Origin of the sequence: Micromonospora sp. NPDC005707 (genome assembly GCF_040631005.1) — a bacterium.
Classification (GTDB): Bacteria; Actinomycetota; Actinomycetes; order Mycobacteriales; family Micromonosporaceae; genus Micromonospora.
The window spans coordinates 1-56,264 of sequence record NZ_JBEXYR010000013.1; the positions used below are offsets into that span (position 1 = coordinate 1).

Annotated in this window: 53 protein-coding genes (1 of these 53 running past the window's edge); 25 read left to right on the forward strand and 28 right to left on the reverse strand. The window is 73.5% G+C overall.

The features are described 5' to 3' along the window. Together ABZ452_RS23885 and ABZ452_RS23890 are read right to left on the reverse strand one after the other, a co-directional pair. The coding region (locus ABZ452_RS23885; RefSeq protein ID WP_357946819.1) for a GH92 family glycosyl hydrolase at positions 1-3,055 on the reverse strand (3,055 nt) is incomplete at its 3' end. Between the two features lie 102 nt (positions 3,056-3,157). After that, positions 3,158-4,186, reverse strand: a complete 1,029-nt coding sequence (locus tag ABZ452_RS23890) for a LacI family DNA-binding transcriptional regulator (RefSeq protein WP_357946822.1) — start codon at positions 4,184-4,186, stop codon at positions 3,158-3,160. Positions 4,187-4,545: 359 nt separating this feature from the next. Here ABZ452_RS23890 and mmsA point away from each other — a divergent pair, with 359 nt between their 5' ends. The 3 genes from mmsA to ABZ452_RS23905 all read left to right on the forward strand — a co-directional run bounded on the left by mmsA (position 4,546) and on the right by ABZ452_RS23905 (position 8,552). Then, positions 4,546-6,093 (forward strand): multiple monosaccharide ABC transporter ATP-binding protein, encoded by a 1,548-nt coding sequence (gene mmsA, locus ABZ452_RS23895; protein WP_357946825.1) that lies wholly within the window; start codon positions 4,546-4,548, stop codon positions 6,091-6,093. Beyond that, positions 6,090-7,388 carry a multiple monosaccharide ABC transporter permease gene (gene mmsB / locus ABZ452_RS23900; protein WP_357946827.1) on the forward strand — a complete coding sequence of 433 codons (1,299 nt, stop codon included), beginning with the start codon at positions 6,090-6,092 and terminating at the stop codon, positions 7,386-7,388. Before mmsA ends, mmsB begins: the two co-directional genes overlap by 4 nt. 78 nt (positions 7,389-7,466) lie before the next feature. Continuing rightward, complete coding sequence (locus ABZ452_RS23905; RefSeq protein ID WP_357946828.1) at positions 7,467-8,552, forward strand: sugar-binding protein; 1,086 nt, start codon at positions 7,467-7,469, stop codon at positions 8,550-8,552. Between the two features lie 97 nt (positions 8,553-8,649). Here the strand turns inward: ABZ452_RS23905 and ABZ452_RS23910 are convergent, their stop codons facing one another. Next, positions 8,650-14,109: a carboxyl transferase domain-containing protein gene (locus ABZ452_RS23910; RefSeq protein WP_357946830.1), complete on the reverse strand. Its 5,460-nt coding sequence runs from the start codon at positions 14,107-14,109 to the stop codon at positions 8,650-8,652. 276 nt (positions 14,110-14,385) lie between these two features. Here ABZ452_RS23910 and ABZ452_RS23915 point away from each other — a divergent pair, with 276 nt between their 5' ends. Together ABZ452_RS23915 and ABZ452_RS23920 are read left to right on the forward strand one after the other, a co-directional pair. Beyond that, positions 14,386-15,099, forward strand: a complete 714-nt coding sequence (locus tag ABZ452_RS23915) for an NAD(P)-binding domain-containing protein (protein WP_357946832.1) — start codon at positions 14,386-14,388, stop codon at positions 15,097-15,099. Continuing rightward, a complete protein-coding gene (locus ABZ452_RS23920; RefSeq protein ID WP_357946834.1) occupies positions 15,096-16,163 on the forward strand; it encodes an LLM class flavin-dependent oxidoreductase in 1,068 nt (355 codons plus the stop codon). The genes ABZ452_RS23915 and ABZ452_RS23920 overlap by 4 nt, the downstream gene beginning before the upstream one ends. A gap of 73 nt (positions 16,164-16,236) precedes the next feature. Here the strand turns inward: ABZ452_RS23920 and ABZ452_RS23925 are convergent, their stop codons facing one another. Next, positions 16,237-16,701 (reverse strand): MarR family winged helix-turn-helix transcriptional regulator, encoded by a 465-nt coding sequence (locus tag ABZ452_RS23925; RefSeq protein WP_357946836.1) that lies wholly within the window; start codon positions 16,699-16,701, stop codon positions 16,237-16,239. A gap of 138 nt (positions 16,702-16,839) precedes the next feature. Here ABZ452_RS23925 and ABZ452_RS23930 point away from each other — a divergent pair, with 138 nt between their 5' ends. Then, positions 16,840-17,400: an NAD(P)H-dependent oxidoreductase gene (locus ABZ452_RS23930; RefSeq protein WP_357946837.1), complete on the forward strand. Its 561-nt coding sequence runs from the start codon at positions 16,840-16,842 to the stop codon at positions 17,398-17,400. 91 nt (positions 17,401-17,491) lie between these two features. Here the strand turns inward: ABZ452_RS23930 and ABZ452_RS23935 are convergent, their stop codons facing one another. Next, positions 17,492-18,247 (reverse strand): GAF and ANTAR domain-containing protein, encoded by a 756-nt coding sequence (locus ABZ452_RS23935; protein ID WP_357946839.1) that lies wholly within the window; start codon positions 18,245-18,247, stop codon positions 17,492-17,494. 221 nt (positions 18,248-18,468) lie between these two features. On the opposite strand from ABZ452_RS23935, the gene ABZ452_RS23940 reads away from it, so the two are divergent. Beyond that, positions 18,469-18,831, forward strand: a complete 363-nt coding sequence (locus ABZ452_RS23940) for an STAS domain-containing protein (RefSeq protein WP_357946841.1) — start codon at positions 18,469-18,471, stop codon at positions 18,829-18,831. A gap of 87 nt (positions 18,832-18,918) precedes the next feature. On the opposite strand, the gene ABZ452_RS23945 is transcribed toward ABZ452_RS23940, so the two are convergent. The 8 genes from ABZ452_RS23945 to ABZ452_RS23980 all read right to left on the reverse strand — a co-directional run bounded on the left by ABZ452_RS23945 (position 18,919) and on the right by ABZ452_RS23980 (position 26,305). After that, positions 18,919-20,214, reverse strand: a complete 1,296-nt coding sequence (locus tag ABZ452_RS23945) for a MalY/PatB family protein (protein WP_357946844.1) — start codon at positions 20,212-20,214, stop codon at positions 18,919-18,921. A gap of 10 nt (positions 20,215-20,224) precedes the next feature. Next, on the reverse strand, positions 20,225-21,475 hold the full coding sequence (locus tag ABZ452_RS23950) for an acyl-CoA dehydrogenase family protein (RefSeq protein WP_357946847.1): 1,251 nt from the start codon (positions 21,473-21,475) through the stop codon (positions 20,225-20,227). Then, positions 21,475-22,497, reverse strand: a complete 1,023-nt coding sequence (locus ABZ452_RS23955; protein ID WP_357946850.1) for a phosphotransferase family protein — start codon at positions 22,495-22,497, stop codon at positions 21,475-21,477. Before ABZ452_RS23955 ends, ABZ452_RS23950 begins: the two co-directional genes overlap by 1 nt. Continuing rightward, positions 22,494-22,946, reverse strand: a complete 453-nt coding sequence (locus tag ABZ452_RS23960) for a MaoC family dehydratase (protein ID WP_357946853.1) — start codon at positions 22,944-22,946, stop codon at positions 22,494-22,496. Before ABZ452_RS23960 ends, ABZ452_RS23955 begins: the two co-directional genes overlap by 4 nt. Before the next feature lie 15 nt (positions 22,947-22,961). Beyond that, positions 22,962-23,717, reverse strand: a complete 756-nt coding sequence (gene fabG / locus ABZ452_RS23965) for a 3-oxoacyl-ACP reductase FabG (protein WP_357946855.1) — start codon at positions 23,715-23,717, stop codon at positions 22,962-22,964. A gap of 61 nt (positions 23,718-23,778) precedes the next feature. Continuing rightward, positions 23,779-24,762 (reverse strand): NADPH:quinone oxidoreductase family protein, encoded by a 984-nt coding sequence (locus tag ABZ452_RS23970; RefSeq protein WP_357946858.1) that lies wholly within the window; start codon positions 24,760-24,762, stop codon positions 23,779-23,781. Then, positions 24,759-25,541: an SDR family oxidoreductase gene (locus tag ABZ452_RS23975; protein WP_357946860.1), complete on the reverse strand. Its 783-nt coding sequence runs from the start codon at positions 25,539-25,541 to the stop codon at positions 24,759-24,761. Before ABZ452_RS23975 ends, ABZ452_RS23970 begins: the two co-directional genes overlap by 4 nt. Next, positions 25,541-26,305: an SDR family oxidoreductase gene (locus tag ABZ452_RS23980; protein ID WP_357946862.1), complete on the reverse strand. Its 765-nt coding sequence runs from the start codon at positions 26,303-26,305 to the stop codon at positions 25,541-25,543. Before ABZ452_RS23980 ends, ABZ452_RS23975 begins: the two co-directional genes overlap by 1 nt. A 146-nt stretch (positions 26,306-26,451) precedes the next feature. Between ABZ452_RS23980 and ABZ452_RS23985 the strand changes: the two genes are divergently transcribed. After that, positions 26,452-27,069 carry a TetR family transcriptional regulator gene (locus tag ABZ452_RS23985; RefSeq protein WP_357946865.1) on the forward strand — a complete coding sequence of 206 codons (618 nt, stop codon included), beginning with the start codon at positions 26,452-26,454 and terminating at the stop codon, positions 27,067-27,069. On the opposite strand, the gene ABZ452_RS23990 is transcribed toward ABZ452_RS23985, so the two are convergent. Next, positions 27,046-27,858 (reverse strand): hypothetical protein, encoded by an 813-nt coding sequence (locus ABZ452_RS23990; RefSeq protein WP_357946868.1) that lies wholly within the window; start codon positions 27,856-27,858, stop codon positions 27,046-27,048. The genes ABZ452_RS23985 and ABZ452_RS23990 overlap by 24 nt on opposite strands. Before the next feature lie 98 nt (positions 27,859-27,956). On the opposite strand from ABZ452_RS23990, the gene ABZ452_RS23995 reads away from it, so the two are divergent. Both ABZ452_RS23995 and ABZ452_RS24000 read left to right on the forward strand, forming a co-directional pair. Continuing rightward, the gene (locus ABZ452_RS23995; RefSeq protein WP_357946870.1) at positions 27,957-28,268 is read left to right on the forward strand and encodes a hypothetical protein; all 312 of its coding nucleotides are present in this window, start codon (positions 27,957-27,959) and stop codon (positions 28,266-28,268) included. Next, on the forward strand, positions 28,262-28,564 hold the full coding sequence (locus ABZ452_RS24000) for a hypothetical protein (RefSeq protein WP_357946873.1): 303 nt from the start codon (positions 28,262-28,264) through the stop codon (positions 28,562-28,564). Before ABZ452_RS23995 ends, ABZ452_RS24000 begins: the two co-directional genes overlap by 7 nt. Positions 28,565-28,577: 13 nt before the next feature. On the opposite strand, the gene ABZ452_RS24005 is transcribed toward ABZ452_RS24000, so the two are convergent. Further along, on the reverse strand, positions 28,578-30,206 hold the full coding sequence (locus tag ABZ452_RS24005) for an isovaleryl-CoA dehydrogenase (protein WP_357946875.1): 1,629 nt from the start codon (positions 30,204-30,206) through the stop codon (positions 28,578-28,580). After that, the gene (locus ABZ452_RS24010; RefSeq protein WP_357946878.1) at positions 30,203-30,802 is read right to left on the reverse strand and encodes a TetR/AcrR family transcriptional regulator; all 600 of its coding nucleotides are present in this window, start codon (positions 30,800-30,802) and stop codon (positions 30,203-30,205) included. The genes ABZ452_RS24005 and ABZ452_RS24010 overlap by 4 nt, the downstream gene beginning before the upstream one ends. Positions 30,803-31,020: 218 nt before the next feature. On the opposite strand from ABZ452_RS24010, the gene ABZ452_RS24015 reads away from it, so the two are divergent. From ABZ452_RS24015 to ABZ452_RS24030, 4 genes are all read left to right on the forward strand, one after another. Beyond that, complete coding sequence (locus ABZ452_RS24015; protein ID WP_357946881.1) at positions 31,021-31,839, forward strand: basic amino acid ABC transporter substrate-binding protein; 819 nt, start codon at positions 31,021-31,023, stop codon at positions 31,837-31,839. A gap of 79 nt (positions 31,840-31,918) precedes the next feature. Further along, positions 31,919-32,713, forward strand: coding sequence for an amino acid ABC transporter permease (locus ABZ452_RS24020; protein WP_357946884.1), 795 nt, complete (start codon positions 31,919-31,921; stop codon positions 32,711-32,713). 4 nt (positions 32,714-32,717) lie between these two features. Further along, positions 32,718-33,557: an amino acid ABC transporter ATP-binding protein gene (locus tag ABZ452_RS24025; RefSeq protein ID WP_357946887.1), complete on the forward strand. Its 840-nt coding sequence runs from the start codon at positions 32,718-32,720 to the stop codon at positions 33,555-33,557. A 40-nt stretch (positions 33,558-33,597) separates the two neighbouring features. After that, positions 33,598-34,020, forward strand: a complete 423-nt coding sequence (locus tag ABZ452_RS24030; protein WP_357946890.1) for an acyl-CoA thioesterase — start codon at positions 33,598-33,600, stop codon at positions 34,018-34,020. A gap of 5 nt (positions 34,021-34,025) precedes the next feature. Here the strand turns inward: ABZ452_RS24030 and ABZ452_RS24035 are convergent, their stop codons facing one another. Together ABZ452_RS24035 and ABZ452_RS24040 are read right to left on the reverse strand one after the other, a co-directional pair. Then, positions 34,026-34,685 carry a response regulator transcription factor gene (locus ABZ452_RS24035; protein ID WP_357946892.1) on the reverse strand — a complete coding sequence of 220 codons (660 nt, stop codon included), beginning with the start codon at positions 34,683-34,685 and terminating at the stop codon, positions 34,026-34,028. Next, positions 34,673-35,962: a histidine kinase gene (locus ABZ452_RS24040; RefSeq protein ID WP_357946894.1), complete on the reverse strand. Its 1,290-nt coding sequence runs from the start codon at positions 35,960-35,962 to the stop codon at positions 34,673-34,675. Before ABZ452_RS24040 ends, ABZ452_RS24035 begins: the two co-directional genes overlap by 13 nt. 133 nt (positions 35,963-36,095) lie before the next feature. On the opposite strand from ABZ452_RS24040, the gene ABZ452_RS24045 reads away from it, so the two are divergent. The 7 genes from ABZ452_RS24045 (at position 36,096) to ABZ452_RS24075 (ending at position 42,558) form a co-directional block, all read left to right on the forward strand. Beyond that, entirely contained in the window at positions 36,096-36,743 is a 648-nt protein-coding gene (locus tag ABZ452_RS24045; protein WP_357946897.1) for a DUF998 domain-containing protein, read from the forward strand. 4 nt (positions 36,744-36,747) lie between these two features. Next, a complete protein-coding gene (locus tag ABZ452_RS24050; protein ID WP_091258368.1) occupies positions 36,748-37,035 on the forward strand; it encodes a DUF1905 domain-containing protein in 288 nt (95 codons plus the stop codon). 23 nt (positions 37,036-37,058) lie between these two features. Next, positions 37,059-37,826, forward strand: coding sequence for an NAD-dependent deacylase (locus ABZ452_RS24055; protein ID WP_357947293.1), 768 nt, complete (start codon positions 37,059-37,061; stop codon positions 37,824-37,826). Between the two features lie 111 nt (positions 37,827-37,937). Further along, on the forward strand, positions 37,938-39,176 hold the full coding sequence (locus tag ABZ452_RS24060; protein WP_357946901.1) for a low temperature requirement protein A: 1,239 nt from the start codon (positions 37,938-37,940) through the stop codon (positions 39,174-39,176). Between the two features lie 150 nt (positions 39,177-39,326). Further along, positions 39,327-40,679 (forward strand): extracellular solute-binding protein, encoded by a 1,353-nt coding sequence (locus ABZ452_RS24065; protein WP_357946903.1) that lies wholly within the window; start codon positions 39,327-39,329, stop codon positions 40,677-40,679. A gap of 8 nt (positions 40,680-40,687) precedes the next feature. Then, positions 40,688-41,638, forward strand: coding sequence for a sugar ABC transporter permease (locus tag ABZ452_RS24070; RefSeq protein WP_357946906.1), 951 nt, complete (start codon positions 40,688-40,690; stop codon positions 41,636-41,638). Then, positions 41,635-42,558, forward strand: a complete 924-nt coding sequence (locus ABZ452_RS24075; RefSeq protein WP_357946909.1) for a carbohydrate ABC transporter permease — start codon at positions 41,635-41,637, stop codon at positions 42,556-42,558. The genes ABZ452_RS24070 and ABZ452_RS24075 overlap by 4 nt, the downstream gene beginning before the upstream one ends. A gap of 6 nt (positions 42,559-42,564) precedes the next feature. Here the strand turns inward: ABZ452_RS24075 and ABZ452_RS24080 are convergent, their stop codons facing one another. Further along, positions 42,565-43,335, reverse strand: a complete 771-nt coding sequence (locus tag ABZ452_RS24080) for an alpha/beta fold hydrolase (RefSeq protein WP_357947296.1) — start codon at positions 43,333-43,335, stop codon at positions 42,565-42,567. Between the two features lie 185 nt (positions 43,336-43,520). Beyond that, the gene (locus ABZ452_RS24085; protein ID WP_357946912.1) at positions 43,521-44,285 is read right to left on the reverse strand and encodes a DUF427 domain-containing protein; all 765 of its coding nucleotides are present in this window, start codon (positions 44,283-44,285) and stop codon (positions 43,521-43,523) included. A gap of 166 nt (positions 44,286-44,451) precedes the next feature. Between ABZ452_RS24085 and ABZ452_RS24090 the strand changes: the two genes are divergently transcribed. Beyond that, the gene (locus ABZ452_RS24090; protein WP_357947299.1) at positions 44,452-45,675 is read left to right on the forward strand and encodes a multidrug effflux MFS transporter; all 1,224 of its coding nucleotides are present in this window, start codon (positions 44,452-44,454) and stop codon (positions 45,673-45,675) included. Between the two features lie 21 nt (positions 45,676-45,696). Here the strand turns inward: ABZ452_RS24090 and ABZ452_RS24095 are convergent, their stop codons facing one another. From ABZ452_RS24095 to ABZ452_RS24110, 4 genes are read right to left on the reverse strand one after another with little or no spacing between them, the layout of a single operon-like run. After that, positions 45,697-48,441, reverse strand: coding sequence for an AAA family ATPase (locus tag ABZ452_RS24095; RefSeq protein WP_357946915.1), 2,745 nt, complete (start codon positions 48,439-48,441; stop codon positions 45,697-45,699). Positions 48,442-48,489: 48 nt separating this feature from the next. Beyond that, positions 48,490-49,923 carry a hypothetical protein gene (locus tag ABZ452_RS24100; protein WP_357946918.1) on the reverse strand — a complete coding sequence of 478 codons (1,434 nt, stop codon included), beginning with the start codon at positions 49,921-49,923 and terminating at the stop codon, positions 48,490-48,492. An 8-nt stretch (positions 49,924-49,931) separates the two neighbouring features. Further along, positions 49,932-50,459 carry a hypothetical protein gene (locus ABZ452_RS24105; RefSeq protein WP_357946920.1) on the reverse strand — a complete coding sequence of 176 codons (528 nt, stop codon included), beginning with the start codon at positions 50,457-50,459 and terminating at the stop codon, positions 49,932-49,934. Between the two features lie 13 nt (positions 50,460-50,472). Further along, positions 50,473-51,057, reverse strand: a complete 585-nt coding sequence (locus ABZ452_RS24110; protein ID WP_357946923.1) for a hypothetical protein — start codon at positions 51,055-51,057, stop codon at positions 50,473-50,475. Between the two features lie 107 nt (positions 51,058-51,164). On the opposite strand from ABZ452_RS24110, the gene ABZ452_RS24115 reads away from it, so the two are divergent. Continuing rightward, on the forward strand, positions 51,165-52,094 hold the full coding sequence (locus ABZ452_RS24115) for a diacylglycerol kinase family protein (RefSeq protein WP_357946926.1): 930 nt from the start codon (positions 51,165-51,167) through the stop codon (positions 52,092-52,094). Positions 52,095-52,098: 4 nt separating this feature from the next. On the opposite strand, the gene ABZ452_RS24120 is transcribed toward ABZ452_RS24115, so the two are convergent. The 4 genes from ABZ452_RS24120 to ABZ452_RS24135 all read right to left on the reverse strand — a co-directional run bounded on the left by ABZ452_RS24120 (position 52,099) and on the right by ABZ452_RS24135 (position 54,049). Then, positions 52,099-52,368: a hypothetical protein gene (locus tag ABZ452_RS24120; protein WP_357946928.1), complete on the reverse strand. Its 270-nt coding sequence runs from the start codon at positions 52,366-52,368 to the stop codon at positions 52,099-52,101. Positions 52,369-52,384: 16 nt separating this feature from the next. Beyond that, positions 52,385-52,783, reverse strand: a complete 399-nt coding sequence (locus ABZ452_RS24125; RefSeq protein WP_357946930.1) for a DUF2267 domain-containing protein — start codon at positions 52,781-52,783, stop codon at positions 52,385-52,387. A 102-nt stretch (positions 52,784-52,885) separates the two neighbouring features. Next, a complete protein-coding gene (locus ABZ452_RS24130; protein ID WP_357946932.1) occupies positions 52,886-53,629 on the reverse strand; it encodes a L,D-transpeptidase family protein in 744 nt (247 codons plus the stop codon). Between the two features lie 81 nt (positions 53,630-53,710). Next, positions 53,711-54,049: a hypothetical protein gene (locus ABZ452_RS24135; protein WP_357946935.1), complete on the reverse strand. Its 339-nt coding sequence runs from the start codon at positions 54,047-54,049 to the stop codon at positions 53,711-53,713. 129 nt (positions 54,050-54,178) lie between these two features. On the opposite strand from ABZ452_RS24135, the gene ABZ452_RS24140 reads away from it, so the two are divergent. After that, a complete protein-coding gene (locus ABZ452_RS24140) occupies positions 54,179-54,931 on the forward strand; it encodes a dienelactone hydrolase family protein (RefSeq protein WP_357946938.1) in 753 nt (250 codons plus the stop codon). A gap of 60 nt (positions 54,932-54,991) precedes the next feature. Further along, positions 54,992-56,264: the 5' portion of an FUSC family protein gene (locus ABZ452_RS24145; protein ID WP_357946940.1), read on the forward strand. Its footprint extends 50 nt past the window's final position; 1,273 of the gene's 1,323 nt are visible here — the first part of the coding sequence; it begins with the start codon at positions 54,992-54,994; its stop codon lies beyond the right edge, outside the window.

Genomic DNA, 56,264 nt, shown 5'->3' on the forward strand with positions numbered 1-56,264 from the left:
CGTCGACGGACATCGGGTGGCTGCTCACGCCCGCCGTGTTGCCCCGGACCTGGGCGACGGTCGTCCACGTCACCCCGTCGGGGGAGACCTGCAGGTCGAAGTCCCGCGTGTTCCAGGCGGGATCCTCGCCACCGGCGGCGGCGTGGTGGACGGTGATCGACTGGAGGTGGTGGGCGGCGCCCAGGTCGATGCGGAGCGACTTCGTGCCGCCGGTCGCGCACCACTTGTCGGAGTTGCCGCCGGAGGTGCTGCCGTTGACGGCCTTCTCGGGCCCCTCCGTGCTCGCGCACTGCGAGTCGGCGGTGGCGGGCCGGTTCAGCGCCAGGTTCGTCGCGCCCGCCGTGCCGTACACCTCGAACTCGCCGATCCGGGCGGCGGTGTTGCCGTTGTTGGTGGGCGTGGTGATGCCGAGCCGGACGTACCGGGCCGTCGTGGCGGGGACGGGGTGGTAGGTGCGGCTCGCGCGGTTTCCTGTCACGGTGGCGCGGGTCGTCCAGGTGCTGCCGTCGGTGCTGGTCTCGACGGTGAAGGCGCCGGTGTTCCAGCCGGTGTTCTCCCCGCCGAGCCCGGCGTGCTTGACGACGACGGCACCGACGGTCCGGTTCGCTCCGAGGTCGACCTGGAGGAACTTCGTGCCGGAGGCGAGCGAGCACCACTTGCTGGCGCTGCCCAGGCGGCCGTCGAACGCCTTCTCCGGCCCCTCGGCGGTGTTGCACGGGGCCGAGCCGGTCGCCGGCTTACCGGCGGCCAGGTTGGCGCCCAGTTCCGGTGCGGCGGCCGGCGGGGTGGCCCCGTCGGTGAACGACGGCGGGACGTCGGCGGGGTTCGTGCCCCACGAGGAGGGCGCGCCTCCCATCGTGTACGACAGGGTGGCGCCGCCCGCGAGGTCGCCGTAGCGCAGCCAGGTGCGCTGGGTGGTTGCCCCGTTGACGGCGAGGCTCTGCACGTACTGGCTGCCCTGGCCGGCGTTGGCGGCGGTGATCTGGACGTCACCGGCCGGCCGGTCGACGAGGACCGACGGGAAGATCGGGCCGTGCAGGGCGAGGGTGTCCGCGCCCGGGGTGGGCGGGTACATGCCGAGGGCGGACCAGACGTACCAGGCGGAGGTGGCGCCGAGATCGTCGTTGCCGGGCAGGCCGCCGGGGCCCGTGGTGAACGACTCGTTCATGATCCGCCGGACCGCGGCGCTGGTGCCGGCCGGGGCCGCGGCGAAGTGGTAGGCCCAGGGGACGCCGTGTTCCGGTTCGTTGCCGATGTAGAAGTACGGCTGCGACTGGCCGCCGTTGGTCTGGGTGAAGTGGTGGTCGAGCCGCTGGACGGCGGTCTGCCGCCCACCCATGACGTCGATCAGGGCGGCGAGGTTGTAGGGGACCATCCAGGTGTACTGCGAGGCGTTGCCCTCGACGAAGTTCGACTGGCTGGCCGGGTCGAGCGGCCACGGCCAGGTGCCGTCGGCGTTGCGCGGGTGGACGTAGCCCGACTCGGGGTTGAACGTGTTGCGCCACCACTGCGCCCGCGCCATGTGCGTGTCGTAGGTGGCGGTGTCGCCCAAAGCCCGGGCGAACTGGGCCACGGCGAAGTCGCTGGCGGAGTATTCCAGTGAGTCCGACGGGTCGCCGTCGATGTAGTGGCGCTGGACGTAGCCGCTCTGCCGGCCGCGGACCGGGCTGCCCTGGGTGGTGCCGCCGGCGGAACTCTTCTTCATGAGGGCCAGCGCCGCCGCGGTGTCGAACCCGCGTACGCCGAACTGGTACATGCTGTCGACGATGATGGGGCCGGGGTCGCCGGTCATGACGAAGGCCTCGTTGTGGTTGTGCGACCACTTCGGCAGCAGGCCGCCCTGCTGGCCGTCGAGCACCATGGACCGGGCGATGTCGGTCGCCTCGGCGGGCGCGAGGAAGGCGATCAGCGCGGCCCAGGACCGGTAGATGTCCCAACCGGAGTAGTTCTGGTAGACCGGGTGGCCGGCGGTGTGGACGGCGTTGTCGAAGCCGCGGTACTGCCCGTCGACGTCGCTGGCCAGGTTGGGGTTGATGAACACGCGGTACAGCGCGGTGTAGAACTTCTGCAGGTCGGCGGCGGCCCCGCCGGTGACCTGCACGCGGTTGAGGATCGCGTTCCACTGGGCGTCGGCGTCGGCGCGGACGGTGTCGAAGGCGAAGCCGGGCTGCTCGGCGGCGAGGTTGGCCTGCGCGCCCGCCGGGCTGACGAAGGAGATGCCTACCTTGACCTGCACGACCGGGTTGCCGGAGGTGTCGAAGGTCAGGTAGCCGCCGGAGTTGGTGCCGCTGGCACTCGTGGAGCCGGCGGTGACGGTGCCGCCGAGCCAGGTGCCGACGCCGCTCGGTGCGCGGTCGAACTCCATCCGGTAGAAGATCTGGTACGTCCTGCTGTTGCCGCAGAAGCCGCCGCCGGTGACGCTGCCGGTCACGGTGGAGCCGCTGATCTGGATGGAGCCGGCGCGGTTGCCGGTGGCGCTGCGACTGGTGTTGATCAGCACCCGCGCGGTGCTCGTCGCGGGATAGGTCAGGCGCAGGGCGGCGCTGCGCCGGGTGGCCGACGCCTCCACCCGGGTGTTGCCGTAGTTGCTGAGCACGGCCCGGTAGAAGCCGGGGCGGGCCTGTTCCTGTGCCTTGTCCTGGGTGGCGCGGTAGGAGGTCCACGAGGTGCCCGGCGAGGCGGCGAGCGCGCCGGTGACGGGCAGGATCCCGAGGTCCTCGTTGTTGGCGCAGCCGGCGCCGTTGAAGTGGGTGAGGCTGAACTCCTCGATCTGGGTGTCGCCGAAGCGGTAGCCGGAGGGTGAGGCCGTGGGGGTGTCCGGGCTCAGTTGCACCATGCCGAAGGGCTGCACGGGGCCGGGCACGGTGCTGCCGCCGGCGCCGCCGCCGACGGGGTTCGGCGCGTTGCTGTCGTCGGTGCCGATGAACGGGTTCACGTACGGCGTGAGGTTGAGCGGCGCCGCGGCGGCGGGCGAGGCGACCGCGACGAGTGCGGACGCTGCGGTGACGGCGGTGGCCACCAGGGTGAGCAGACGGGACGGGCCTGATCGGAGCATGAGGCGATCCTCCTTAGGCGCGGACGACCCTGCGTGACATCGTTGTCATCGACAGGTGTCACCGTCCTGTGTAGAGCCCAGGGAGGTGTGTGTCAATGGGGACTAGACGGAGGGCCGGGCGGGCGACCGCTCGCCCGAGCCGCGGGCCAGCAGCCGGGTCGGGATCACCACCTGGCGAGCCGGGCCGCGATGGCCGTCGATCCGGTCGAGCAGCAGCCCGGCCGCCCGGCGGCCCATGTCCTCCGGGTCGTGCGCCACGACGCTCACGCCCAGGACGTCGCCGACGTCCACCTCGTCGAAGCCCACCAGCGCGGGCGGGGCGGGGTGATTCCGCAGGGCCCGCAGGGCGCCCAGCGTGATCCGGTTGTTCATGGTGAACAGGGCGGTCGGCGGGGCGGCGCGGCCCAGCAGCCCGAGCACGGCCCGTTCGGCGGCGGCGACGTCGTGCGCGTTCTCCACCAGGTAGTCCGCCCAGTTCGTCACGCCGACCGCGCGCATGGCCTCGGCGAAGCCGTCCAGCCGGTCCCGGTGGGTGCTCAGGCGGGCCAGGTCGCCCACCACGCCGATGCGCCGGTGGCCGGCCGCGGTCAGGTGGGCGCCGGCCTGCCGGGCGCCGTGGTGGTTGTCCAGCAGCACGGTGTCCGCCGTGAGCTCGACCGGCGGCCGGTCCACGAACACGAACGGGATGCCGTGGCGGTGTTCGGCCGCGAAATGGGCGTGCTCGGTCGCGGTCGAGGCGATCACCAGGCCGCGGACCCGCCGCTCCAGCAGCGCGTCGGCGAGCCGCCGCTCCCACTCCGGATCCTCGTCGGTGCTCGCGGTGATCAACTGGAGGCCCCGCATGCGCAGGTCGCGCTCCAGGCCCCCGGCCAGCCGGGAGTAGAAGGGGTTCGCGAGGTCGCCGATGAGCAGGCCCACCAGCGTGGAGGTGCTCGCGCCGCGGCGGAGCTCGCGGGCCACCCCGTTCAGCCGGTAGCCGAGCTGGTCGGCGGCGTCGCGCACCCGCGACCGGGTCTCCGGGGCCACCCGGGGCTCGCCCCCGAGGGCCCGGGAGGCGGTCTTCACCGACACGCCGGACAGCGCCGCGACCTGCGCCAGGCTCGGTCGACCTGCTTTCCGGTCAGCGGTCATGGCGGGAATTATGACACCGGCGTGTCCGGGGATCGCCGGCTCGGACCGGCGGTCGGCGGCGCCGCCGCGCGGCGGCCGCCCGGGTCACGAGGGTGGCTCGGGAACAGCGGTATACGATGGCGCGTCAACGATGTCATGGGCGGGTTGCTAGCACCCCTGCCGCGCTTGTCGCCAAGCCGCAGGGGCGTCGTGAAGGTCACTGAGCGTGGCGGTCGATATTACCGACTTGTTACGCAAAAGAGCGACTTGGGCACTTGCGGAAGCGCCCCCGACGAGATTTCCTTGCCCACGACAACGAAAAGTGAGCGAAGGTCATAACCCGCGGAGGCGGCCATGGCGTTGGCAAGGCGGTGGGAGCGATGAGCGATCTGCCCGTCCTCCTGGAGATGCGCTCCATCACCAAGGAGTTCCCAGGCGTCAAGGCCCTGGCCGACGTCAACCTGGTGGTCCGCGCCGGCGAGATCCACGCCATCGTCGGCGAGAACGGCGCCGGCAAGTCGACGCTGATGAAGGTTCTCAGCGGCGTCTACCCGTACGGCAGCTACGACGGCCAGATCATCTACCAGGGCGCCGAGACCCGCTTCTCGGACATCCGGGCGAGCGAGAACGCCGGGATCGTGATCATCCACCAGGAGCTCGCGCTCATCCCGGGCATGTCGATCGCCGAGAACATCTTCCTCGGCAACGAGCCCCGCAAGCGGGGAGCGATCGACTGGAAGTCCGCGAACCGGATGGCGCTGGACCTGATGGCCCGGGTCGGCCTGCGGGAAAACCCGGACACCCTGGTCAAGGACATCGGCGTCGGCAAGCAGCAGCTCGTGGAGATCGCCAAGGCGTTCGCCAAGGACGTCAAGCTGCTCATCCTGGACGAGCCGACGGCCGCGCTCAACGAGGCCGACTCCCAGCACCTGCTGGACCTGCTGCGCGGTTTCCGCTCGCGGGGCATCACCTCGATCATGATCTCGCACAAGCTGAACGAGATCGAGGCGATCGCCGACGAGATCACCGTCCTGCGCGACGGCCGGACGGTCGAGACGCTGGACGTCAAGGCGGACGGCGTCGACGAGGACCGGATCGTGCGGGGCATGGTCGGCCGCGAGCTGCACAGCCGGTTCCCGGACCACACCCCGAAGATCGGTGAGGTCTTCTTCGAGGTCCGGAACTGGAACGTCCGGCACCCGATCTCCGCCGAGCGCCAGGTCTGCAAGAACGAGAGCTTCGTCGTACGCCGCGGCGAGATCGTCGGCTTCGCCGGCCTGATGGGCGCCGGCCGCACCGAGCTGGCGATGAGCGTCTTCGGCCGCTCCTACGGGGTGTACGAGTCGGGCACGATCATCAAGGACGGCAAGGAGATCGTCCTCAAGTCGGTGGCGGACGCGATCGCCCACGGGCTCGCCTACGTCAGCGAGGACCGCAAGGCGATCGGCCTGAACCTGCTCGACGACATCAAGACCTCCACGGTCGCCGCGAAGCTGTCGAAGATCTCGCGCCACGGCGTCCTGGACGAGGTCGCGGAGTACAAGGCGGCCGAGTCCTACCGCCGGGAGCTGCGCACCAAGGCGCCCACGGTCGACGAGGGCGTCTCCAAGCTCTCGGGCGGCAACCAGCAGAAGGTCGTCCTAGCGAAGTGGATGTTCACGGACCCGGACCTCCTGATCCTCGACGAGCCGACCCGCGGCATCGACGTGGGCGCCAAGTACGAGATCTACGGCATCATCCAGCGGCTCGCCGACCAGGGGAAGGGCGTCGTCGTCATCTCCTCGGAGCTCCCGGAGCTGATCGGGCTCTGCGACCGCATCTACACCGTGTTCGAAGGCGCCATCACCGGCGAGATCGCCCGGCAGGACGCGGACCCGGAAACCCTCATGAAGCAGATGACCTCGACGAAGAAGATGCAGACACGATGAGCCGAATCAAGGACCTGCAGAAGAACCTCTTCGGAGGGACCACGTCCAACGCCCGCCAGTTCGGGATGATCTTCACCCTGGTGGCGATCGTCGTCCTGTTCCAGATCCTCACGGACGGCCTGACCCTGCGGTCGGACAACCTGATCGCGTTGTTCAACCAGAACTCCTACATCCTCATCCTGGCCATCGGCATGCTGATGGTGATCGTCGCCGGGCACATCGACCTCTCGGTCGGCTCGATCGCGGCCTTCACCGGCATCCTGGTGGCCAAGTCGATGGCGGAATGGTCGCTGCCCTGGCCCGTGGCCATCCTGTTCGGCCTGGTGATCGGCGCGATCATCGGCGCCTGGCAGGGCTTCTGGGTCGCCTACGTCGGGGTGCCCGCGTTCATCGTCACCCTGGCCGGCATGCTGCTCTTCCGCGGTGGCAACCAGTTCATCGGCAACGCGAACACGATCTCCGTGCCGGAGGGCTTCCGGGTGATCGGCTCCGGCTTCCTGCCCGAGGTCGGCCCGAACACCGGCTACAACAACCTGACGCTCCTGCTCGGCCTCGCCGCGTGCGTGGCGGTGGTGTGGCGGGAGTTCCAGGCCCGCAGGACCCGCCGGGAGATGGACGCCGAGCCCGCCCCGATGTGGATCTCGGTGCTCCGGATGGCCGTCATGGTCGGCGTGATCGTCTTCGCGTCGCTGCGTTTCGCCAGCGGCCGGGTCGGCACGAGCTTCCCGGTCTCCGGCATCATCCTGGTGGCGCTGGTGCTCGCCTACTCCTTCTACACCCGGAACACCGCCGGCGGCCGGCACATCTACGCCGTCGGTGGCAACTCCCGGGCCGCGGAGCTCTCCGGTGTGAAGCTCCAGCGGGTCAACTTCTTCGTCATGATGAACATGGCCGTCCTGGCCTCCCTGGCGGGCATGATCTTCGTGGCCCGTTCGGCGGCCTCCGGCCCGCAGGACGGCAACGGCTGGGAGCTGGACGCGATCGCGGCGGTCTTCATCGGCGGCGCGGCCGTCTCGGGCGGCATCGGCACCATCAGCGGCTCGATCGTCGGCGGTCTGGTCATGGCCGTGCTGAACAACGGCCTGCAGCTGCTCGGCGTCGGCACCGACCGGGTCCAGATCATCAAGGGCCTCGTGCTGCTGCTGGCCGTCGCGCTCGACGTCTACAACAAGAAGCAGGGCAAGTTCTCGATCATCGGGAGCCTCACCCGCTCGTTCCGCCGCGACACGCCCACCCCGCCCACGGCACCACCGGACGCGGACCGGGAGACCGCCCGCACGGCCGTGCCGAGCTGACGTTCCACCCCGCCTCACACCCCGTATCACCTCTCCAGAAGGGCACCACCAGCCATGCGTAGACTGATCGGCAAATCGATGGCCATCGGCGCCATCGCGGCGCTGGCCCTGACCGCCACCGCCTGCGGCAACGGCCGCGACGGCGACACCGGCGGCGCCAAGGGCGGCGACACCAAGGGCTTCGCGGCCGACTCCCTGATCGGCGTCGCCCTGCCGTCGAAGACCTCGGAGAACTGGGTCCTCGCCGGTGACCTGTTCACCAACGGCCTCAAGGAGGCCGGCTTCAAGAGCGACGTGCAGTACGCCGGCGCGTCGACCACCGTCGCCGACCAGCAGGCGCAGATCACCGCCATGGTGACCAAGGGCGCCAAGGTCATCGTGATCGGCGCGACCGACGCCGCGCAGCTCTCCACCCAGGTGGCCGCGGCGCACGCCGCCGGCGCGAAGGTCATCGCGTACGACCGCCTGATCACCAACACCCAGGACCTCGACTACTACGTCGCGTTCGACAACTTCAAGGTCGGCCAGCTCCAGGGCCAGGCCCTGCTGGACGGCATGAAGGCCAAGAAGCCGAACGGCCCGTACAACATCGAGCTGTTCTCCGGCTCGCCGGACGACAACAACGCCGGTGTCTTCTTCAACGGCGCCATGGACGTGCTCAAGCCGGAGATCGACAAGGGCAACGTCGTCGTCGCCTCGAAGCAGACCGACGTCAAGCAGACCGCCATCCAGGGCTGGAAGGCCGAGGGTGCGCAGGCCCGCATGGACCAGCTGCTGACCTCGACCTACGGCAACAAGGAGCTGGACGGCGTCCTCTCCCCGAACGACACCCTGGCCCGCGCGATCATCACCTCGATCAAGGGCGCCGGCAAGAAGATCCCGGTCGTCACCGGTCAGGACTCCGAGGTCGAGTCGGTCAAGTCGATCATGGCTGGCGAGCAGTACATGACGATCAACAAGGACACCCGGAACCTGGTCAAGCAGACCATCGAGATGGTGAAGTCCCTGCAGGCCGGTAACACCCCCGAGGTCAACGACACCAAGTCGTACAACAACGGCGTGAAGGTCGTGGACACCTACCTGCTCCCGCCGGTGGCCGTCACCAAGGCCAACGCGGCCGAGGCGTACGCCAACGACCCGAAGCTGGCCCCGCTCACCAAGTAATCCCTCGCACGGCGGAAGGGCCCCGGAGTTCGCTCCGGGGCCCTTCTTCGTGCGCGTCGCGGCCGGGGCGTCGGCCGCCCCGACCGCGCCGGGCGGATCACCGCAGGTGCGCCTCGATGGCGTCGATGACACGCGGGCGGAGTTCCGCCGCGCGGATGACCGCGTCGACCGAGCCGACCTCGACGGCGCGCTGGATGTGGTGCACCCGGTCGAACTCCGTGGCCACCTCGCCGAGCTTCTCCGCGCGGACCGACGAGCGCAGCTCGTCCAGCTCCGCGGTCAGCGCGGCACGGTCGGCGCCGGAGGCGGCCGCCACGCGGGCCTCCAGGTCCCGCACCCGCGGGTCGGCCGCCGTGCGGGCGTTGACGTCGCCGGAGAAGACCACCGCGGCGGCCGGGGCGCCGCCCAGCACCGAGGCGAACGAGCCCTCCAGCGCCAACACGGTCATGGTGGGGTTCAACGCCTTGGAGAACACCACGAACGCGCCGCCGTGGTAGCGGGAGATCACGCAGAACACGATGGGCCCGCGGAAGTTCACGATGGCCCGGCCGATCTCGGCGCCGTACTCCAGCTGCAGCTTGCGCATCGACTCGGGTGAGCCGTCGAAGCCCGACAGGTTCGCCAGCACCACCAGCGGCCGGTTGCCGCTGGCCGCGTTGATCGCCCGCGCGGCCTTCTTCGACGAGCGCGGGAACAGCGTGCCGGCCGTGTAGGTGTCCGGGCCGTCGGTGGGCGGGAAGCCGCGGCGCGGCACCGCCCGGGACTCGATGCCGAGCAGGCACACCGGGATGCCGCCGAGGTGCACGTCCTGCACCACCGCGGTCTCCGCGTCGGCCATGCCCGCCCAGCGTTCCAGCACCGGGTGGTCCTGGTCGGAGAGCGCCCGCATCACGGTCCGGATGTCGAACGGCTTCTTCCGGTCCGGGTTGGCCGCGGCGGAGAAGATCTCGCCGACGGTGGTGAAGTCGCTGCCCGCGACGGTGTGCGGGAAGTCCGAGATGTCCCGGTCGACCGGGTCGGTCGTGGTGGCCCGTCGCGGGGCCGTCTCGCCCGGCGCCACGTACGTGTGCTCGTAGTGCGCCATCAGCACGTCCCGGGCGGCGGGCAGGTCCGGCGCCCAGTACTGCGCCTGCCCGTTCGGGCCCATCACCCGGTCGTAGCCGCCGATGCCGAAGTTGTCCTCGGCCGACACGCCGCCGGAGAAGTCGAGCGACTGCTTGCCGGTGAGCACCATGGCCGAGTCCGGCGTCATCACCAGGACGCCCCGGGTGTGCATGAGCATCGTCGCCTCGGCGTTCCAGTACGGCTGCGCGCCGACGTTGATGCCCGCCACCACGATGTTGATCTCACCGCCGTCCTGGGTGAACTCGACGATCCGCTTGAGCGCGGCCGCCACCCAGTCCATGTTCTCCGTGCCGGAGGTCATGGAGATCCGGGCGCCGGCGGACAGCGCGTACCACTCCAGCGGCACCCCCATCCGTTCCGCCAGGTCCAGCGCGGCGATCACGCGGCGGCACTCCGGCTCGGACAGCGCGCCGAGCGCCTTCGTGGGGTCGCCGAGCAGCACGACGCGGGTGACGCCCTGCGGGTGCCGCGGGGTCGGCGTGGTGACCACGCCCGCCACGATCGCCGCGGTGTTGCGCCCCCGGGGCCGGTCGACCGGCACCAGCGCGTGCTTCTCGTCGAGGTCGTGCTCGACGAAGTCACCGAGCAGGCCGGTCAGCTCGTACGGGTACACCGTGTTGCGGCTGCTCGCGCGCAGCACCTTCAGCCGGTAGTCGTCCAGCGGCTCGACCGGTTCGACCGGCGGCTCGCCGACGCTCAGCTCGGCGCCGCCGGTGGCGTTGAACGAGATCCGTACGGCGATCTTGGTCAGCTCGCCGGTCCTCCGGTCGCGCTGCCGCGCGATGAACAGGATCTCCTCCAGCCCGGCGCCCGCGGTCGTCGGGCGGACCCGCCCGGCGATCATCTCCATCTCCTCGCGGGTCAGCTCGCTCGGCGGCCAGACGTAGATCACGATGCGGTTGGTCTGGAAGCGCGTCTTCGCCGGTCGCCGCGACTGCGCCCGCCGGATCGAGTCGAGGCAGGCGGCGACGGTGTCCTCGGTCGTCGGCAGGGCGACCAGCCGCCCGTCGTGCTCGCGCAGCGCGGTCAGGTCGCGCACCTGCGCGAACGCCACGAGGCGCTGGTCCGACGGGTTCTCCCGCGCCACGCACTGGAAGAGGTAGACCTCCTCGTCCGACGACGGCAGGCGGGTCAGGTCGAACTCGCGCAGCCGCTCCAGCTGCATCCGCTGCGCGATGTACGGGTGCAGGCCGCGGATCAGCCGCTCCTCGGCCATCCCGCTGCCCGACGGGCGGAAGGTGAAGTGGTGGTGCATCACCGCGCCGGCACGGCCCGCCACGGTGGTGGTGACCCGGCGGACCTGCGGCGGCAGCGGGTGCGCCTCGATGACCTCGTGCAGCGCGGCGGCCATCCCGTCGAAGTCCTCGGGCTGGTCCTCCCAGGCGAGGTAGATGTCGGCGTCGATGGGGTCCGCGCCACCCGCCAGCTCGGCGAGCCCGCGCAGGGCGCCGCCGAGCGCGTCGAAGCGCACCGCGGCGGAGACCACGCTCGAGTCCGCGCGCTCGGCGACCACGAACGTGCAGCCCGCGACCTCGCGGGTGCCGACGGCGGTGAGCCCCTTGTTCCCGTAGTACCGCCGGGTCAGCACCTCCAGCATCACCGCGTTGTCGAGGTGGTCGCGCACGAGCCGCTGGCCGAGCAGCCGCACCAGCGGCTCGGTGCTGCGCACCATCTCGGCGACGCGGTCGCCGCGGTCCGGGGCGTCCGGGTGCGCGTCCAGGTGGCGCAGGTGCCGGCGGACCTCGGCGTAGACGCGGGCGCGGTTGCGGCGCAGCAGCGGCTGGGCGAACCAGGCGAACACCACGCCACGGGCGAGGTCGGCGACCACCGGGAAGCGGACCTGCGTCGCGGCCACCAGCCGCTCCAGCGCGAGGCCGGCGGGCTCGCGCAGCGTGTCGTCCGGCGGCGGCTCCCGCAGCCAGGACCGCAGCAGCGCCGCGACGACCGTGGCGTCGGCGGACGCCCGCTGCTGGGCGAGGAAGATCCGGAACACGGCGGCCTCGAGCGCGGGGGAGCGCTCCAGGTCGGTGACCCCGTAGTGGCCGAGCGCCTTGGCGAGCTTGGCCTGGAACGCGTTCGGCAGCCCGGCCCGCTCGATGTCGAGGCTCTGCAGGTAGGTGTGGAAGTACTCGCGGGCGCTGGGGACGTGGCCGTCGCCGTCCTCGCCGGTCGGCCGGTTGCGGCTCAGCTCGGCGAGGTCGGCGAACACGTTGACGAGTTCGAGTTCCTCGGCCAGCGGCCGGTGGCCCTCCTCGGTCGCCGTCCGGCGGGCGGCGAGGTAGTCGTCGAGCACCCGGCGGTCGTCGTGCGGGTCGACGTCGAAGCCGAGCAGGAGGCCGCGCAGGTCCTCCTGGCCGCGCGCGGCTCTCGTGCGCGCCGGGACCGCACCGGGCTCGGCGGGCAGGTCCAGCTCGACGGTGGCCGCGGCCGGGGCATCGGTGGCCTCGGCGTCGGAGTCGGCGACCGGCTCCAGCCGCAGCAGCGGCGCGCCGGCCTCCACCTGGCTGCCCACGGAGACGGCGCACTCCTTCAGACGCGCCTTGAACGGCGCCCGCAGCACCGTCTCCATCTTCATGGCCTCCAGCACCAGCACCGGCGCGCCCGCCTCGACCTCGGCGCCGACCGCCAGCGGGGTGGCCACGACCAGCGCGGGCATGGGGGAGCGGAGCACCCCGCCCTCGTCCCGGCTGACCCGGTGCGTGACGCCGTCCACCTCGACCAGGTGGATCGGGCCGTGGGTGTCGGTGAGCAGGCGGTACCGGGCGCCGTTGACGACGATCTGCCCCGTGTGCCGGTCGAAGCGGTCCAGCTCGACGTCGGCCGTGCGGACGCCGCCGGCCGTCTCGATGCCGACCCGGAACCGGTGCGCGCCCACGCGCGCCACGCGCATCCGGTAGCCGACGCCGCGGAGCTTGAGGTCCAGCGGTCGCCCGCTCTTGTGCTGCACCTGCGGCCGGCCGCCGGCCGCCGTCGACAGCAGCCGCTGCCGCTCGACGCGCTCCTCCTCCTCGTACGCCTCGATGGCGGCGGCCGCCAGCGCGACGGCGGAGTGCCGGTGCGCGACGAGGCGGCCCTCGCCGCGGACGCGGTCGATCCAGCCGGTGTCGGCGCTGGCGTCGACGACCTCGGGCTGGTCGAGCAGATCGAGCACGAAGCTCTTGTTCGTCGCGCCGCCCTCGATGATCACCGTGGTGTTCGCCAGGGCCCGGCGCAGCCGGCCGAGCGCCTCGTCGCGGTCCCGGCCGTAGGCGATGATCTTCGCGATCATCGAGTCGAAGTCGGCGGGGATGGTGTCGCCCTCGCTGACGCCGGTGTCCACCCGGATGCCCGGCCCGGCCGGCAGGTCCAGGCGGGCGATGCGACCGGGGGAGGGCGCGAAGTCGCGGTCGGGGTCCTCGGCGTTCAGCCGGGCCTCGATGGCGTGGCCCCGCTCCGCGGGCGGCTCGCCGTCGAGGCGCCCGCCCGCTGCCACGTGCAGCTGAGCCTTGACCAGGTCGAACCCGGTGGTGGACTCGGTGATCGGGTGCTCCACCTGCAGGCGGGTGTTGACCTCGAGGAACGCGAAGAGCCGGTCGCCGGGGTGGTAGAGGAACTCGACGGTCGCCGCGCCGCGGTAGCCGACCGCCACGGCCAGCCGCTCGGCCGACGCCTTGAGCTCCGCGGCCTGCTCCGGGCTGAGCACCGGCGACGCCGACTCCTCGATGACCTTCTGGTTGCGTCGCTGCACCGAGCAGTCCCGGACGCCCAGCGCCCACGCGGTGCCCTGGCCGTCGGCGATCACCTGGACCTCGACGTGCCGGGCGCCGGTGACCAGGCGCTCCAGGAACACCACGCCGCTGCCGAACGCCCGCGCCGCCTCCTGGCTGGTGCGCTCGTACGCGTCGTCCAGCTCGGCCTCGTTCGTGATCACGCGGATGCCGCGCCCGCCGCCGCCGGCGGTGGCCTTCAGCATCAGCGGGTAGCCGATCTCGGCCGCCGCGGCGCGGGCGGCGTCCAGGGTCTCGACGGCGCCGCGGCTCCACGGCGCGACCGGCACGCCGACCTCCTCGGCGATCAGCTTCGCGCCGATCTTGTCACCGAGCTGGCGCATGGCCTCCGGGCTCGGCCCCACGAAGGCGACCCCGATCTTGTCGCACAGCTCGGCGAACGCCGGGTCCTCGGCCACGAAGCCCCAGCCGACCCAGGCGGCGTCCGCCCGGGTCTCCACGAGCGCGCGCTCCAGCACGGCCAGGTTCAGGTACGGGCGCGCGGACGCGGGACCGAGGTCGTAGGCGACGTCCGCCTCCCGCACGAACGTGGCGTCGCGGTCGACGTCGGTGTGCAGGGCGACGGTCTCGATCCGGGTCCCGGTCTCCGCGGCCAGCTCCCGGACGGCGTGGATGAGCCGCATCGCGGCCTCTCCACGGTTGACGATGGCGATACGGCTGAACACCCGACCGACCCCTCCGTTGGACCCACGATGTACGCGCCGCGAGGCGACGGCCCCCGGCAGTGATCACCTTTCCCGCTGCCGGCGGCCCGCGCCATGTCGTAACCGCCGAAGCCTGAGCGGCGCCAGTTGTAGGAACCGAACAAAACTTTTTGGCGGTCAGCGGGCGCCGCGGCACCGAGGTCGCGCGCCGACGGGACGGCCCGTGTGATCGAGACTTCCTTGACCGGTCAAGCATGCGAGATATGCTTGACCGGTCAAGGAAATGAGGTGGCAGGTATGCGGGACGACGATCTCGCCGCGGGCGTCGCTCCGGCCCCGACGGCGGCCCTGTCGTCCCGGTCGCGGGTCGCCGTGCTCGGCGCCGGGCACACCGGACCGGTGATCGCCCGGGTGGCGATGGCCGCCGGGTGTCCGGTGACGATCGCGGCTTCCGGCGACCCCGCGAACATCGCCCTGATCACCGGCGTGCTGGCTCCCGGCGCCGAGGCGCGCTGGGCGGCCGACGCCGTCGCCGACGCCGGGATCGTGGTCCTGGCGATACCGCTGCACCGGTTCCCGGACCTCGATCCCGCCCTGCTCGCCGGCAAGCTCGTCGTCGACACGATGAACTACTGGCCGCCCGTCGACGGTGTCCAGGAGATGTTCGACGACCCCCGGCACGGCAGCAGCGAGATCGTCCAGCGGCGGCTCGCCCGGTCGACGGTCGTGAAGACGCTGAACCACATCGGCTACCACGAGCTCGAGGACGACCGGCGCCCGGCGGGAGCGCCGGATCGCCGCGCGCTCGGCGTCGCCGGGGACGACCCGGCCGCCGTGCGGGCCGTGGCGGACCTCATCGAGGGCATCGGCTACGACGCCGTCCCGCTGGACAGCCTGCCCGCCGGCCGCCTGCTCCAGCCCGGTGGCCCGGTCTTCGGCGTGCCGCTGGGCCGGACCGGGTTCACGCGGGCGCTCGCCCACTCCCATCACACAGACAGGGGCTCATCGTGACCACAGCACCGTCGGACCCGGTACGCCCGGCCGCCTTTCCGCTCGTGCTCGGCCTGGACACCTTCGGCGACGTCACCCACGACGCCGACGACCGGCCCCTCTCGCACGCCCGCACGATCCGCGACATCGTCGAGCAGGGTGTCCTCGCGGACCAGGTCGGCGTGGACTTCTTCGGGATCGGTGAGCACCACACCGACGACTTCCCGCTCTCCGCCGCCGACGTGGTGCTGGGCGCGATCGCCGCCCGTACCACCCGGATCCGCCTCGGCTCGGCCGTCACGGTGCTCAGCTCCGACGACCCGGTACGGGTCTTCCAGCGCTACTCCACCCTCGACGCGGTCTCCGGCGGCCGGGCCGAGGTGATCCTCGGCCGGGGGTCCAGCATCGACTCGTTCCCGCTGTTCGGCTACGACCTGGCCGACTACGAGCAGCTCTTCGAGGAGAAGGCGCAACTCTTCGCCGAGCTGCGCAAGGGTGGACCGGTGACCTGGAAGGGCGCCATGCGGGCACCGCTGCACGAGCAGGACGTCGTGCCGCACACCGAGTCGGGACCCTTCCCGGCCTGGATCGGCGTGGGCGGCAACCCGCAGTCGGTGATCCGGGCCGCGCGGTACGACTACGGCCTGATGCTCGCGATCATCGGCGGATCGCCGGCCCGCTTCGCGCCCTTCTCCCGGCTGTTCCACCAGGCGCTCACGCAGCTCGGCAAGGATCCGCTGCCGATCGGCGTGCACTCGCCCGGGCATGTCGCGGCCACCGACGAGCAGGCCCGTGAGGAGTTCTTCCCCCGCTACCAGCAGGTGCTCGGCCGGGTGGCCCGGACCCGCGGCTTCGCCGTACCCACCCGGGAGTCCTTCCTGCGCGAGGTGGGGCCGCACGGCGCGCTGTACGTCGGGTCGCCCGAGACCGTCGCCCGGAAGATCGCCGCGAACCTCACGGTGCTCGGCGCGAACCGCTTCGAGATGAAGTACGGCATGGGCGGGCTCTCGCACGGGTCCCTGATGACCGCCATCGAGCTCTACGGCACGCGGGTCGTCCCGCGCGTCCGGGAGCTGCTGAGCTGACCGGGTCCCGGTCCGGCCGCCCGCGCCGCGCGGACGGCCGGGCGGGTCCGGGCCGCCGCGACCGCGGGAGGGCTCAGTCGGCCGTTCCGACGCGCTGGAACGCGCGGGCCAACTGGACGAGGTCGATGCCCTCGAAGTGGTCGAGGAACCGCCGCCGCACGCTGGCCAGGTGACTCGGCCAGGACTCCTGGAGCCGGGCGAGGCCGGCGTCGGTGAGGACGGCGTTCCACCCGCGGGCGTCCTCGGAGCACTTGACCCGCTCGGCCAGGCCCTGCGTCTCCAGCCGGCCGATGGTGCGGGTCATCCCGCTCAGGGAGAGCTGGCACGCGGCGGCGAGTTCGCTCATCCGCATCCGCCGGTCGGGCGCCTCGGAGAGGTGCATGAGCGCCGTGTACTCGGTGAGGGGCAGCTGGCGGTCGCCCACCATGTCGGCGTCGATCGCGCGGGGCAGCACGTGCATGATCCGGCCCAGCGACCGGACCAGCGCTTCCTCCTCGGCGTCGAGGGGGCGCGGGGATTTCGGTGCGGCGGCGGACATGCCCCCATCCTACTTGCTTGACCGAGCAACGACATGTCGGAACCGTGACGACCGCCACCGGTCCACAGATTGCTTGACGAAGCAACGAAAGACTAGCGTCTACTTGACCAGTCAAGGACTTTGGAAGGGCACCACGACATGACCAGGATCGGAATCATCCTCGGCAGCACCCGCCCGGGTCGCAACGGCGAGGCTGTCGCCCGCTGGGTGGTCGACGTCGCCAAGCAGCGCGGCGACGCGGAGTACGAGCTCGTCGACCTGCTGGATCACCAGCTGCCGCACCTGGACGAGGCGTACCCGCCGGCCATGGGCCAGTACACCCAGCCGCACACGTTGCGCTGGGCGAGCACCATCGCGTCGTTCGACGGGTTCGTGATGGTCACCCCGGAGTACAACCACTCCACGTCGGGCGCCCTGAAGAACGCCATCGACTTCCTCTACGCCGAGTGGAACAACAAGGCCGTCGGGTTCGTCAGCTACGGCTCCGCGGGCGGTGCCCGGGCCGTGGAGCACCTGCGGCTGATCGCCGGCGAGCTGCAGATGGCCGACGTGCGGTCCCAGGTGGCGCTGTCGCTCTTCACCGACTTCGAGAACTTCAGCGTCTTCAAGCCCAGCCAGTTCCAGCACGACGCGCTCAACACCACGCTCGACCAGGTCGTGGCCTGGAGCACCGCGCTCGCGCCGCTGCGCAACCGCTGAACACCGTCCCGCGACGGCCGCGGCACGGTCCGCGGCCGTCGCGGTGCCCGTCGGGCGCCGACCGGGCCGCGCCGTCACCCCCGCGCCATCCTCACGACTGCTGGCGCGGTGGCACGAACCCGGGAGCCGGCTGCGGGGACGCGCCGCTGACCTGGGTGATGATCTCGGTGGCCACGTCACGCAGCTTGCGGTTGCGGTGCTGCGACGCCTGGCGGAGCAGGGTGAAGGCCTCCGCCGCGGTGCACCGCTGCTGGCCCATGACCACCCCGAGGGCCTGGTCGATGACGCTGCGGGAGGCCATCGCGTCGGTGAGTTGCCGATGCAGGAGCGTCTGGTCGGCCTGGCGGAGGATGACGCCCAGCGCCGCGGACCCCTGATCCGTGAAGGCCAGGGCCTGCCGCCGGGCCGTGTCCGTGAAGGCGCGCGGCCGGGTGGCGTAGAGGTTCAACGCGCCGACGGTCTCGCCGTCGACCGCCATGGGCAGCGACAGCGAGCTGACGATGCCGAGCCGGAGCGCGTGTTCCCGGTAGCCGCACCACCGGTCATCGTCCCGCAGGTCGAACACCTCCACGACCTGGCCCTGGCGCAAGGCCTCGAGACAGGGCCCCTCGTCGGCCCCGTACTGGATCTCGTCGCCCTGCGCGGCGAGGTCGCCGCTGCTGGCGACCGTGAACGCGCCGTCGTCCCGGCGCACCGTCAACCCGCAGGCCACGGCCGGGGCGACGACCTCCGTCGCGACCCGGACCATCTGGTCCAGGAACACGTCGACGTGGGGCGAATCGGCGAGCAGCGTCAACAGCCGGCCGTAGGCCGAGGCCAGATGCCGGTCAGCAGTATCGGACGGCACCGCTACCTCCTGAACTCCATGTGCCGGCTCCCTGAGGGAGCAGCGACCACTGCCTTTCTTCGTTGGGGAGCGCATGTTTCCCCGATCGGCAGGGTGCCAATCGGGCGGGACCCGGCTAGGGTCGAGGTGGGTTCGGACATGAGCCCAGGACCAGTGCCGGCCGCCGACGAGCGAGCCCGGCTGTCAACCCGGTCCGGCCACCCTCGATCGAGGAGCAGCTCATGTCCGTCCATCACGCACAGCACCCGGCGGCGCCGGCGATCACCCGCCCGCCGATCCTGTCCCTCACGTGGGCCCGGGAGGGCCCGGCGGTCGTGGTGCAGGTCGGCGGCCCGGTCGACATGGCGACCGTCGACCCGCTCGTCCGCCTCGTCGACCGGCTGCTGTCCGGCCACGCGCCCCCGGTGCTGGTGCTCGACCTGAGCGGGGTGAGCTTCTTCTGCGCCGCCGGCGTCAACGCACTGCTGACGGCCCGCGGGCGAGCCGGCTCGGCGGGCTGCACCCTGGTGCTGCGCAGGCCCTCCCGGATCACCGTCGCGGTCCTCGACATCGTCGGCCTCACGGATGAGTTCACCACCGAGTGACCCTGCCCTTCCCTCCACGTCTGCCGCGGACGGGGGCGGTCACCTGGGACGCCTACCGGCCGGCAGGCCGCAGATACCCGAGGCGGGTCAACCCGAAACGGCGGCGCACCCGTGAGCCGGGCCACGGGCCGTGGCTCCCGCCGCCGCGCCGGGAGGCGGGGGTTCGAGCGCGTCGACGGCCCGGCCCATCCGGGTGACGGCCTCGGTGAGGATCGCCGGGGACGTGGCGAAGTTGAGGCGTACGAAGCCGGCCCCGCCGGTGCCGAAGACGTGCCCCGAGCTGAGGGCCACCCGAGCCCGGTCGAGGAACATCCTCGCGGGCCCCGCGACGTCGCTGGCCACCCCGGGCTCGCCGGACGGTTGCCCGGTGTCGATGCCCAGCGCCGTGCAGTCGAGCCAGGCCAGGTAGGTGCCCTCGGGGTGGTGGTAGGCCACGGTCGGCAGGTGCTTCGCCAGCAGGGACTCCAGCAGGGTGCGGTTGGCGTCGAGGCCGTCGAGGAGGAGGTCGAGCCACGGCCCGCCGGCACGGAACGCGGCGGTGTGCGCGAGGACGCCCAGGTGGCTGGGGCCGTGGCCGACCTCTTCCGGCATGCGGCGCAGGTCGGCGGCGGCCCGTGGCCCGGCGACCGCGACCGCCGCCTTGAGGCCGGCGAGGTTCCACGCCTTGGAGGCGGAGGTCAGGGCGAACGCGTCCTCGGCGCCGGCCACCGTGAGGTACGGGGTGAAGTGCGCCCCGGGGAGCGCCAGCGGGGCGTGGATCTCGTCGGAGATCACCCGTACGCCGTGGCGGCCGGCCAGGTCGGCCACGGCGTCGAGCTCGTCCCGGCGGTGGACCACGCCGGTCGGGTTGTGCGGGTTGCACAGCAGGAACGCGGGCCGGTGCCCGAGGGCCCGGGCCCGGCGGAACGCCTCGTCCAGGGCGGCGGGGTCCATCCGCAGGTCCGGTCCGAGCGGGGCTTCGATCACCTGCCGGCCGGCGTGGCTGACGAAGGCGTAGAAGGGCGGGTAGACGGGGGAGCAGACCACCACGGCGTCGCCGGGACCGGTCACCAGCCGGAGCACCTCGACGATGCCCATCATCACGTCGGGGACGACGGTGGTGTGCTCGACGCGGAAGTCGTGCCAGCCCCAGCGGTCCGCGGCGAACTCGCCGAGCGCCTCGGCGTACGCCGTCCCGTGGGGGTAGCCGGTGTCACCGAGGTCGATCACGCGGCGCAGCGCGTCGGCCACCGGGGGAGCGAGGGGCACGTCCTGCTCGGCGACCCAGAGGGGCAGCACGTCCGGCGGATGCATCCGCCACTTCACGCTGCTGCGCTGCCGAAGGTCGTCGAGGGTGAGCACGGTGAGCGGGTTCCGGGCGGCGGAGGGGGCGGGGCCTGCCATGACCACCACCCTAGGCCGTCGGGCGCCCGGTGTCGTTCCGCTGCCGCGCGGCGGCCTGGCGCCGCAGCTCGTGCCGGGCCAGGGCGTTGCGGTGCACCTCGTCCGGCCCGTCGGCGAACCGCAGGGTGCGGATGCCGGCGTACGCGGCCGCCAGCGGGAAGTCCTGGGACAGGCCGGCGGCGCCGTGCACCTGGATGGCCTTGTCGAGAATCCACTGCACGGTCGCCGGGGTGGCGATCTTGATGGCCTGGATCTCGGTGTGCGCGCCCTTGTTGCCGACCGTGTCCATCAGCCAGGCCGTCTTGAGCACCAGCAGGCGCAGCTGCTCGATCCGCACCCGCGACTCGGCGATCCACTCCCGGACCACGCCCTGCTCGGCCAGCGGCCGGCCGAACGCGACCCGCTGCTCGGCGCGGGCGCACATCAGCTCGACGGCCCGCTCGGCGAGGCCGATCGAGCGCATGCAGTGGTGGATGCGGCCGGGACCGAGCCGGGCCTGGGCGATCGCGAAGCCGTCGCCCTCGGCGCCGATGAGATTCTCCGCCGGCACGCGTACGTCGTGGAACGCCAGCTCGGCGTGCCCGCCGTGGTCGTGGTCGTCGTACCCGAACACCTCCATGCCGCGGGTGATCTCCAGGCCCGGGGTCTCCCGCGGGACGAGCACCATGGACTGCTGGCGGTGCCGCTCGGCGTGCGGATCGGTCTTGCCCATGACGATGAAGATCCGGGCGTTCGGGTTCATCGCGCCGGTGATCCACCACTTCCGGCCGTTGATCACGTAGTGGTCGCCGTCCCGCTCGATCCGGGTGGCGATGTTCGTAGCGTCCGACGAGGCCACGTCGGGCTCGGTCATGGCGAACGACGACCGGATCGCACCGTCGAGCAGCGGTTCGAGCCACTGCCTGCGCTGCTCGCCGGTGCCGAACATCGCCAGCACCTCCATGTTGCCGGTGTCCGGAGCGGCGCAGTTCAGCACGGCGGGCGCCAGGGGGCTCCGCCCGGTGATCTCCGCGAGCGGGGCGTACTGGAGGTTGGTCAGGCCGGCGCCGTGCTCGCCCGGCAGGAACAGGTTCCACAGGCCGCGCTTCCGCGCGGCGGTGCGCAGCTCCGCGAGCACGGGCGCCGAGTCCCAGGCCCAGCGGTCGGCGAGCTGAGCGAGCTGCTCGTGGAAGACCGGTTCGGCCGGGTGGATGTGGTGGTCCATGAAGTCCAGGAGGTTGTCGCGCAGCCCCTCGGTCCGCGGGTCCAGGGAGAAGTCCATCAGTGCTCCTTCAGGTAGGTCAGGCCGGCGTCGAGGAGGAGTTCGGTGACCTCGCCGAGCTGCGCGAAGCCGGCGCCGACGGTCTGGCCACGCAGGTGGCGGAAGTGGATGCCCTCGAGGATCGCGGCCAGCTTGAAGGCCGCCAGGCCGAGGTGGAAGCCGAGGGGCGGGAGGGCGCGCCCGCTCGCCGTCGCGTACCGGTCGAGGATCTCGTCCTCGGCCAGGAAGCCGGGCGCGGAGGACGCCTCGGCCACCGCCGTCCCGACGAGCCGACCGAGACGCTGGTAGAGCACCAGCAGCGCCAGGTCGGTGAGCGGATCGCCGAGCGTGGCCATCTCCCAGTCGATCACCGCGGCGAGGCGGTCGCGGTCGTCCACGAGCACGTTGTCGAGGCGGTAGTCGCCGTGCACGATGCCCGGCGCCGACTCGGCCGGCACGCCGGACGCCAGGCGGGCGTACAGCTCGTCGGCGGCCGGCAGGTCCCGGCAGTGCGACGCGTCGAGCTGCGTGCGCCACCGCCGCACCTGCCGGGCCAGGAATCCCGCCGGCCGGCCGAAGTCGGCCAACCCCACGGCCGCCGGGTCGACCGCGTGCAGGGCGGCCAGGGTGTCGACCAGCCGGGTCGAGACGACCCGGGTGCGTTCGGGCCCGAGCGGCTCCAGCTCGGCGGCGTGACGGTACGCCGTGCCGGCGACCCGCTCCATGACGTAGAACGGCGCGCCCAGCACGTCGGCGTCCGCGCAGAGCGCGTACGTCGCCGGCACCGGCACGTCGGTGGCGCGCAGCGCCGACATGACCCGGTACTCCCGCGTCATGTCGTGCGCGGTCGACAGCACGTGCCCCAGCGGGGGCCGCCGCACGATCCACGCCGTCCGCCCGTCACCGACCTCGTAGGTGAGGTTGGACTTCCCGCCGGTGAGCAACCGGGCGGTCGACAGTCCCGCCGCCCCGGGCACCTCGGCCGCGAACCAGGCGCCCAGCCGGGCCAGGTCGAGGCCCGGCGGGTCCGCCGGTGCGGTCACGGGACCAGGACGCTGACGGTCTCGACGACGCAGGCCGGCTTCGCGGCGCCGGCCACCTCGACGGTCACCTTCGCGGTCAGCTGGTAGCCACCGCCGCCGGGCACCAGCGACAGCAGCTCCACGCCGGCCCGCACCTCCGAGTCGACGGGGACCGGAGCGGGGAAGCGGAGCTTGTTGGCGCCGTAGTTCACGCCCATGCTCACCCCGTCGACCCGGTAGACCTGCCAGACGAGCATCGGCACCAGCGACAGCGTCAGGTAGCCGTGCGCGATGGTGCCGCGGAACGGGCTGCGGGCCGCCCGCGCCGGGTCGACGTGGATCCACTGGTGGTCACCGGTGGCGTCGGCGAAGGCGTCGATCTGCCGCTGCGTGATCCGGTGCCAGCCGGAGTGCCCGAGGTGGGTGCCGACCGCCCGCTCCAGCTCCTCGATGCCCTGGAAGACCTTCATCGTCTCTCCCTCCACTCAGGCCTTCGGCCCACCGGCCACGTACAGCACCTGGCCCGACACGAAGCCGGCGGCCTCGCTCACGAAGAACGACACGGCGTGCGCGATGTCCTCCGGAGTGCCGGTGCGGGCGACCGGGATCTGCGCCGCGGCGGCCCTCGTGAACTCCTCGAACGGCACGCCGAGCCGGGCTGCGGTGGCGGCGGTCATCTCGGTCTCGATGAACCCGGGGGCGATCGCGTTCGCCGTCATCCCGAACTTTCCGAGTTCGAGGGCGAGGGTCTTGGTGAAGCCCTGCAACCCCGCCTTCGCGGCCGCGTAGTTGGCCTGACCCCGGTTGCCCAGCGCGGAGGTGCTGGACAGGTTGACGATCCGCCCCCAACCCGCGCCGGTCATGTGGCCCTGCACGGCCCGGGTCATCAGGAACGAGCCCCGCAGGTGCACGTTCACCACCGCGTCCCAGTCGTCGGCGGTCATCTTGAACAGCAGGTTGTCCCGGGTGATGCCGGCGTTGTTGACCAGGACCGTGGGCTCGCCCAGCTCCCCGGCGATGCGGTCCACGGCCGCCCGTACCGCCTGCTCGTCGGCGACGTCGGCGCCGACGGCCAGGGCCCGGCCGCCGGCGGCCCGGATCTCGTCCGCGACCGGCTCGCCGGCCGCCCCGTCCAGGTCGACGACGGCGACCGCGAAGCCGTCGCGGGCCAGCCGTTTCGCGACTGCGGCCCCGATGCCGCGGGCCGCTCCGGTGACGACGGCGGTGCGGGTGATGGTCATGGCAGGTCAACTCCTCGATGGGTACGGACGGGGCAGGTCGGCGCCGTGCGGCGGGGGACGGTCACGGGACGTACACCACCCGACCGACGGTGGAGCCGTCGGCGAGCCGCTGCACCCCGGCGGCCACCTCGGCGAGCGGGAGGCGCTCGCTGACCAGGGGCCGTAGGGCGCCCTGGGCGGCCAGCGCGGTCAGGGCGCGATGGCACTCGGCGACGGCGGCCGGGTCGTGGCGCTGGTAGAGACCCCAGTGCAGGCCGACGATCGAGTAGTTCTTCACCAGGGCGTGGTTGAGCGCGGCGGACTGGATCCGGCCACCGGCGAAGCCGACCACGAGGATCCGGCCCTCGAAGGCGACACACTTCGTCGAACGCTGGTAGGTGTCCCCGCCGACCGGGTCGTAGACGACGTCGGCGCCCCGGCCGCCGGTCTCGGCCTTCACGACCTCGACGAAGTCCTCGGCGCGCCGGTCCACCACCACGTCCGCGCCGAGGGCGCGGGCCACCGCCACCTTCTCCGGGCCGCCCACGACGCCGATGACCCGGGCGCCGGCCGCCTTGCCGAGCTGCACCGCCGCGCTGCCGACCCCGCCGGCGGCGGCGTGCACCAGCAGCGTCTCGCCGGCGCGTAGGCCGGCCCGCCGGTGCAGGCCGAACCAGCCGGTCTGGTAGCCGATGTAGAGGGCGGCCGCCTCGGCGTCGTCGAGCGCCGCGGGCGCGGGGAACGTGCTCGCCGCGTCCAGCAGCGCGAACTCGGCGAACCCGCCGTGCGGCAGCGTCGCGCCGCCGAGCACCCGGTCGCCGACGGCGAACCCGTCCACCCCCGCGCCGAGGGCGATGACCTCGCCGCACAGCTCCACCCCGGGGGTGAACGGCAGGTCCGGCTTCACCTGGTATTCGCCTCGGCACATGAGCACGTCGGGGAAGTTGGCCGGGCTGGCCAGCACCCGGACCACGAGCTGCCCGGGGCCCGGGGTCGGGTCCGTCACGTCGACGAGCCGCAGCACGTCGACCGGCTCGCCGAGCGCGGTCACGCGCCATGCCCTCATCGGAGACCTCCCTGGTCCTCGAGCTGCCGCTGGAGCGTGTTCATACCGTGCAGCCAGCGGTCGGTGTCGGTGGCCCGGTGCCGGTAGTAGTCGGCCACCCGGGGATGCGGCAGGACCAGGAACCGGTCGTCGTGCAGGGCCTGCCACGCCGCCTCGGCCACGTCCTCGGGGGTGAGCGCGCCGTCGCGGCTGATCAGATCCCGCAGGGGACCGGTGTTGTCGAGCATCCGGGTCCGCACACCCTGGGGACAGATGGCCTGCACCACGATCCCGCGGTGCCGGTAGGTGGCGGCCAGCCACTCGGCGAACGCGACGCAGGCGTGCTTGCTGACCGCGTACGCCGGGTTCCCGAGGGTCGTGAGCAGGCCGGCCGCGGACGCGGTCACCACGAAGCGGCCGGCGCCGCGCTCGACCCAGCCGGGGATCAGCAGTCGCGCGGCGCGGACGTGCGCCATGACGTTCACCTCGTGGCTCGCCGCCCACTCGGCCTCGGGGGCGTCGAGCCCGCGCCCGCGGTCGATCCCGGCGTTGCCGAACCAGGCGTCGATGTCGCCCAGGTGGCCCCGGGCGGTCTCGACGAGCGCGGCGACGCCCTGCTCGCCGGCGGCGTCACCGGGAGCGGCGAAGCCGCCGATCGCCTCGGCCACCCGCTCGGCCGCCTCGGCGTCGAGGTCGTTGACCACGACCCGCGCGCCCTCGGCGGCGAGCCGGGTGGCCAGCGCGCGGCCGATGCCGTGCCCGGCGCCGGTGACGATGACGCCCCTGTCCCGCACCGGCATCAGACACCCCCGGTGAGGGTGAGGCCGCCGTCGACGACGAGCAGCTGGCCGGTGATCCAGGCGGCGTCCGCGGAGAGCAGGAACGCGACGGCGCCGCCGACGTCGGTGGGGACGCCGAGCCGCCGGAGCGGGTACGCGGCCGCGACCTGCTCCTCACGGCCCTCGTAGAGCGCGGTGGCGAATTTCGTCTTCACCACGGCCGGGGCGACCGCGTTCACCCGGATGTCCGGGCCCAGCTCCACGGCGAGCTGCTGGGTGAGGTGGGTGAGCATCGCCTTGCTGGCACCGTAGAAGCCGATGCCGGACGCCGGCCGGACGCCGGCCACCGAGGAGATGTTGACGACCGCGCCCCCGTGCTCGCCCATCCAGGCCCGGTGGACCTGCTGCACCCAGGACAGCGCGGCGAGGCAGTTCACCTCGAAGACCTTGCGGGCGGCGGCCAGGTCCAGCTCGACAAGCGGCCCGTACGCCGGGTTGATGCCGGTGTTGTTGACCAGGAAGTCGGCGCCGCCGAAGGCGTCGACCGCCCGGGCCACCACCTCGGCCTGGTGGTCGGGATCGTCGGCGTGGCCGGCGACGCCGAGCGCGCGTCCGGCGCCCAGCCGGGCGACCGCCTCGTCCAACGCCGCCTGTCTGCGGCCCGTGACCACCACCCGGGCGCCCTCGGCGACCAGCCGTTCGGCGACGGCCAGGCCGATGCCGCGGCTGGCGCCGGTGACGATCGCCGTCCGGCCGGCGAATCTGTTCGACGGGGCCTCCGACACGGCCACCTCCTCCGAAACTTACTAAGCGCTTGCTTAGAATGTGTCTGAGGGAGTGTGCGACAGCCCGGCGGGCGTCGTCAACAGGTCCGCCCCGGCCGATTTGTGGTATCAATGCCGGCCGAGGCTCAGGAGGGAAGGACGACGTGGTGACCGACAGCGCCGAGCAGTCCCGCGCCGACGTGACGCGCGCCCGGCTGCTCGACGCCGCCGTCAGCGCGTTCGCCGAGCGGGGCTTCCACGGCACGACCACCCGCGACATCGCGGCCGCGGCCGGGCTGAGCCCCGCCGCGCTCTACGTGCACCACCGGTCCAAGGAGGAACTGCTCTACCTGATCTCGCGGTCGGGGCACGAGCACGTGCTGGCGCTGGTGCGGGCGGCGGTCGCGTCGTCCGCCGACCCGGCCACCGCGCTGCGGCGGGTGGTCCACGACTTCGTCGTGACCCACGCCCGGGACCACACCACCACCCGGGTGGTGAACTACGAGCTGGCCGCGCTCAGCCCCGCGCACCTGGCCGAGATCCGCGAGATCCGCCACCACATCGAGCAGGCGATCCGGCAGCTCGTGGAGGCCGGCGTCACCGCCGGGGTGTTCGAGACCCCGGACCCCCGGATGGCCGCCGCCGCCCTGCTGTCCCTCGGCGTCGACGTGGGCCGGTGGTACCGGGACGGCGGCGACCTGGTCCCCGAGTACATCGCCGCCCGCTACGCCGAGATGGCGCTGCGGATCGTCGGCGCCGGGTCACCAGACGCAGGATCGGGGTAGGAACGCCCAGGCTATGCCGCCGGCGAACCGATTGCCGCGCCACTTCGCCATGATCCACTGACGGTCCTTGGTGACGTAGCGGATGTCGATCTGCGCGCCGGCGGGGGCCGCGCCGAGCGGGTGGACGGCGACGGCCGGTCCGGACCCGTACGCCGCGGCGGCCCCGATGTTGCCGAATGCGGAGCAGGTTGTGCGAGCGGTGGTGGCCTTGAGCCCGCCACCCTTGTTCTCGCTCCACACGCCGTAGGGGCTGCACAGCGGATCGACGGCGGTGGCGGTGCAGAAGACCTGCTCGGAATGCCACCACCGCAGCTGGTCCGGGGAGCCGTCGGCGTTGCTGGAGCCGGCGACATTGGGGCCGCCAGCGCAGCTCGACGACATGAACCCGGTGCGCTCGATGGCGAACTTGCGCGTGCCGTAGGCGTAGGCGCACCCGTCGAAGCTGCCGCCGGCGTAGCCCCAGGGCCAGCGGGTGATGCCCTCGGTGTTGCCGGCGCTGGCGTCGCCGGTGTCGCGGATGTCCATGTGGTCGAAGCTGGACTTGACGGCGCCGTCGGCGAAGACGAAGTCGCGGGCGAACAGGTAGCCGACCATCGGCCCGTTGGCCTTGTAGCTCAGCAGCACCCAGCCCGGTCCCATGCCGGTCTGCGCCCACGAGTCCTCGGCCGCCGTCTGCACCCGGTTGACGCCGTAGCCCCAGGCGGCGGCGGGGGACGGGGCGGTCAGGGCGGTCACCGCAAGGACGGCCAGCGTCGTCACGAACCGGGTCACGCCGCGCCACCGGGCCATCGTCACTCCTCGATCCGATCCTGGCGAAAACCTACATCGTTGTGGGTCGCCGTGGCAATCTGCTACGTTGCCCGCACCTCCGAACGAGGGAGATAAATATGCGAATGTTCGCCAGGGCGGTCGCGGCCGCGACGGCACTGGGCATCGTGCTGGCCGTACCTCCCGCCGCCCAGGCGTACGTGGTGCCGCGCCACGCCGTCACCATCTGCCAGAGCGCCAGCTTCTACGACAACTACGACTCGGCGTCGGGCCCCTACGGCCTCAAACGCGTGCTGGAGTACGGGAACAAGATCGGGCACACGCCCGGTGCCCACCCGGTCTACAACGGCTGGGCGGCGACCTTCGACTTCGGCCCCAACGACTGGGGCTACGTGCGCATCGAGTGCATCGGAGGCTACGACTCATGGTGACCTCGTCATCCCGGCCCGTCCGGCTGGCCCGTGTGGGGGTCGCCGCCGCGACGGTCGTCGCGCTGCTGGCGGTGTCGTCACCGGCGCGGGCCGCCAACGGCACCATCGGTGTGCGGGAGACCGTGTGCGCCGAATCGTTGTTCGTCCGCACCGAACCGCTGGGCGCCTGGATGGGCACCCTGTACGCCGGGCAGACTTTCCAGGTGAAGGGGCCAAGGAGCGGCGGCTACGTCTACGGCTTCGCCTACGGCCACGTCAACCGCAACGGCTGGGTGCAGGACGGCTGGTTCTGCTGAATCGCGGTAGCGATCAGCCCACCTTGGGCACGGCGCGGGCGATGATCGCGGCGAAGTCGACACCGCTCGGCAGGGTGCCGAACGCCTGGCCGTGGTCACCGCCGAGGCGGGAGGCGCAGAAGGCGTCGGCGACGGCCGGGTGGCCGTGCCGCACGAGCAACGCGCCCTGCAGGACCAGGGCGAGCCGCTCGACGACCCGGCGGGCCCGCAGTTCGAGGTCGTCGTGGTCGGACAGGTCGGCCTGCACCTGGCGCACCGCGGCGTCGAGTCGCGGGTCCGCGCCGGCGGCGGCGCTCACCTCGGCCCGGAACGCCTCCACGACCTGCGGTTCCCGGGCGACCGCGCGCAGCACGTCCAGCGCCGCCACGTTGCCGGAGCCCTCCCAGATCGAGTTCAGCGGCGACTCGCGGAACAGCCGAGGCATGCCCGACTCCTCCACGTAGCCGTTGCCGCCCAGGCATTCGAGGGCCTCGGCGGCGTGTGCCGGCCAGCGCTTGCACACCCAGTACTTGCCGACGGCGAGGGCGAGCCGCTTGAAGGCCGTCTCGCCGGCGTCGCCCCGCGCGGAGCGGTCGGTGGCTCCGGCGAGCCGCATCATGAGGACGGTGGCGGCCTCGGACTCGACCGCGAGGTCGGCGAGCACGTTGCGCATGAGCGGCTGGTCGATCAGGTAGCGATCGAAGGTGCGCCGGTGGGTGGCGTGGTGGGCGGCGGTGATCAGCCCCTGGCGCATCCCGGCCGCCGCGCCGATCACGCAGTCGAGGCGGGTCAGGTTGACCATGTCGATGATGGTGCGCACGCCGCGGCCCTCGTCGCCGACGCGCCAGGCGACGGCGTGCTCGTACTCGATCTCCGCCGAGGCGTTGGACCGGTTGCCGAGCTTGTCCTTGAGGCGCATGAGCCGCATCGGGTTGCGTGTGCCGTCCGGCAGGACGCGGGGGACGAGGAAGCAGGTGAGCCCGCCCGGGGCCTGGGCGAGGGTGAGGAAGACGTCGCACATCGGCGCCGATGTGAACCACTTGTGCCCGACGAGCCGGTAGCTGCCGTCCGGATCGGGGTGCGCGACGGTGCTGTTGGCGCGCACGTCCGACCCGCCCTGCTTCTCCGTCATCGACATGCCGGCCAGCAGGCCCTGCTTGGTGAGCGGCGGGCGCAGCCCGAAGTCGTACGCCGTCGCGGTGAGCAGCGGCTCGTACCGCGCGGCCAGGTCCGGGCTGTGCCGCAGGGCGGGCACCGCCGCGTAGGTCATCGAGATCGGGCAGCCGTGGCCGGCGTCGGGTCGCCACACGTAGAACTTGGCCGCGCGGGCCACGTGTGCGCCCGCCCGTTCGTCGGCCCACGGCGCGGCGTGCAGCCCGTGAGTGACGGCCGTGCGCATCAGCTCGTGCCAGGACGGGTGGAACTCGACCTCGTCGATCCGGTGGCCGTAGCGGTCATGGGTGCGCAGGACCGGCGGATGCTCGTTCGCCAGCCGCCCGTGCTCGATGGCGGTCGCGGCGCCGCCGAGCCGGCCGAGCTCGTGGACCTCGGCGGCGGACCAGCCGGCCCCCTCCCGGTCCAGCGCGTCGAGCAGTGCCGGGTCGTCGGCCGCGTCGTGACCGGCCAGCGGGGGAACCTGGTTGAACACCTCGTGTGTCGTCACGGCGATACTCCCAGCGCGCGGTGGATGAACCTGATCAGGTCGGGGATGGTGCCCGGGCCGGCGACCCCGGCGGCCAGCGGGCCGACCATGGCCTCGGCCAGGGCGCCGACCAGCGCGGTCGCGGTCAGCTCGGGGTCCTGCGCGGGCAGTTCGCCGCTCGCCACGCCCGCCGCGACGTGACCGGCGATCAGGTCGGCGTAGGCGCGGCGGAAGGTGAGCCGCTCGGCGTCGACCGCGGGGTCGACCGGCTCGGCGAGCAGCGCGTACGCCAGCCGGGGGGACTGCAGGGCGCGGCCGGCGAACGTCTCGACGACGGCCGCCATCTGCGCGGCCACGGTGGTTCGCTGCGCGGCGGCACGCGCCACGGCGTCCACCTCGCGCTGCGAGGCGGTGCGGAACACCTCGGCGAAGAGGTCGGCCTTGGTGGGGAAGTGGCGGTAGACGGTGCCCGTCGCGACGCCGGCCCGCTCGGCGACGGCCGCGACCGAGCAGCCCGCGTAGCCGTGGCCGGCCATGATCTCCAGCGCGGCCGTGATGATCCGCTGCCGGGAGGCGCTCAGGCGGGCCTTCACCCGCTCGGTGCTCCGGTACGCCACCCAAGAAGTGAACCACCATTCAGTCCTTGCCGGCAAGGTTCCCGTCCGGTTGCGTGTCGGCTGCCGGAATCATCCGGCGGAATCGGTCACAGCTTGGGTGCGGTCGCCCGCCGTGATCTTGGTGCGGCTACCCCGATCGGGTACCGTCCCCTGTCACACCGTCTTTGCACCAGCCCCTGGCTGGCTGTCATACCAGGGTCGAACGGAGGGACACTGCCGTGACTTTCCAGAGCGCAGTCCGCAGGGCTGGCATTGTCGTGGCGATCGCCGCCCTCGCGGCGAGCGCGGGATGCGCCAAGAAGGAGGACGGCGAGACCCAGGCGAGCGGAGTCAAGCTCGTCGAGAAGGGCAAGCTCACCGTCTGCACCCACCTGCCGTACGCGCCGTTCCAGTCCAAGGACGCCGCCGGCAAGGTGGTCGGATTCGACGTCGACGTGATGGACCTGGTCGCCAAGGACCTGGGCGTCGAGCAGAAGATCGTCGACACGCCGTTCGAGGGGATCAAGTCCGGCCAGGACCTGAACACCGGCAAGTGCGACGCGGCCGCCGCCGGCATGACGATCACCGAGGAACGGCAGAAGGTTATGAACTTCTCCGACCCGTACTTCGACGCCACCCAGGCCATGCTGGTCAAGACCGGCAAGGCCTACAAGTCGCTCGACGACCTGCGGGGCAAGAAGGTCGGCGTCCAGGCCGCCACCACCGGTCGCGACTACGCCAAGAAGGTCGCCGACGAGAAGGGCCTGCAGCTCGTCGAGTTCGAGGACCTCGCCGCCGAGCAGCAGGCCCTCGCCAACGGCCAGATCGAGGCCGCCATCAACGACCTGCCGGTCTGGACCGAGTACATCAAGGAGCACCAGGGCGGGTTCGAGGTGACCGCCGAGTTCGACACCGGTGAGCAGTACGGCTTCTCGGTGAAGAAGGACGGCAACCCGGAGCTGCTCAAGAAGATCAACGAGGCGCTCGCCAAGGCGAAGCAGGACGGCACCTACGACACGATCTACGAGAAGTGGATCGGCAAGAAGCCGACCGCCTGAACCACCCACCCGGCCGGAGGGCGCGCCCGGCGCGCCCTCCGGTCCGGCACCCCTCCGCACCTCTCAAGGAGCGCCGAACGTGAAGCTGCGACGCCGCCAGCGAGAGCGGCTGTCCCTCTGGCTCCAGTACCTGGCCTTCGTGGCCGTCATCGCCGTGGTGGTCCTCGCGGCGGACTGGGGCCGGCTGCGGGAGGCGTTCTTCCGCGTCGACATCATCGAGTCGATGTTCCCGACGGTCATCACCGTCGCGCTGCGCAACACGATCCTCTACACCCTGGGCGCGTTCGCCTTCGGCCTGGTCTTCGGCACCATCCTGGCCCTGATGCGGCTGTCCCGGGTGGCGCCGTACCGGTGGGTGGCGACGGCGTACATCGAGCTGTTCCGCGGCCTGCCCGCGCTGCTCGTGCTCTTCCTCGTCGGGTACGGCATCCCCATCGCCTTCCCGGAGCGGGAGATCCCGGGCGGCGTGTTCGGGTCGATCGCGATCGGCCTCGGGTTGACCGCGGCCGCGTACATGGCCGAGACCATCCGGGCCGGCATCCAGGCCGTGCCGAAGGGGCAGACGGAGGCGGCGCGCACCCTCGGCATGTCGCACTTCACCGCGATGCGCACGATCGTCATCCCCCAGGCGTTCCGGATCGTGATCCCGCCGCTGACCAACGAGCTGATCCTGCTCACCAAGGACTCGTCGCTCGCCTACGTGCTCGGCGTGACGGCACAGACCATCGAGGTCACGAAGTTCGGCCGGGACACGCTCAACGACCGGGTGAACGCCACCCCGCTGCTGGTGGCCGGGCTCACCTACCTGATCATCACCCTGCCGCTGTCCCAGGTGGTACGCCGCCTCGAACTCCGCTACGCCAAGGCTCGGTGACCCCATGACGACCAGCCCGACCCAGCCCGCCGTCGAGATCCGCGACCTGCACAAGTCCTTCGGGCCGCTCGAGGTGCTCAAGGGCATCGACTTCGAGGTCGGCCACGGCGAGGTGGTCTGCGTCATCGGACCGTCCGGATCCGGCAAGTCCACGCTGCTGCGGTGCGTCAACCTCCTGGAGGAGCCGACCGCCGGCAGGATCTGGGTGAACGGCACCGAGATGACCGACCCGGACGTCGAGATCGACGCGGTACGCCGCGGCATCGGCATGGTGTTCCAGTCGTTCAACCTCTTCCCGCACCTGACCGTGCTGGACAACCTCACCATCGCCCAGCGCCGGGTGCTCCGGCGCGGTCGCGCCGAGGCCGAGCGGGTCGCGCGGGCCAACCTGGACCGGGTCGGTCTGAGCGACAAGGCCGACGCGTTCCCGGCGCAGCTCTCCGGCGGGCAGCAGCAGCGCGTCGCCATCGCCCGGTCGCTGTCGATGGACCCGAAGCTGATGCTCTTCGACGAGCCGACCTCCGCGCTCGACCCCGAGCTCGTCGGCGACGTCCTCACCGTCATGCGCAAGCTGGCCGAGGACGGCATGACCATGATGGTGGTGACCCACGAGATGGCGTTCGCCCGGGACGTCGCCGACCGGGTCGTGTTCATGGACGGTGGCGTGGTGGTCGAGCAGGGGCCGCCGGCCGAGGTGCTGGGCGCGCCGCGGCACGAGCGGACCCGGTCGTTCCTCTCCCGGGTCCTCGACCCGACCCGCGTGGCGCAGCTCGGGCGGCCCGACGAGACCCCCGAGCCGCCCGAGGCGCCCGCCCTGCCGGCCGACGACCGCCACCAGCTCTGACCGCCGCGGCGGTGTCGTACCCCTGGTTAGGCTCGACCACATGGGAGATCCGTTCCGGGTGCGCGTCACCGTCCGCGGCTACGAGCTGGACACGCAGGGCCACCTGAACCAGGCCGTCTACCTCCAGTACGGCGAGCACGCCCGGTGGGAGTGCCTGCGCGCCGCCGGCATCCCGCAGGACCGGCTCCTCGCCGGCGGCGTGGGGCCGGTGGCCCTGGAGGTCACCCTGCGCTACCTGCGGGAGCTGCGCGGCGGCGACGAGGTGGACGTGTCCTGCGAGTTCCGCTGGGGCGAGGGGAAGACGTTCCAGATCGTGCAGGAGCTCACCCTCCCCGACGGCACCCCGGTCGCCACCATCACCGGGGTGGGCGGCCTGCTGGACCTGGCCTCCCGGCGGCTGGTCCCCGACCCCCGCGTGCGGTTCCGCCAGCTGGCCGGCGACCCCGCGCCGATGAACCTCTGAGCCGCCTAGCGGCCGGCGCGCAGGTAGGCGAGCACGGCCAGCACCCGACGGTTGGTGTCGTCGGCGGGCGGCAGGTCGAGCTTGGTGAGGATGTTCCCGACGTGCTTGCCGACCGCCGCCTCGGTGACGTGCAGCCGCGCCGCGATCGCCCCGTTGGAGTGGCCCTCGGCGACCAGCCCCAGCACCTCCCGTTCCCGGGGTGACAGGGCCGCCAGGGGATCCCGGGGGCGGCGCAGCAGGTGCCGCACCACGTCGGGGTCGACAGCGGTCCCGCCGGCCGCCACCCGGCGCAGGGTGTCGGCGAACTCGGCGACGTCGGCTACCCGGTCCTTGAGCAGGTAGCCGACCCGCCGGCCGTCGCCGCTGTCGAGCAGCGCGGCCGCGTACCCGCTCTGCACGTGCTGGCTGAGCACCACCACGGCCAGGTCGGGCCGCTCCGCGCGCAGCGTGACGGCCGCGCGGAGCCCGTCGTCGCGGTGCTCGGGCGGCATGCGGATGTCGGTCACCAGCAGCTCCGGCCGGTGGGTGCGGGCCGCGTCGAGCAGGTCGGGCGCCGTGCCGACGGCGGCGACCACGGCGAAGCCGAACCGGGTCAGCAGGCCGACGAGGCCCTCCCGCAGGAGGACCTCGTCCTCGGCGAGCACGACGCGGGTCACGGGCGGCACGGCAGCTCCACGCGGACGAGGGTAGGTCCACCGGGCGGGCTGGCGAGCAGCAACCGCCCGTCCACCGCGGCGACCCGGTCGGCGAGCCCGGTCAACCCGGTGCCCCGGGCCGGGTCCGCCCCGCCCCGGCCGTCGTCCTCCACCTCCACGACCAGGCGCCGGTCGGGACGGGTGAGCCGTACCTCGGCGCGGGTCGCCCCGGCGTGCCGGGCGACGTTGCCCAGCGCCTCGGAGACCACGTACCAGGCGGTGGTCTCGACCAGCTCCGGCACCGGCCCGGGGAGGTCGGCGCGCACGGTGACCGGCACGGTGGCCTGGGCGGCCAGCTCGCCGACGGCGCCGGCCAGGCCGAGTTCGGTGAGCTGCTGCGGGCGGATGCCCTGCACGATCCGCCGGAGCGTCACCATCAGCTCCTTGGCCTGCTCGTGGGCGACGGCCAGCGGCGTGGCGGCGGGGGAGTCCTCGGGCACGTCGAGCCGGGCCAGCCCCAGCTGGAGGGTGAGGCTCGTCAGCCTCGGCTGGGCCCCGTCGTGCACGTCCCGCTCGATCCGGCGGCGTTCCGCCTCGTACGCCCCGACCAGTCGGGCGCGGGAGCGGGTGACCTCGCGCAGCGCCGGCCCGTCGGACGGGTTGCCGAGCAGCCAGCGGGCCACCCCGGCCTGGGCCGCGACGAGCAGGCCGGCCAGGTAGACCAGCCCCGGCACGGCCAGCAGCGCCGCGACGGCGTACGGGACCGCCGCGCGCGGGGTGTCCACGGTGGTCCACCCGAGCACGATCCGGTCCGCGCCGCCGGCCAGCCACGGGCCCGCGAGCAGCACGACGTCGACCAGGACGAGCAGGGCGAACATCCCGTACGCCAGCGGCACGGCGCCACCGACCCAGGCCGCGTACGCCACCTCCCGCCACGCCGCGGCGGTGGTGTACCGCGCGGCCAGGCCGCGCAGCCCCGGCCCGGGCAGCGGACGCCCGTCGACCACGCCCAGCCGCCAGCGTTCGACCACGGCCAGCGGGGCGCTCGCGAGCGGAGCGACGGCGACCGCGGCAAGGGCGACGACGGTGAGCAGGACGACGAGGGGGAGGGCCACGGGGCGGCCCCGCTGCGCCGCGTTCACCACCGCGAGCAGCGGCGCCCCGACCACGCACAACCCGACCGCGAGGACGCCGGCGAGCGGCACCGTGGTGACCGCGTACGCCAGCGCCCGCCAGGGCCAGGCGGAGATCAGGTAGCGGGGGCGGCGCAGGGCCTCCGCCAGGTGCCGGGGTTCGTCCAAGGTCATGTCGTCACGCTAGCCAGCCGGTGTTCGCGCAGCCCAGCCGTCTGGACCCACTTCCCGGGTATGCCTGGCCCTACCCCGTCCCGGCCCGCCACGCCCCGTGCGCCGGCCGCCCCTCGCCCGCTGGACTGGACGCATGGACCGTGACCGTCTCGGCGCCGCCTGCTGGCTGCTCGCCGCACCCGTGTTCCTGGCCGCGAACGTCGTCGTCGGACTGGCCTGGCGCCAGCCGCCGTTCAGCTGGGCCACCAACAACATCAGCGACCTCGGCAACGTGACCTGCGGCCTGTGGGACAGCACCCGGCCCCGCCCGGTCTGCTCGCCCTGGCACGGCGGCATGAACGGGGCGATGGCCGCCACCGCGGCCCTGCTCGCGCTCGGGGCGCTGCTCACCTGGCCGGCGCTCGGCCGCGGGGTCGCCGCCACCGCGTCGCGGCTGCTCACCCTCGCGGCCGCCGCCGGGTACGCCCTGGCCGCCGCCGCCCCGGCGGACGTCGACGAGAACCGGCACTTCGTGGCCGCGCTGCTGATCTTCGTGCTGGGCAACCTCGGGATGCTGGTGGCGGCGCTGGCCGGGCGGTCGACCGTGCTGGGCGGGATGCGGGCGACCAGTGTGGTCCTCGGGTCCACCGGGGTGGCCGGCGTGGTGCTCTTCCTCGCGCGGGTCGACCTGGGCATCGGCGTCGGGGGCATGGAGCGGGTGGCCGTGTTCCCGCTGCTGCTGTGGACGGTGCTGGTCGCCGTCCGGGTGGTGCGGGCCGGGCGGGATCGACGCCTATCCTGAGCGGGTGGAGCTGGAGTTCAGCGGCGAGGTGTGGTTCTGGCGGGGGCCCGCGCCCTGGCACTTCGTCACCGTGCCCGACGAGCTGTGCGGGGAACTGGAGGCGGCCTCGGCGTCGGTCACGTACGGCTGGGGGATGATCCCGGTGACCGCGCGGATCGGCGGGACCGGATGGGAGACGTCGCTCTGGCCCAAGGACGGGCGCTACATTGTGCCGGTGAAGACCGCGGTCCGCCGGGCCGAGGGGATCGCGCTGGGCGACCGGGTGGACGTCCACCTGACCGTCACGCGGTGAGCGGGCGACGGGAGCGGGAGCGGATGGACCTGGCGGACGCGGCGACGGTGCTCGCGCGGGCGCGGCGGCTGGTCGTCTTCACGGGCGCCGGTATGTCGGCCGAGAGCGGCGTGCCCACCTTCCGTGACGCGCTCACCGGCCTCTGGGAACGGTTCGACCCCCAGGCGCTGGCCACCCCGGAGGCGTTTCATGCCGATCCCGCGCTGGTCTGGGGCTGGTACGAGTGGCGGCGCGGCGCCGCCCGCCGGGCCGAACCGAACGCGGGGCACCGGGCCGTGGCCACCATGGCGGCCCGGGTGCCGGAGACGGTGGTGATCACCCAGAACGTCGACGACCTGCACGAGCGCGCCGGCTCCGCCGCCCCCGTCCACCTGCACGGCAGCCTGTTCGCGCCGCGCTGTTCGGCCTGTGCCCAGCCGGCGCCATTGCCCGACGCCGGCGAGGAGCCGGGCGAGGGCCGGCGGCTGGCGCCGCCCCGCTGCGGGCGCTGCGAGGCGCCCGTCCGGCCCGGGGTCGTGTGGTTCGGTGAGGCGCTGCCGGAGCAGGCCTTCGAGGCCGCCGTCGAGGCGGCGTACCGCTGCGACGTGCTGCTCACCGTCGGCACATCCGGCCTGGTGTATCCCGCCGCCGAGATCCCGCAGGTCGCGGCCCGCCGGGGCGGCACGGTGATCCAGGTCAACCCGGAGGAGACGCCGCTGGACGCGGTGTGCGCGGTGAACCTGCGCGGATCGGCGGCCCGCGTGCTCCCGGCCCTCGTGCGGGCCGCGTGGGGTGACGCCGCCCCCACGTGACGGCCCCCGGGACCGACGGCCGATCACCGGAATCGCCGAAACGGCCCGGGCCGTCCGGCCTACCGTCGGGCGGAGGCGATCGGCCGGTCGAGGCGGCGGAAGGCGACGGACATGGGGCGGGACGGGGCACGGTGGCGCCCGGTGTGGCCGCGCCCGCCCGCCCCGGCGCCGGCCGGGCGCCGGGTGACGCCGTTCGAGATCTTCTTCGACCTGGTCTTCGTCTTCGCGCTGACCCGCATCATGGCGCTGATCGGGCAGCGGGCCACCCCGACCACCATGGTGCAGGGGCTGATCCTGCTCGTGCTGCTCTGGATCGCCTGGTCCTCGTACACCTGGTTGGGCAACCACACGCGGGCCGAGGTCGGGGTGGTCCGTGGCGGCTTCCTGGTCGCGATGGCGGCGTTGTTCGTGGCGGCGCTCGCCATGCCGGACGCCTGGACGTCCGGGCCGGGCCTGGACGGGCCGCTGCTCGTCGCGCTCGCCTACGTGCTGCTCCGCGTCGTCCACCTGACGCTCTACCACTGGGCGGCGGCCGACGTGCCCGGGCTGCGGGCGCGGATCCGGTTCTTCGCGGCGGTCAGCGCCGCCAGTTGGGTGCCGCTGCTGCTCGGCGCGCTGCTGAGCGGGACGGCGCACGCCGTCCTGTGGGTGGTGGCCTTCGTCATCGAGATCGGCGGGCAACGGCTGTCGTACGCGCGGCGCGGCACCTGGCCGCTGCGCAGCGCGAGCCACTTCACGGAGCGGCACGGCCTGGTGCTGATCATCGCGCTCGGTGAGTCGCTCGTCGCCGCCGGGGTGGGCGCCGCGTCGGCGGTGACCGCGCTGCCGGTGCTCGGTGTGGCGCTGGTCGGCTTCGCGGTCACGGCCTGCCTGTGGTGGTTGTACTTCGACCGGGCCGGGCCCGCCGCCGCCCGGGTCCTCGCCACGGCGGCGGGGGACCGGCGGGACCGGATCGCGTCGGACGCCTACAGCCAGACCCACCTGCTGCTGATCACCGGGGTCATCTACCTGTCGCTCGGCGTCGAGCAGGTGCTCGGGCTCGTCGCCGGGCTGCACGGCGGCGCCGAGCACGGCGGGCCCGGCAGGCTTACCTGGTCCGCCTCGGTCGCCCTGTACGGGGGCGCCGCGCTCTTCCTGGGCGGCCGGCTGCTGTTCCTCCGACTCACCGGGCAGCCGGTCCCGCCGGCGCAGCGGGCCGTCGCCGTGCTGGTCCTGCTCCTGCTGCCGTTCGGTGTGCTGCTGCCGCCCGCCGCGGCGCTCGGTGTGCTCGGCCTGGTCCTGCTCACCGCGGTCGCCGTCGAGCGGCTGCCCGGGCGACGCGCGGAGCCGACCCCGTCCGCCGCCTCCTGACGCCTCCGTCCCGACGTGCGGATCCGCCACCGGAGTCCGGCGGATCACGAATGATCAACCACTTCTCCGTCCCGGGTTTGAACTTCCCGGGAACCGGAGAAGTGCAGGTCGGCGCGGGCAGGGTGGCCCGGGCGACTACGGGAGGTGGCCATGTCACGGAGACTGCGGGCAACCGCGTTGGCCGGGGTGCTGACCCTGGCGATCAGCGGCTGCGGCGGAGTGGGCGGCGGGGGCGACTCCGGCGGCGGCGCCACCAAGGGCAGCGGCGAGCTGAGCACCATGGGATTCGGCCTCTCGGACGAAATCGCCAAGACGCGTGTGGACGCCTTCAAGAAGGACCACCCGGACGTCCAGCTGAAGATCACCGAGGGCGCCTTCGATGAGCAGCAGTTCCTCTCCGCGGTGGCCTCCGGCAACCCGCCGGACCTGGTGTACATGGACCGCAAGCTGATCGGCACGTACGCCAAGCGCGGGTCGATCCAGCCGCTGACCGACTGCGTGGAGAAGCAGCGGATCGACCTGGGGCAGTACCGGCAGGCCGCCAAGGACCAGGTCACCCTCGACGGCACGGTCTACGGCATCCCCGAGTTCTCGAACGTACGTGTGCTCTACCTCAACGAGGCGCTGCTGAGGGAGGCCGGCCTCACCGCCGACGACGTCAACCTCGCCGACTGGGCGAGCCTGCCGGCGGTCAACACGAAGCTGGCCAAGGTCTCCGGCGGCCGGCTCAGCCGCATCGGCATCGACCCGAAGATCCCCGAGTTCCTGCCGATGTGGGCGAAGGCCAACGGCGCCGAGATGATCTCGGCAGACGGCGCCAAGGCCAACCTGACCGACCCGAAGGTGGTCGAGGCGCTGACCACCGGCGTGAAGCTCATTCAGGACCAGGGCGGCTGGGGCAGGTTCAAGTCCTTCCGGGACACCTTCGACTTCTTCGGCGCCGAGAACCCCCTGACCAAGAACCAGATCGCCGCGTGGCCCATGGAGGAGTGGTTCCTCAACCAGGCCGCCAAGAACAGCCCCAAGGCCGAGCTGGTCGTGAAGCCGTTCACCGACCGGCAGGGCAAGCCGCTGAGCATGTCCAACGGCCAGGCGTGGGTGGTCACCAAGGGCGCCAAGAACCCGGAGGCGGCCTGCGCCTTCGTCAAGCAGATGACCGCCACCGACACCTGGTACGCCGCCGCGAAGGCGCGGGCCGAGGCACGCAAGGCGGCCAACCTGCCGTTCACCGGCGTCTGGACCGGCAACACCGCCGCCGACAAGAAGATCTTCGACGAGCTGTACCAGCCGACCGGCAACAAGCGCTTCGACGACGCGGTGGCCACCATCCGGGAGGCCCAGGACGCCGCGTTCGCGATGCCCGCCTCGCCGGCCGGCGCCGAGTTCGACAAGGCCTGGACCGACGCGGTGAACCGGGTGCTCTCCGGCCAGGCCCAGCCGGCCGAGGCGCTGGCCCGCGCCCAGCAGGAGGCGACCGCCGCGCTGGACAAGGCCGCGGGCTGACCCCGGCCATGGCCACCACCGTCACCCCTCCCGCCCCGGGCCGGCGGCGCCGTACGCCGCTGGCCCGGCGGGAGGCCCGCTGGGCGTACGTCTTTCTGGCGCCCTGGATCGTCGGCTTCCTGGCGTTCACCGCCGGCCCGATGATCGCCAGCCTCTGGCTCAGCTTCACCGAGTACGACGTCATCAACGCGCCCCGCTGGAGCGGGCTGGACAACTACCGGCAGCTCATGTCGGACCCCCAGGTGGCGCGCAGCCTCGGCAACACCGTCTACTACACGGCGCTGCACGTGCCGCTGGTGATGCTGATCTCGCTGGGGCTGGCCCTGCTGCTCAAGCGGGTCGGCCGCTGGCAGGGCTTCTTCCGTACCGTGTTCTACCTGCCGGTGATGACCCCGGCGGTGGCCGTCGGCATCCTCTTCCTGCTGCTGCTCAACACCCAGGACGGTCTGATCAACCGCGGCCTCGCGCTGGTCGGGATCGACGGTCCGAGCTGGACCACCGACCCGGACTGGGTGATGCCCGGGATCGTGCTCATGAGCCTGTGGAGCCTCGGCTCCACCGTGATCATCTACCTGGCCGCGTTGCAGAACGTGCCTCGTGACCTCTACGAGGCCGCCGACCTCGACGGGGCCGGCGCGTGGGCGCGGTTCCGCCACGTGACCCTGCCGATGATCTCCGGCTCGCTCTTCTTCACCCTGATCGTCAACACCATCGCGTCGCTGCAGATGTTCACCGAGGTCTACACCATGTACTTCGGGAACCGGCAGACCCAGGGCTCGTTCAGCAGCGACGCGGCGTCCTTCTACGTGATCCACCTGTTCCAGGAGGCGTTCCAGTTCCTGCACATGGGCTTCGCCTCGGCGATGGCGTGGCTGCTGTTCCTGATCATCCTGATCATCACGGCGGTGCAGGTGAAGCTGAGCAACCGGTTCGTCTACTACGAGGGGGAGGACCGGTGACCACGACGAGTCAGCCGGTGGGCACCGGCGCCGCGAGCACCGTGGTGGCGCCTCCGGCGGCGCCCCGACCGGCCCCGCCGGAGGAGGGCCGGCGGCCGCGCTGGCAGCGGGTCCTGTTCGTGGTCGCCCTGGCGGTCGCGGCGGTGATCTTCCTGCTGCCGTTCGTCTGGCTGGTCAGCGCCTCGCTGCGGCCCCGGGAGTACGTCTTCGCGCCCGGCTTCCTGCCCACGCCGTTCGCGCCGGACAACTACACCGAGGCCTGGCAGGCCATGCCGCTGCTCACCTGGCTGTTCAACAGCGTCGTGGTCGGGGTGGCGGCGGCCGCCGCGGCGACCCTGTCCAGCGCCTGGGTGGCGTTCGGGTTCGCCTACTTCCGGTTCCCCGGCCGGAACCTGCTCTTCGGCCTGGTGCTCGCCACCATGATGCTGCCGTTCGCGGTCACCATGATCCCGACCTACCTGATCTGGAACCGGCTCGGCCTCGTCGACACCCAGGTGCCACTCTGGGCCGGCAACCTCTTCGGGTCGGCGTTCTACATCTTCCTGCTGCGGCAGTTCTTCCTCTCCCTGCCCCGGGAGTACTTCGAGGCGGCCCGGGTCGACGGGGCGAGCTATCCGCAGCTGTTCTGGAGGATGGCGTTCCCGCTGATCCGCCCGGCCCTGCTGGTGGCGTTCGTCTTCGAGTTCAAGGCGAGCTGGACCGACCTCATCAAACCGCTGATCTACCTGCGCAACGAGCAGCTCTACACGCTGCCCCGCGGGCTCAAGGTGATCCTCGACCGGTTCGGGTACGGCGGCGAGCAGCAGTGGGAGATCGTCCTCGCCGGCAGCGTGATCGCCACCGTACCCATGATCATCCTGTTCTTCCTGGCCCAGCGGCACTTCGTGGAGGGCATCGCCACCACCGGCCGCAAGGGCTGACCGCCCTCAGCCGGCCGGCTCGTCGAGGAAGGCGAGGGTGGCCGCGGCGAACAGCGGGGAGCTGAAGATGCTGTAGTGGGTCAGCCCGGGCAGGATGGCCAGCGCGTGCCCACCCTTGGGCCGGCCCTCGCCCGCCCAGCCGCCGTCCCGCAGACCGCCGTCGAGCAGCTTGAACACCTCCACGTAGTGGCTCGGCGGCGCCATGTCGGCGTCGCCGGCGACGATCAGCGTCGGCACCCGCAGGTTGCGGACCTCCTCGGTCAGGTCGAAGTCCTCCGCCATCAGCGCGCCGATCTTGTCGAGCAGCCGGGGGAAGTCCTCCGGGCGCGGCGCCACCCGCTGGTAGAGCTGGTACATCGGGGTGTCCGTCATGAACTCCGCGGCGGCACCGGTCACCTGGCCCTGCTGCGCGCGCATCTCGGCGTAGATCGCGTCCGAGCGGACGTGCGCGGACGCCGCGACGAGCCGGCCGAGCTTCTCCGGGTGGGCCACGGCGGCGCGCAGCGCCACCCCGCCGCCGAGCGAATAGCCCACCAGGTCGGGCCGGTCCAGCCCGAGGTGGTCGATGAGCGCGGCGATGTCGTCGGCCATCGTGCGCAGGTCGAGCGGGCGGTCGACGTCGGCGGTGCGGCCGTGACCCTGCAGGTCGACGGTGATGACCTGGTGCCGGGCGGCCAGCGCCGGTAGCACCGGCCCGAACATCTCGCCCGACCCGAGCCCGCCGTGCAGCAGGATCAGCGGGTGCCCGGTGCCGTGCGTCTCGTAGTAGAGGTTGATGCCGTTGACCTCGGCGTAACGGCCGACGCCCGCGACGTCGGCGGTCCAGTCGGTGGCGGTCACGGTGACGCTCCTCCCGTGTGGGGACGTGCGGGGCGGACCCCGACGGCGCCGGCCGCGAGGTCACGGACTGCGGCCCCACCCTACGCAGGCGGAGCGGCCCGGCGCTGTCCCGCCGCGCCGGATCAGGAGAAGTGCGTCCGCGGCCGGGGAAGGCGTTCCCCGTCCACCACCAGGTCGACCTTCTCGTTGTAGAAGGCCACCAGCCCGGCGATCGGCAGCAGCGCGGCCGTGGGGAAGTCGTACGACCAGGCCAGGTCCGGGTGGACCCGGTCGCCGGCCCGCACCGACCAGTAGCCGCTGGTGCGACCCTTGTACGGGCACGCGGTCCGGGTCTCCGACGGCACCAGGTGCCGGAAGCGCACGTCGGTGCGGCTCAGGTAGTAGCGGGTCGGCAGGCCGGTCTCGAAGACCAGCACCGGCGCGGTCGACTCGGCCAGCACCGTGCCGTCCAGTTCGACCCGGACGCGGCGGTTCGCGCGCAGCGCGTCCACCCGGGAGTACGGGCTGCGCGGGTGGACGAAGACCTCCTCGTCCTCCTCGAACCAGGCGTCCAGCGCGGACCAGTCGAACCGGATCATGTCGGCCAGCCCGGACGGCGCGTCGGCGCCGTACCAGCGGGCGCAGGAGGCCCGGGCGAACTCGCCGACGCGCAGCCCGTGCAGCCGTGCGGCGCCGCGCGGGGTCTCCTCGGTGCGTCCCTCGTCGACCAGCAGGTCCCGGCGGACGTCCGCGGCCGGCACGTAGTACTGCGGGTACGGCGGCCACTCCCACACGTACCGCGCCCGGCCGGTGTCGAACACCAGCTCGCCGGCCAGGAACGCGCGGATCCGGCGGGGTGCCGGCTCGATCCGGCCGACCTCGGCGGCCGGCCGCGGATAGTCGGGCACGGTGTCTCCTCCCGGTGCGATGTGCGGCGGACGGTTCAACGAGCGGATGTGACCTGGGGCACCTTCGGTGCGGGCGGGAATGAGATCGGGCCCCGGTGATTTGCTGCCAGGTGTGACCAGTGCGCAGTCCTCTCCCGCCCCGACCGTCGAGACACCCGGTGACCTGATGAGCCGCGGGCAGCAGCTGCGCCTCGTGCTGGTGCTCGGCTCGCTGATCGCGATCGGGCCGCTGACCATCGACATGTACCTGCCCGCGCTGCCGGCCATCACCGCCGACCTGGAGACCACCTCGGCGGCCGTGCAGCTCACCCTCACCGGCACCCTCGCCGGGCTGGCCCTCGGCCAGCTGCTGATCGGCCCGCTCTCCGACGCGGTGGGCCGGCGCCTGCCGCTGCTCGCCGGGATCGCGCTGCACATCCTGGCCTCGCTGCTCTGCGTGGTCGCGCCGACCGTCCAGGTGGTGGGCGTGCTCCGGGTGCTGCAGGGGCTGGGCGTGGCGGCCACCTCGGTGGTCGCGATGGCCGTGGTCCGCGACCTGTTCAGCGGCGCCGCCTTCGCCCGGCTCTTCTCCCGGCTCATGCTGGTGATGGGCGCGGCGCCGATCCTCGCGCCCACCCTCGGCAGCGCCCTGCTCCGCTGGTCGGACTGGCGGGGCGTGTTCGTGGCCCTCGCCGTCTTCGGGCTCCTGCTGGTCGGGGTCGCGGCGGTCGGGCTCCGGGAGACCCTGCCGCCGCAGCGCCGCCGGCACGGCGGCGTCGCCGCCGTCGGCCGGGACTACCGGGCGCTGCTGCGGGACCGGACGTTCGTCGGGCTCGTGCTGGTCGCCGGGCTCGCCATGGCGGCGCTGTTCGCGTACGTGGCCGGGTCGTCGTTCGTCTTCCAGCAGCGGTACGGGCTGGACGAGCAGCAGTTCGGGCTGGCGTTCGGTGCCGGGGCGGTCGGGCTCATCACCGCCACCCAGCTGAACGTGCGGCTGCTGCGCCGGTACACCCCGCAGCGGATCCTGGTCACCGCGCTCACCGTGGGCACCGGGGCCGGGCTGGTGCTGGTGAGCTTCGCCGCCACCGGCGTCGGCGGCCTGCCGGCCGTGCTGGCCTCCCTCTGGGTGGTGCTCGCCGCGGCCGGGCTCGCCATGCCGAACGCGCCGGCGCTGGCGCTGTCCCGGCACGGGGAGGCGGCCGGCACGGCCGCCGCGCTGCTCGGCGCCGTCCAGTTCGGCGTCGGCGCGCTCGCCGCGCCGCTGGTGGGCGTGCTCGGCACGGGCGCCGCGGCGATGGCCGCGGTGGTTGCCGGTGGCATGGCGGTGGCCCTGATCGTGCTGCTCACCGTGGTCCGGCCGGCGCGGCTGGCCGAGGTCGAGCCGGCCGCGGTCGCCGTCGCCGTGCACTGAGCGGGCGGCGTCGCGCGCCCCTCAGCGGGGGGCCGGCCCGCCCATGGCCGCGCCCAGCTCGGCGCGGGTGGAGATGCCCAGCTTCCGGTAGACCCGGGCCAGGTTCGCCTCCACCGTCTTCGGGCTGATGAACAGCGCGTCGGCGATGGCCCGGTTCGTCTGCCCCCGGGCGGCGAGCCGGGCCACCCGCTCCTCGGTGGCGGTCAGCGTGGTCGACGTCGGCGCGCGCCGGCCGATCCGGGCCAGTTCCGCCTGCGCCCGCTCGGCGAACGCGACGGCTCCCAGCGCGGTGAACTCGGCGGCCGCCGCCTCCAGCGCCTCCCGGGCCTCCCGCCGCCGCCGCGCCCGCCGGTGCGCCCGGCCGGCGACCAGCAGGCAGCGGGCCCGGTCCAGGGGCAGCACGTCCGCCGGCACGGCGGCGCGGGCGGCGGCCAACCCGGCCAGCGCCGGCGCCGGGTCCACGCCGTTGGCGCTGTCCAGCAGCACCCGGCTGCGGGCGAGGCCGAGGGCGGTCCACGGGCGGGCGAGCCGCGCGTGCCGCTCGGCGAGCCGGGCGTACACCGTCGCCGCCGTCGCCAGGTCGCCCGCGCCGACGCACGCCTCGATCCAGTCCGGTTCGAAGCGCTGCGCCAGCGGCTCGGCGATGCCCGAGCCGTCCAGCTCGCCGGCGAGCGCCCCGTACGCGGCCGCGGCGGCGCCCCACTCGCCGGCGGAGAGCGCGACGAGCCCGGCGAGCTGCCGGTGGATGCGGCGGCACCAGGCGTCGTCGAACTCGTCGGCCCGGCGCAGCCCCGCCTCGGCCACCGCGCCGGCCTCGGCGAGGCGCCCGCGGTGCGCGTCCAGCATGCCCGCCAGCCAGGTCTCGCCGACCAGGCCGGTGCCGAGCTGCTCGCCCAGGTCCCGTGCGGCGGCGATGTGCGTGCCGGCGGCGGCGAAACGGCCGGCCAGCAGCTCCGCCTCGCCGAGGTGGGTGAGCGTCTCGTGCTGCCAGGGCTCGTCGCCGCGGGCCACGGCCCGGTCCAGCATCCGGTGCAGCCGGGACCGCGCCCGGTCGTGGTCGTCGACCGCCTTCCACCAGATGGCCGGGATCGAACCGGCCAGGAAGGACGGTTCGCCGGCCTCCAGGGCCAGCGCCCGGTCGAGCAGGCCGGTGCGGGCCGGCCGGCCGGCGCGTACCTCGTGGAAGAAGAGCAGCAGCAGCGCGGCGGTGAGCAGCGGGCGGTGCTCGTCCCGGTCGGTGAGCCGGGCGATCGCCGCCTCGGCGTGCCGGCGGGCGGGCTCCGGCGTGTCGTGGAAAAGGGTGAGGTGGGCGTGGATCCGCCCGGCCAGCCGGCCGTCAGGGTCCGCGGCGGCCAGCGCCCGCTCGGCGACGGAGACCGCGCCCGGCAGGTCGTCGACGCACCAGGCGACCATGGCGCGCAGCAGCAACGCCTCGGCGTGGGCCGGGCCGGTCAGCTCGGCGGCGGCGGCCTCGGCCGCCCGGCCGGCCGCCGCGTAGTCGCCGCTGTCGAGGCGGCACTGCACCGCGTCGAGGCGGCGGCGGTCCCGCTCGGCCGCCGCCTCCGGCGGGGTCAGTTCGGCGGCCCGGTCGTACCACTCGGCGGCGAGGGCGGGCGCGCCGCGCTGCCGGTGCCGGGCCGCCGCCGCGGCCAGGTCGGCGGCGACCCCGGCGTCCGGCGCGACGGCGCAGCGGGCGAGCTGCCGGGCGCGTTCCTCCGGGTCGGACACCGCGTCGGCCAGCACGCGGTGCAGCCGGCGCCGCACCCCGGGCGGGATGCTCTCGCGCACCGCGGCGGCGTAGCGGGGGTGGACGAACTCGATCCGGTCCGGTGTGACGACGACCAGCCCGGCGTCCTCGGCGGCGTCGAGCGCCTCGGCCGGCACGCCGGCCGCCGACAGGTCCTTGGCGGTGGGCACGGTCAACAGCGCGGCCAGGCGTACCGCGTCGCGGCCCGGGCCGGGCAGCGCGCGCAGGGTGTCGGCGAGGAGGTGACGCAGCGACGACGGCACGGGCAGGTCCTCGTCCGGGCCGGGTGGCCGGGGCAGCCGCAGCACGGCCCGGGCCAGCTCGATGGCCAGCAGCGGGTTGCCGCCGGCGTCCCGGGCCAGCCGGGCGAGCAGCGGGCGGCTGAGCGTGCCGCCGAGCCGCGCCCGGACGATGCGGTGCAGCTCGACCGCGCCGAGCGGGGGCAGGCCGACCCGGGTGAGCGGGCGGTGGCCGGTCGGGTCGTCGTCGAGGCCCAGCGGGACGGGGGACGGTCCGGTCTCCCCGGTGCGGCAGGCGACCAGCACGGCGGGCCGGCGGGTCAGGCGGCGCAGCGCGAACCGCAGCGCCCGCTCGCTGGGCGGGTCGAGCCAGGGCGCGTCGTCGACGGCTAGCAGGACCCGCCCGTCGCCGCCGGTCGCGGCGTCGAGCAGGGTACGGGTGGCCGCGCCCACGGCCCGCTCGTCGACCGCCTCGTCGTGGTCGCCGGTCAGCAGCACCACGTCGGCGGCGACCCGCTGCGGCGGGGGCAGGGCCGGCACCCGGTCCGCCAGGGGCCGCAGCACGTCGGCCAGCGCCGCGTACGGCAGGGCCGCCTCGGCCTCGGTCGGCGCGCCGGTCAGCACCGTCCAGCCGGCCCGCCCGGCGCGCGCCACCAGGGCCCGCCACAGCGTGGTCTTGCCGATGCCGCTGGCGCCTTCCAGCAGCACGGGCGCCCCGCCGGCCAGGGCGCGCCACACCCGCTCGACGACCGCGTCGCGGCCGACCAGGGAGGCGTCCATGGCGGGATCCTGGCACAGCGGCGCCACCCGGCCCAGCGCCGGCCCGGTTCACCGCGGGGCGTGTCCGCAGATCGGGACGCTCGGCACCACCTCCTCGTTGCGGTAGACGTCGCTGTGCCAGCTCGGGCCGGCGGTCGCCGCGACGGGCGGGATCGCCGGCGCCCGGGAGGGGCTGAGCAGGCTGAGGAACTTGTTGATCACCTGGACGACCGGTTCGAGGATGCGGTAGCCGACGCCGAACGTCGCGCGCACCCCGATCCCGACCCCACGGCACAGGGCGTACGGGGCGCCGAGGGCGGAGCCCAGCGTGGCCCCGTACGAGGTGGTCAGCTCGAAGTAGACGCCGGCGGTGAACAGGAAGGCGCTGATGCCGACGGTGAACCGGACGCCGTGGCGGATCACCAGGCCCATCACCCCGACGGGCACGCCGGTGAGCGAGTTGAGCAGGCTGCTGCGGCGCTGGAACGACCTGTCCACCCGCGGGCCGACGCTGCCGTTCGCCCAGCCGAAGCCGAGCTTGCCGGCCAGCGCGTACTCGCCGGAACCCTTCACGGTGCCGCTGCGGGCGCCGAACGCGGTGGCCACCTCCAGGGTCTGGGTCACCGTGAACGACAGCGGGATGCCGGCGGCGAGTCCGATGGGGAAGGAGATGTCGACCGGGACCGGGAACACCTTCTTGTGGTTGCGGCCGTCGGAGATGCCGCCCTCGAAGTCCACCTTGATCCCGAAGCCGCCGGTGATCTCCAGCTCGGCCCGGGTCACCGTGCCGCCGCCGATGTCCAGGTGGAAGGAGGCGTTCGGCCGGGCGAAGGTGAGCGTCACCGTCCCGACGAGGCGCACGCCGCCGTCGTCGTACGCGAAGTGCGCGCCGACGCCGTCCGTGCAGCAGGTGGTGTAGAGCTGGTAGCCGTGCGCCCGGGCGTCGCCCCGGCCACCGCGCTGCGGCGCCGGCTGCGTGCCGGGGGCGCTCGGCGCCAGCAGCGGGCGGCTGCGGCCGAGGGTGCGCTGCGGCGGCGGCTCCTCGGCCCACGACGGCTCGCCGGCCGGGTAGACGACCGGGTCGTCGAGGGTCAGGTCGCGGGACGCGAAGCTGCCGTCCCGGACGACCTCGGTGATGTCCACCGGCCCGATGGTCACCAGCAGGTCGCCGCCGGATTCGGCCAGGTCCAGCACCCGGCCCACACCCCGCCCGGTCACGAACATGACCTTCCCGGGGGCGAGCCGGTCGGCGTTGCGGGCGGCGGCGTCCAACCGCCAGGTGAGCCCGTCGGCGCTGACCGAGCGCACCGACCGGCCGCCCCCGCCCACGATCACCACGTCCGGTTGCAGGGTGACGTCCGGTCCCGGCGCCGGCGCCGCCCCGTAGCGCAGATCCGCCTCGCCGCCCGCGCCCGCGGCCCCGCCGCCGGCCCGGAGGCTGTCGCACCCGGTCAGCGCGAGCAGCACGGCGACCGCGGCGGCGAGCAGCCGGCGGCCGGGCACCGGCCGCCTCACATCCGCCCGGCGACGGTGCGGGCGAGGGCGCGAAGCGGCTCGCGGTTCTCCTGCGGGTCGTTGAGCCGCATGAGCCGCACCGCCACCCAGACCTCGCCCCTCCTGATGAAGAACGCCTCGGCGGTGAGGTGCGCCTCGTCGCCCACCCCGGCCAGGGGCAGCACCTCGTGTCCCAGCTCGCGCTCGATGTCGAGGTACTTCTTCGCGCCGTCGCCGACGTACACCTCCACCTGGGCGGTGGGGCCGGTGACCGGGGCGGTGTAGGTGCACGACTCCCGGACCGGCACGGCGGCGTCCACCGGCGTGCCGGCGAGCCGCCGCGCGTCGGCACGGGAGACCAGGGCGCAGGCGTCGGGCAGCGCGGCGGACGGGGCCACCTCGGTCGCCTCGGGCGTGGGTTCGGCCGGCGCCGCGGCGACCGGGGGACCGGCGGCGGCCGGCGGCTCGTCGGGGCCGCCGCACCCGGCGGTCAGCGTGAGGAGGGCCGCCGCGAGGGCGAGCGCCGGCAGGAGACGGGTACGCACCGGGAGCCCCCTCTCAGGCCGGGATCGCGTCGAGCAGGCGGCGCAGCGTCTGCTCGTAGCCGGCCACGTCGGTGCCGAGGCTGCTCAGGGTCAGGGTGTACGCGCCCTTGTCGCTGATCAGCACGGCCTCACCCGTGACGTCCTTGGCGGCCAGGTACGACTGGTCGCCCCGGTCGAGGTCGACCACCCGCCCGTACCGCTTGCCGGCCTGCTCGTGCTGGTAGTCGAAGGTCGCCCGGCCGGCCGTCGCCGAGGCCGTGGTGACGGTCAGGCTGGCCACCCCCTTGCCGTCGCCGAACAGGCAGCTGCCCTCGTCCCGCATCGGCTGGCCGAGCAGGTCGGACACCTGGGTCGCGGTGAACGGGCACGGCGGCCGGACGCTGCCCGCCGGGTCGGCGGCGTCGTCGCCGCCGGTGGTGTCGTCCCCGGCGTCGGCGTCCACTCCCGCCGGTCCGGCGGTCGGGGTGTCGCCCGCGTCGTCGCAGGCGGCCGGCGCGAGCAGGGCCAGCAGGAGCAGGGGCAGCAGCCCGAGCCGGACGGCGCGGGCGGTGCTCGGTCGAGTGCCGGTACGGGCCGGCGGAAGCGCGTGACGTGCCATGCGCCCGACGCTAGGGCGACGGTGACGGCCGGTAATCGGGCGTTTCCCTATGTCGTGACCCGCCGGCTGCCACCGCCGCGGCGGATCGGCGGATAGGGTCGGGAACCGTGCGGACCAAGCAGGAGCTGGGGGCGGCGATCCGGGAGCGGCGGCGGGCGGCGCTGGTCGTCAACGCGCACTCCCGCCGGGGCCGCCGGCTCTACGAGACGGTCCACTCCCGACTGCTGGCGGCGGGTTTCACCCTGCTCGGCGCCTATCCGGTGGACCGGCCCGGCGAGCTGGACCGGGTGCTCGCCGAGGCCGCCGGCCTCGGCCCGGACCTGCTGGTCGCCGGGGGTGGCGACGGCACCATCGGCGCGGCGGCCCGGCTGCTCGCCCACCGGGACCTGGCGCTGGGCCTGCTGCCGCTCGGCACCACCAACAACTTCGCCCGCACCGTCGGCGTCCCGCTCGACCTCGACGCCGCCGTCGGGCTGCTCACCGACGGCAAGGTGATCGACGTCGACCTGGGGCTGATCGGCGACACCCGGTTCACCAACCACGTCGGGATCGGGCTGTCGGCCGACATCATGCTGACCGCGCCGCCGCGGCTGAAGCGGGTGGCCGGCCGGCTCGCGTACCCGCTGACCGCGCTGGGGTTGCTCGCCCGGCACCGGCCGCTGCGCGTCACCGTGCGCGCCGAGGGGCGGGAGCACGGCTTCGACACCCACCAGGTGTACGTGGCCAACGGCGGCTTCCACGCCGGCCGGCCGATCACCGCGGACGCCAACGCCGACGACCGGCTGCTGGTCGCGTACCCGGTGGGCGGGCCGACCCGGCGCGGCCTGCTGCGCGAGACGGCGCGCAACGCGGCCGCCGGGCACCGCCGCACCCTCGGCGACGAGCCGTTCCTGGCGGTCCGGCAGCTCTGGCTGGAGACGGACCGGCCCGCGCGGATCGAGGTCGACGGGGAGCCCTACGGCGAGACGCCGGTGCGGATCGGGCTGGACCCGAACGCGCTGCGCCTGATGGCCGCGGCGGACAGCCCGGACCGCTGAGCGCTCAGTCCCGGCGGTCCTCGTCGGGGAGCGGGATCTCCTGGTTCTGCTCCAGCGCGTCGGCCGGCGTGAGGTCGCCGCGCACCGCGTCGGGCAGGCCGGTGGCGTCGCTCGGCGGGGTCAGCACGCCCTGCTCGGCCAGGTCCGCCTCGGTCGCCTCCGGCACCGCGTCCGCGATCGTGTCCGGCGGGCCGACCACCGTCTCGTCCTGCCGCTGCTCCTGCGCGTCGGCCTCCGGGGGCCGGCGCAGCGGATCCTCGTCGCCGATGCTCATCGCGGTTCCCCGCCCGTCACCGGCTGCGCTGGACGTACGGCGCGGTCTGGTCGGTGACCTCGCCGTACTCGGCCGGAAGCTGGGCGACCGCCTGCGCGTAGCCGGCCGGGTCCACGGCGTCGCGGAGCACGTCGAACACCGCCGTCACGCCGTCCTTGGCCCGGCCGACGTCGACGTCGGCCCGCCCGCTGACCCGGTCCAGGAACACGTCGAGCCCGAACCGCTCGCCGGTCTCGCTGCCGCCGAACGCGTACGCCCGCAGCGCCTCGGGGAGCCGGTCGGCCAGATCCCGGGCCTCTCCGCCGTCGATCCGTTCCGCAAGTGTGGTCAACGTGGCCCTTGTGACGGCCGTGGCCTGCTCCGACGACATGCCGCAGCGTTTCGCCACCGCGCCGATGAACTCGTCCTGGTCCACCTCGACGCCTCCCTCTCGGCTGGGAGAAGCCGTCTTCCCGCGCTCCGCCCCCGCAAACGACGCGGCGGCCCCGGGCGCGCCGGGGCCGCCGTCGGGTGACCGTCAGCGGTAGACGTGCACCGGGGTGCCGACGCCGATGGTGGCCCAGAGCCGGTTCATCGCCGGGACGGGCACCCGGACGCAGCCGTGGCTGGCCGGGTAGGTGGGCACGGAGGTCGCGCCGTGCAGCGCGTAGCCCCGGTAGAAGTAGTTCGGCCGCCACAGCAGGCCGAGGTCGCTCTGCCGCCAGCCGTCGATGCGGCGTTGCACCGTCCAGGTGCCGGTCGGCGTGGGGGTGCTGGCCTTGCCGCTGGAGGCGTCCAGGATGCGGACCACCGCCCCGCCCTTGGCCAGGTAGACCACCTGCCGGGTGAGGTTGGCCTCCACCGAGTAGCCGGAGTGCGTGTACTTCGGCTTGGGGACGACTGGACGGTCGAGCGCCGCCCAGGTGCGCGGCCCCACGATGCCGTCGCGGACCAGGCCGTTGACCTTCTGGAAGGCGACGACCGCGTGGTGCGTCGACGGCCCGAAGATGCCGTCGACGCCGCCCACGTCGTAGTGCAGGGCGGTGAGCCGCGTCTGCAGCGTGCTGACCGCGGCTCCCCGGGAGCCCTGCCGCAGCATCGGCCGGCTGGTGGCGGCGAGCGTGACGGTCGAGGCGGCCGAGACGGCCGAGGCGTGGGCGGGGGCGGCCGAGGCGGCGGCGGCCGGGCCGGTCACGCCGGCCAGGCCGGCGGCGACCAGGAGGGCCGTCCCGAACGCGGCGGGGTGGCGGTGGCGCCTGGTGTGTGACGAGACGGGAATCATCGTCCCTCCCTTCCGAACTCCTACCCGGAAGGTAGTTCGCGGAAGGAGAAAAGTCCCCGCGTTAGTCCGGTTTCCGCCCGGTCAGGCGACCCGGGGCGCGGGCACGGGCGGCAGGGGTACGCGCCGGGCCGTACCCGAGACGTCGCCCGTGCGCTCCACGGCCGGCTCGGCGGCCGCGGTGCCGACCTCGACGGCGGCCGTCCCCGGGCCGGCCGGGTCGCTTCCGTCGCCGGTGGTCCGCACGGCCGTGAGCAGCGCGACGAGCCGGTCGACGTCGTCGGCGGGCATCCGGAACGAGCCGCGGCACAGCGTGCCGCTCCACAACGACAGCACCACGGCGCCGCGGTCCGGGTGGTAGCTGACCCGCAGCGTCCGGTCCTCGCCGCGCAGGTCGGTGAACAGGTCCCCGAAACTGGGCATCGGTCGCACCTCTCCCATCCATCCAGGATGCTCTCCGACCGTGCCCGGCGGAAGGGGCTTCCCGCGCCGGGCCCCGGGGGCGGGGGTAGCGTGCACCGCGGGAAACCGCAGCGCAGGGAGGTCCGGAGAGTGCAGACGACGACCGTGGACGTGCCGACCGGCGACGGGGTGGCGGACGCCCTTCTCGCCCGACCCGACGGGGACGGGCCCTTCCCGGCGGTCCTGGTCTTCATGGACGCGTTCGGGCTCCGGCCGAGGATGGCCGAGATGGCCGAGACCATCGCCGCCCGCGGATACGTCGTGCTGGTGCCGAACCTGTTCCACCGCTTCGGCCGCGCCCCGCTGGTCGACCTCTCCGGCCTGCACGACGAGAACCGGCGCGGCGCGCTGTTCGAGAAGATCTCCCCGATGATCGGCGCGCTCACCCCGGACGTCATCGCCCGGGACACCGCCGCCTACCTGGACTTCCTCGCCGCGCAGCCCGGCGTCGCGCCCGGGCCGGCGGCCGTTGCCGGCTACTGCATGGGCGGCACCAACGCCCTGCGGGCCATCGAGGCGCACCCGGACCGGATCGCCGCGGCGGCCGCCTTCCACGCCGGGCGCGTGGTGTCCGACGCCCCGGACAGCCCGCACCTGGGCGTCGGCGCGGTCACCGGCGAGCTGTACTTCGGGCACGCCGACCAGGACCCGTCGATGACCGCCGAGCAGATCGCCACGCTGGAGAAGGCCCTGGACGCGGCCGGCGTCACCTACCGCTCGGAGGTCTACGCCGGGGCCCGCCACGGCTACACCCAGTCCGACACCCCCATGTACGACGAGGCGGCCACCGAGCGGCACTGGGCCGCCCTGTTCGACCTGCTCGACCGCACCTTCCAGCGCTGATCCGACCCCGGCCGTCCGCAACCGGACGATTCACCCGCGCCGCGCCGGGTAACCGCCGCCATGGCCGACGAGCGTCCCGACACCGTCCGCTCGCCTTTCAAGAAGGCCGCCGAGCGAGCCGGGCGGGAGCTGGCGCACGCCCGCGCCGAGGGCTCCGCGGCGGGCCGGCTGCGGCTGCGGCAGCTGGAGCTCACCGTCGTCATCGCCGTGCAGGCCGGGCTGGCCGCGGCGCTTGCCGCGCTGCTGGCCCAGCGCCTGCTCGGGCCCGGCGCGCACGTCTTCGCGCCCGCCGCCGCCGTCGGCACCATCGCCACCGCCATCGGCCAGCGGGCCCGGCGCACCTTCGAGCTGCTGGTCGGGGTGGGGCTCGGCATCGTGGTCGGCGACGTGCTGCGCGACCTGCTCGGTTCCGGGTCCTGGCAGACCGGCCTGGTGGTGACCCTGGCCATCGCGACCGCGCTGCTCGTCGCCGGGCGCGGCGGCGCCCTGGTCGGCCAGGCCGGCGGTACGGCCGTGCTGATCGCCACCCTCGCCCCGGTCGAACCCGGTCTGGAGCTGCCCCGGATCTTCGACGCGCTGGTCGGCGGCATGGTCGGCCTCCTCGTGGTGGCGCTGCTGCTGCCGGTCAACCCGCTGCGGGTGCTCGACCGGGCGACCGAGCCGATCGTCACCGCGCTCACCGCCGAACTCGACGCCGTCGCCCGGGCGCTGACCACCCGGGACGCCGACGCGGCCATCCGCTCGCTGGAGCGGATGCGGGGGCTCGACGCCGACGTGGGGCGGCTCAACGACGCGCTCAGCGGAGCGGAGGAGGTGGTCACCCTCGCGCCGGTCCGCTGGCGCCGGCGCGCCCAGTTCCACCGGTACGCGGCCGCCGCGCAACACCTGGAGCGGATGATCCTGTACGCCCGCTCGGTGGCCCGCCGCTCCGCCACCGCCCTGCAGTACGACGAGCCGATCCCGCCGATCCTGGCCGAGTCCGTGACCCGCCTCGGCGAGGCCGTCCGCGTCATGCGCCGCGAGTGCCGCGAGGGCGAGGGGGACCTGACCGACACCCGCCGGTTGGTCCGGGAGAGCGCCGAGCTGGCCGGCCGGGCCTGGGCGCAGGGCGTCCGCTCCTACGGCGACGGCGTGATCACCGACCTGCGCACGGCCGACAGCGAGCTGCTGCGGGCCACCGGGTGCGATCCGGACGACGCCAACCGGATGGTGCGTACGGCGGCCGGCGCGGGCGAGGCGGAACTGCGCCCGCCGCAGCGGGCACACATGTCCCGGGCGGTCCGGCACACCCCACGGGCCCGGCGGCGGACCCGGATGGGCCGGCGCGGCCGGG

Coding starts and splice junctions, on each gene's coding strand:
- ABZ452_RS24025 (WP_357946887.1), top strand. CDS start 32,718: ATGACGACCAGCCCGACCCAGCCCGCCGTCGAGATCCGCGACCTGCAC.
- mmsB (WP_357946827.1), top strand. CDS start 6,090: ATGAGCCGAATCAAGGACCTGCAGAAGAACCTCTTCGGAGGGACCACG.
- ABZ452_RS23945 (WP_357946844.1), bottom strand. CDS start 20,214: ATGGCAGGCCCCGCCCCCTCCGCCGCCCGGAACCCGCTCACCGTGCTC.
- ABZ452_RS23905 (WP_357946828.1), top strand. CDS start 7,467: ATGGCCATCGGCGCCATCGCGGCGCTGGCCCTGACCGCCACCGCCTGC.
- ABZ452_RS23960 (WP_357946853.1), bottom strand. CDS start 22,946: ATGAAGGTCTTCCAGGGCATCGAGGAGCTGGAGCGGGCGGTCGGCACC.
- ABZ452_RS24095 (WP_357946915.1), bottom strand. CDS start 48,441: ATGGACGCCTCCCTGGTCGGCCGCGACGCGGTCGTCGAGCGGGTGTGG.
- ABZ452_RS23930 (WP_357946837.1), top strand. CDS start 16,840: ATGACCAGGATCGGAATCATCCTCGGCAGCACCCGCCCGGGTCGCAAC.
- ABZ452_RS24000 (WP_357946873.1), top strand. CDS start 28,262: ATGGTGACCTCGTCATCCCGGCCCGTCCGGCTGGCCCGTGTGGGGGTC.
- ABZ452_RS23890 (WP_357946822.1), bottom strand. CDS start 4,186: ATGACCGCTGACCGGAAAGCAGGTCGACCGAGCCTGGCGCAGGTCGCG.
- ABZ452_RS23975 (WP_357946860.1), bottom strand. CDS start 25,541: ATGCCGGTGCGGGACAGGGGCGTCATCGTCACCGGCGCCGGGCACGGC.
- ABZ452_RS24065 (WP_357946903.1), top strand. CDS start 39,327: ATGTCACGGAGACTGCGGGCAACCGCGTTGGCCGGGGTGCTGACCCTG.
- ABZ452_RS23995 (WP_357946870.1), top strand. CDS start 27,957: ATGCGAATGTTCGCCAGGGCGGTCGCGGCCGCGACGGCACTGGGCATC.
- ABZ452_RS24110 (WP_357946923.1), bottom strand. CDS start 51,057: ATGGCACGTCACGCGCTTCCGCCGGCCCGTACCGGCACTCGACCGAGC.
- ABZ452_RS23925 (WP_357946836.1), bottom strand. CDS start 16,701: ATGTCCGCCGCCGCACCGAAATCCCCGCGCCCCCTCGACGCCGAGGAG.
- ABZ452_RS24045 (WP_357946897.1), top strand. CDS start 36,096: ATGGACCGTGACCGTCTCGGCGCCGCCTGCTGGCTGCTCGCCGCACCC.
- ABZ452_RS23970 (WP_357946858.1), bottom strand. CDS start 24,762: ATGAGGGCATGGCGCGTGACCGCGCTCGGCGAGCCGGTCGACGTGCTG.
- ABZ452_RS24135 (WP_357946935.1), bottom strand. CDS start 54,049: ATGCCCAGTTTCGGGGACCTGTTCACCGACCTGCGCGGCGAGGACCGG.
- ABZ452_RS23940 (WP_357946841.1), top strand. CDS start 18,469: ATGTCCGTCCATCACGCACAGCACCCGGCGGCGCCGGCGATCACCCGC.
- mmsA (WP_357946825.1), top strand. CDS start 4,546: ATGAGCGATCTGCCCGTCCTCCTGGAGATGCGCTCCATCACCAAGGAG.
- ABZ452_RS24090 (WP_357947299.1), top strand. CDS start 44,452: ATGAGCCGCGGGCAGCAGCTGCGCCTCGTGCTGGTGCTCGGCTCGCTG.
- ABZ452_RS24120 (WP_357946928.1), bottom strand. CDS start 52,368: ATGAGCATCGGCGACGAGGATCCGCTGCGCCGGCCCCCGGAGGCCGAC.
- ABZ452_RS24040 (WP_357946894.1), bottom strand. CDS start 35,962: ATGACCTTGGACGAACCCCGGCACCTGGCGGAGGCCCTGCGCCGCCCC.
- ABZ452_RS24055 (WP_357947293.1), top strand. CDS start 37,059: ATGGACCTGGCGGACGCGGCGACGGTGCTCGCGCGGGCGCGGCGGCTG.
- ABZ452_RS23990 (WP_357946868.1), bottom strand. CDS start 27,858: ATGGCCCGGTGGCGCGGCGTGACCCGGTTCGTGACGACGCTGGCCGTC.
- ABZ452_RS23915 (WP_357946832.1), top strand. CDS start 14,386: ATGCGGGACGACGATCTCGCCGCGGGCGTCGCTCCGGCCCCGACGGCG.
- ABZ452_RS23950 (WP_357946847.1), bottom strand. CDS start 21,475: ATGGACTTCTCCCTGGACCCGCGGACCGAGGGGCTGCGCGACAACCTC.
- ABZ452_RS24030 (WP_357946890.1), top strand. CDS start 33,598: ATGGGAGATCCGTTCCGGGTGCGCGTCACCGTCCGCGGCTACGAGCTG.
- ABZ452_RS24070 (WP_357946906.1), top strand. CDS start 40,688: ATGGCCACCACCGTCACCCCTCCCGCCCCGGGCCGGCGGCGCCGTACG.
- ABZ452_RS24060 (WP_357946901.1), top strand. CDS start 37,938: ATGGGGCGGGACGGGGCACGGTGGCGCCCGGTGTGGCCGCGCCCGCCC.
- fabG (WP_357946855.1), bottom strand. CDS start 23,717: ATGACCATCACCCGCACCGCCGTCGTCACCGGAGCGGCCCGCGGCATC.
- ABZ452_RS24130 (WP_357946932.1), bottom strand. CDS start 53,629: ATGATTCCCGTCTCGTCACACACCAGGCGCCACCGCCACCCCGCCGCG.